The organism is Maribacter aestuarii, assembly GCF_027474845.2.
Taxonomy (GTDB): Bacteria; Bacteroidota; Bacteroidia; order Flavobacteriales; family Flavobacteriaceae; genus Maribacter; species Maribacter aestuarii.
The window spans coordinates 2,893,662-2,951,332 of the sequence record NZ_CP107031.2 but is presented as its reverse complement, the minus strand read 5'-3'; the positions used below and the strand labels follow the sequence as shown (position 1 = coordinate 2,951,332).

Below are 57,671 nucleotides of genomic sequence, written 5' to 3'. Positions count from 1 at the left end.
TCTTGTCTGTATGGAATTGGCAATCCCATTGAATTTCAGAAAAATGTGATATCCATTCGAAAGGATCAAGTTATCGCCAGGACGAAATTACTACACCAACTGGTACAAAGCCTGTATTCAAGGACAACAGCAGATTTTAGAAATGGGAATTTTAGGGTAAAGGGAGATGTGGTGGATGTTTTTCCCAGTTATGCCGATCATGCGTTCAGAATCCATTTTTTTGGAGATGAAATAGAAGAGATTGAAGCGTTTGACCCATTTAACAATAACCTATTGGAAGTCTACGAAAGTCTGAATATCTATCCCGCGAATATGTTCGTAACCTCCCAAGATGTGCTGCAAAATGCCATTCATAACATTCAGGACGATTTGGTAAAACAAGTGGAGTATTTCAAGGAGATTGGGAAGCCACTTGAAGCGAAACGTTTGGAAGAACGAACCAATTTTGATTTGGAAATGATTCGGGAACTGGGTTACTGCTCGGGTATTGAAAACTACTCAAGATATTTGGACGGTCGGGAACCGGGTACTCGACCTTTCTGCCTTTTGGACTATTTTCCAGACGATTATTTAATGGTGATTGACGAGAGTCATGTCACCATACCCCAAGTACATGCGATGTATGGGGGTGACCGATCAAGAAAGGTGAATTTAGTAGATTACGGGTTTCGACTACCCGCCGCCATGGACAACAGACCCTTGAAATTTGAGGAGTTTGAAGCATTGCAAAATCAAGTGCTGTACGTAAGTGCTACACCAGCGGATTATGAGTTACAACTTAGTCAAGGCGTTTACGTGGAGCAGGTCATACGACCCACCGGACTGTTAGATCCCATAATTGAAGTGAGGCCCAGTTTGAACCAAATTGATGATCTCGTAGAGGAAATTCAGCAACGGGTAGAGAAAGATGAACGAACCCTCGTGACCACTTTGACTAAAAGAATGGCAGAAGAAATGGCAAAGTATCTGGATCGGATTAACATTCGATGTAGATATATCCATAGCGATGTTGATACTTTGGAAAGGGTCGAAATAATGCAAGATCTACGAAAAGGTATATTTGACGTACTCATTGGGGTAAATCTTTTAAGGGAGGGGTTGGACTTACCAGAGGTATCGTTGGTGGCAATTTTAGATGCCGACAAAGAAGGATTTTTACGAAGTAATAGATCGTTGACACAGACCGTTGGGAGAGCAGCAAGGCATCTAAATGGGAAAGCGATAATGTACGCTGATAAGATAACCGACAGCATGCAAAAAACGATTGATGAAACAATTTATCGGAGAGAAAAACAGATTGAATACAATACCAAAAATAACATCACACCAACATCCTTAAATAAAAATTTAGATAGTGTTCTAGCAAAAAATTCCGTCTCTACCTACCACTTCAAAAAGGAAGAATTAAGGGCGGCCGAACCGGATTTAGATTACTTGACAAAAGAGCAAATTGATAAAATGATTCGGGAAAAAAGAAAGGCCATGGAGAAGGCGGCAAAAGAGTTGGATTTTATGCAAGCCGCGAAATTAAGGGACGAGATAAAAGCGCTTCAAGAGCAAGATTAAATTGGCGAAAATCAAAAAAATACTCATAAATCCAATTGTTTTAATAATATAAATTATTACTTTATTTAAATTATTTTAAGTAACTGGTTTTTAATTTTTTATACATTTTTTTAGACAACTCTAAATTCATCCTTTTATACTTATTTCTAGTGAAAAAATACAAATTAATCCTTTTAATTTTCTGTCTTGTTTTCTCGCGATTTGGCTACTGCCAAATGATCTCGGAAGCTAAAATAAAACAGGCGGCTGACGAAAAATTATTCGATGCGATTTTAAATTTACAACAATTTTTAAGACTGAAAAATGATGGAAATTACACCGACCAAATTGAAAAAAATAGAAAATGGTGCGACAGTGTTTTTACGTCCTTAAATTTTAAGACGAGTCAAATTTCAACTGATGGTCCTCCCCTGCTCTATGCAGAAAAAGTATTTCATAAAAATGCAAAAAGTGTTTTGTTCTATTTGCAGATTGACGGTCAACCTGTGGACTCGACAGCATGGTTCCAACCCCATCCATTTGAGCCTGTTCTGAAAGAAAAAAAAGATGGTAAGTGGACCATTATAAATTTTGATAATCTCAGAAAGGATATCGATATGGATTGGAGGATTTTTGCAAGATCTGCATCCGATTCCAAAGGTCCTGCCCTCTCATTTATTTCTGCACTACAAATTCTTCAGTCCAAAAAAATAAAACCTGAATTCAATATCAAGGTAATTATGGATTTTCAGGAAGAACTTGGTTCTCCGCATTTACCAAAAGCGGTGCGAGAGAACAAGTCCTTATTGGAAGCAGAGATGCTTTTTATTATGGACGGCACTCGACACCTGTCCAATTTGCCAACACTGACTTATGGAGCTCGGGGAATTGCTACGGCAACCATCCAAGTTTTTGGACCAAGCTATGGTTTACATAGCGGTCAATATGGGAACTTTGCCCCAAACCCCGTTTTTGAAGCCGCTAAAATGATAGGCGGTCTTAAAGATGAAGAGGGTAAAGTTACCATTCCAGGTTTTTACGATGGTGTTCAGCTATCAGAAAAAGAAAAACTTCTTCTCGCCAAAATACCCGAGAATATGGATAGTATTAAAAGCAACTTGGGAATTGCAAAACCAGAGGCCGTTGCCGAGACTTACCAAGAAGCATTACAGTACCCCTCGTTAAATGTAAGAGGGCTAAAAGCGGCTTGGACGGGTAAAGAAGTCCGCACCATTATTCCGTCAGAAGTTATTGTAGAGATAGATATGCGATTGGTCCCAGAAACAACGGCAGAGCGACAAATGAATTTACTGAAAAGCTATGTACAGGATTATGGATATCATTTAGTTGACTCCATCCCGACCAAAGAAGAAAGAGGAAGGTATTCCAAACTGGCCTCCTTTACTTATCGTGTTGGCTCCGTGCCCTTCCGCACGGAAATGGATAGCCCGATAGGAGAATTTTTAAACAGAGCTATGCAAAAAGTATTTGGAAATGAAATAGTAAATATGAGAACAACCGGAGGGTCGCAACCCATGGCACCTTTCATAAAAACATTGGACATTCCGGCCGTTTCCATACGCATACCCAACCCGGACAATAACATACACGGACCCAATGAAAACTTAAGAATAGGTAATTACAGGGAAGGAATTATATCCTGTTTAGCCGTACTTACCGAGCCTTTAAATTAAGAAGTGCCTCGATTTTTCGAGGCACTTCTACAAACCAACCAACTCAAACTAACCCATGAACATGGGCATTATGAAGATTTCAAAATTGAAACCAAGTAATTTCGCTCAGCGCTTAAGAGAGCTCAATCGTTCTTTTAGGCTTTGGCAACGCCTCTTCTTTTTTAGGTAAGGTAAATTTTAAAATACCATTTTCGTAATTAGCGCTTATCTTATTGCTATCTACACTTTTTGGAAGTGTGAACGATCTCGTAAAAGACGAAAAACCAAACTCTCTCCTTGTGTAGTTATCTTTTTCTACATCATTCTCGGTCTTAACCTCTGCGGAAACAGTAAGTACATTATCATCAATTTCAATAGAGAAGTCATCCTTGGACCTACCCGGAACCGAGAGCTCCAGTTCAAAGTCTTTTTCGTTTTCCTTAATGTTCACTGCCGGAACATTAGTTCTCATATTTTCCAAACCACCGAACCAATCTGGTTTAAAAATTTCATTCATTAGAGATGGAAATAACACATCGTTTCTTTTTATAACATTCATAATCCTATATTTTTAATTAATATTTTTTTTATTTGTAATTAACTAAACAAAGGATATACCAATTCATCTTAAACGACATTATGTCATATTTAAAGTTATTTATCATGTCTTATTGTCATTTAAAATAGCTGAGTTTGAAATTTTAGCCATCCAGATACTTTTAATTCATGGCATTCACTAGGTTTATATCAGAAAACCATATATGGATAGAATTAAGAATATTTTCTACAAGATTCGAAGCAAAATTGCCTTTTATCCTTCGCTTATCTCATTTGGAGGTCTTACGTTGGCCTTTTTCATGATATACCTTGAAAAAATAGATATTTCAGGATATTTGATGGAAGTAGCCCCTGGCCTGGTTATCAATAACACGGACACCGCCAAAACACTACTGAGCACTTTGATCGGTGGACTTATTTCGTTGACAGTTTTCAGTTTTTCCATGGTAATGATTTTGTTGAATCAAGCATCGAGCAACTTTTCCCCTCGGGTACTTCCAGGAATCATTTCGGATCAGAAGCATCAGGTGGTGTTGGGACTTTACATTTCAACCATACTTTACAATATATTCATCCTCGTTTCTATTGAACCTACCGATAATTCCTATCAGACACCAGGGTTTTCGGTACTGATTGGGATAGCGCTAACCGTTTTGTGCTTGGCATCGTTCATTTATTTCATACATCATATTTCACAAGCCATACAAGTTGGAACCATTTTAACGGATATTCATGAGAAGACCAAAAGTGAAATTGAGTATGTATTAAAAGAAGAGAAGGAAAAATCCTCGAATTTTGAGGACACGGAGAACTGGGAAAAAAATGTCATTAACAAAACAGGTTATTTTTACGGAGTTTTAAAAGAAAATCTTCTTAAGATATGTGTAGAACATGATATTAAAATAGCCATAAACCTTTTTAAAGGCCAATTTATTTTAGACGGTACTATTGGATTATTGTCCGAGAAGCAGCTTTCAGAAAAGCAGGAGAAAGAAATAATGAATGCTTTGTTATTCAGTCAAGAAGAACTAATGGGCGAAAATTACATTTATGGCTTTCGACAAATATCCGAAATAGGTATTAAAGCCATGTCGCCAGGCATAAATGACCCGGGAACGGCGTTGAACACGATAGATTATTTGACTTCATTATTCATTCTCTTAATGAAAAAAACTGAGTGTGAGTATCTAAATGATGCAGAGGGTACCAACTGGGCACGCATTAAAAACGTCAAATTTTCAGAGGTACTATACAATGTTATGGCCAGCTATAGGCTGTATTGTAAACATGACATTACGGTAATGCGTAAATTAATGTACATGCTGAGAACATTGGAGGCCAATGTAGTCAACTCCAATCATATGGCCGACATTAGAATAGAAATGGAACAATTGCAGATAGATGCAAAATCCAATGTTGAAAATAATAGGGATTTGGATAAATTGAATTCCGAATTTATCTCTTGGTCCTAATTGTAATGTACCTTAAAGATATTTATCAACACCTCGGGAGGTACAATTTTATTGGGATATTTATGCATAATGGAAAGTACTTGAGCAATAGCCGATGGCGGTAATCCCATCGACAGTCCCATGTCATGTAAACGTTTTATTTCAATCAAGTCCTGTTGGTTGTCCACGTTCATTAAAAGCACTAATCTATGGAATTGAACTATCCGCTCCGCCTGCGTTTTCGGAATTACGTGTTCCGCTTTATTCTTAAACAGGGAATCGAAGACCGATTTGCTAACGCCCAACTGCTGGGCTACATTAAAAAGGAAATCATATTCCGATTGCTTAATGGTATTATCCACCCTTGCAAAGGCAATCATTTCTGAGAGTATACTTAGTTTTTCCTTTTCGGTACTCATTGGGCCGTTATTATTGTACTTATGCTACTTAAATAACTAAAAAAAAGAGGTTATAGTATAAGCTATTAAAAGACATTGGCGTTCATAGATTTTATAATACCTTGCGAGAAACATTTTTTGAGAATGACCAACAATGACATTTTAAAAAAACTAAGGGTCGCACTTCGGCTTAGGGATGATCAAATAGTCGATATTTTGCAACTTGTAGATTTCAAAATATCTAAAAGCGAACTAGGAGCCTTTTTTAGGAAAGAAAATCACCCTAATTACATGGAATGCGGCGATCAAGTTTTGCGTAATTTTCTCAATGGCTTAGTTCTACATTTAAGGGGCACTAGGGAGGAACCCAAGAATCCCGGAGAGGTACTTTTAGGAATGACACCATCAAAACCTGAGAGAGTTCCTGATGATAGGATAAAAAAGCAACAGCTTAGGAAAATGGAAAAAGCGGTAACGCCCGTGAAATATAAAAACAAAAAAAAATCCTGATACACTATGGCATCAGGATTTCTTGGCTAAATTCAAATTATTAGGCCGAGATACGAACTGGCACTGTGTATAATTTTCCTTCTTCTATAGTAGAGACATCTACTTTCTTATAATTTAATCTACTCTTTACAAAACCTTCTAATCTTGAACTTTCAGTTTCAACTGATAATACAACAATTTCCCCATCACTGTTAAGGGTAAACCTAACTTGTGCTGTTAAGTCGTTTTGCTCATCGGAAAAATAATTGTCCGATAACATTTTTGAAATTTGTTTGGATAAATTTTTGGTGGGTTCCACTCCATCGGTATCATTTGCTAAAACATTACCTGTGGCCAATAGCATTGCAGCTACGAATACTAAACTTAATTTTCTCATGACTTGTTGTTTTTATCTCTTTTTGTTTAGAGATTGATTAATAATTGATTGATGATGAATTACTAAAAAGACGTCTCAAAAATGAGAATGTTACAACAAATATCAATTTTAACAATATTTTAATCAATAAATCCTATTTGGATAATAAGGCGAAGTGATGCCGAAATTGGAATGAATCAAAGGATTAAAACCAGCTTTGACCTTTATTTCCAGTACTTGAGCATTGTCTTAAAAGAGGAATAAAAGCTTATTTAGGACTTCTTCGTTCATTCCCGATTAAAAAGGAGGGAAATCATATAAAACTTAAACAAAAGTCAAAACCTTTACCCAGATGCTAATTAAATCCGACCTTAGTTTAGTTAAAAAGAAAAAGGACAACGTTCATGAACGTTGTCCTTTTTTAAAAACATTTTACTAGGCTGTTAGGCTAAGACTTCTTTCACCTTATCCGCAGCTTCTTGAAATTGTACCGCAGAATGTACGGCCAAACCTGAATTGTCAATGATTTCTTTGGCCATTTCCGCATTGGTTCCCTGTAAACGTACAATTATGGGGACCTTAATAGTATCGCCCATATTCTTATAAGCTTCTACTATACCGTTTGCAACTCGATCGCAACGTACGATTCCTCCAAAAATATTTACCAATATCGCCTTTACACCATCGTCTTTTAGGATAATCCTGAAGGCCTCTTCAACCCTCTTTGCATCGGCAGTACCACCAACATCCAAAAAGTTTGCAGGTTCGCCACCAGCCATCTTAATTAAATCCATGGTTGCCATGGCCAAACCGGCACCATTTACCATACAACCAACGTTCCCGTCTAAATCTACATAATTAAGACCTACGGCCCTTGCTTCAACTTCAATTGGGTTTTCTTCCCTTAAGTCACGCATTTCCGCATATTGCTTCCTGCGGTATAGCGCATTGTCGTCAATAGAAACTTTGGCATCCACGGCCATAATTTTATCATCAGAAGTTTTTAAGACGGGATTAATTTCGAACATGCTAGAATCACTCTCCTCATAGGCTTTGTAAAGTGACGCAACAAATTTTGTCATCTCTTTAAAGGCAGTACCGGACAAGCCTAAATTGAATGCTATTTTACGCGCCTGGAAGGGTAAAAGTCCAGTTGATGGGTCAATCTCCTCATGAAAAATTAAATGTGGAGTTTTATCCGCAACCTCTTCAATATCCATTCCTCCTTCGGTAGAATACATGATCATGTTCCTCCCTGTTCCCCTGTTCAATAACACGGACATGTAGAACTCACTGGTTTCACTGTCACCCGGATAGTAAACGTCCTCAGCTACCAACACCTTGTGCACCTTCTTCCCTTGCGCAGAGGTTTGTGGTGTTACCAAATTCATACCTATAATACTTCCTGCTATTTCTTCAACTTCCTTCAAGTTTTTGGCTAATTTGACGCCACCGCCCTTACCTCGGCCACCTGCATGAACCTGCGCCTTAATAACGTGCCAGCCAGTTCCTGTCTCGGCAGTAAGTTGTTTTGCGGCCTCAACAGCCTCTTTTGGGTTATGGGCCACAATACCTCTCTGGATACGTACACCAAAACTTGCCAATATTTCTTTTCCCTGATATTCGTGAAGGTTCATATATTTAGGTAGTTTATTAGTTGTGCAAAAATAGGCAACATGGGGTAATAATTGAAAATAATGCTCAATTAATTGGGTATCCCCTGCCCCATCATTCTATATCGTTACATTTTAAGTTTTGAGGATAAGCCGCCGTCACTGTATCTCTATACCCTTAAAATCCAAAGGGTCAAAGTTTTTAAAGTGTCCGTTCAGTTCAATAGTCTTTTTGGTCCTTTCCACTTCGGACAGTATTGAAATTGTAGTGGTCAGATGGTTATTGATAAAAGTAAGTCTTTCCATTTCCTTTGGAATCTGTAACAGTTGATATTCCTGCTCAAAAGAAAGTCCAATTTTATGTGCTAAGGTAAAACTGTTATAGGCACCTAATTTAATCGGTGTGAACGGAACGTCCATCATACCGTATAGTTCCTGAATTTTTAGAATAACTTTTCTTTTGTAAGCATCTTCTGCGGCATAGTCGTATTCCAAAAGTTCAACTAACCCGCCAGCATATAGTTTATCCTCCATTTGATTTTCAAAGGTGATAATCTTAAAAACTTGTCGTGCCACGCCAACAATGTCCATCTCTCCACCCTCATAGGTATTGACGACCTCAACAAGTTGTATTTCGGTACCATATTCCATGATATTGTTTATAAAAACAGGAATGCCAAAAGTCATCGCGTTCGCCCGGCAATCGGCAATTAATTGCTTGTATCTAGGCTCAAAAATATGTAGGGGAACGGTCTCTCCTGGAAAGAAAATGGACTGTAACGGAAAAAATGGTAGCTTCATATTTCCAATTTACGATGCAATAAAATACAAGACAAGAAAAGCTTTGTAATTTTTGTTTTAAATGTAACATTATGTTGTATTTTTTGTTTTTAACTATATTTTCTTGTGCGTACCAAATGAGTATCCTAGATTTGTTTAAAACATGATAGCATGAAAGAGTCGGATTTATTGAACATTGCCCAACAGTATGGCAATCCATTATACGTATATGATTCCGAAAAAATTATTTCACAGTATAACCGGTTGACTAATGCGTTTAGCGCAGTAAAAAATCTAAAGCTGAATTACGCTGCAAAGGCTTTGAGTAATATAACCATATTAAGGTTAATGAATAGCTTAGGCAGTGGGCTGGATACGGTTTCCATTCAAGAAGTAAAATTGGGCCTTTTGGCAGGTTTTAAACCGGAATCCATCATATTTACACCAAACGGTGTTTCCTTAGAAGAAATAGAAGAGGCTTCTGCCTTGGGAGTACGTATAAATATTGACAACCTTTCCATACTGGAGCAGTTTGGCAGCAAACACCCGGATGTCCCTGTTTGTATACGAATTAATCCGCATGTTATGGCCGGTGGGAATTCTAATATTTCCGTTGGACATATTGATTCTAAATTCGGTATCAGTATTCACCAAATCCCGCATTTATTGAGGATAGTGGATTTAACAAAAATGAACATCAACGGTATTCATATGCATACGGGAAGCGACATTTTAGATATAGATGTGTTCCTTTACGCTTCCGAAATTTTATTTGAAACGGCCAAAAACTTTAAGAATCTAGACTTCATAGATTTTGGTAGTGGCTTTAAAGTACCCTATAAAGATGGGGATATAGAAACAAATGTTGAGGAACTGGGGAATAAGCTTAGCACCCGCTTTAATGACTTTTGTAAAGATTATGGAAAGGCATTGACCCTAGCCTTTGAACCGGGCAAGTTTTTGGTAAGCGAGGCCGGTTATTTCTTGGCTAAGGTAAATGTGGTGAAACAAACTACCTCGACCGTATTTGCAAGTGTAGATTCAGGTTTTAACCACTTAATACGACCGATGCTCTATGGGGCGAACCACAGCATCAAGAATATTTCAAATCCAGAGGGAAGGGAACGCTATTATTCCGTAGTAGGCTACATCTGTGAGACCGATACTTTTGCGAGCAACAAACGTATCAACGAAATTTCAGAAGGAGATATTCTTTGTTTTAGAAATGCCGGAGCTTATTGCTTTACCATGGCGAGCAACTACAATTCAAGATTTAGGCCAGCAGAAGTGCTTTGGCATAAAGGCGAAGCTATCCTTATTAGGGAGCAGGAAACTTTTGACGACTTGATCAGAAATCAAGTAGATGTTAAAAACTTGTTTACATCAAAGGAAAAGGTCAAAGTAAAATAAACACAGTAAAAAATCGTTAGTTTTGGTATAGTTGTTGGACTAATTCCCCAAAAAAAATACCATGAAAGCTCTTTTTTCAGAATCAAAAAAATATATATCGCTATTTGCTGTAATATTGGTGTGTACATTTACACAAGCGCAAGAAGTCAAATGGCTAACTTGGAACGAGGCAACAGCACTTGCAGCTACAGAGAAGAATCCGAAGAAAGTATTTATTGACGTGTACACGGACTGGTGTGGGTGGTGCAAGAAAATGGATAAGGATACTTTTCAAAATCCAGAAGTTGCAGCATACATGTCCACAAATTACTACATGGTGAAAATGGACGGAGAAGGCAAAGATCCTATTGAATACAAAGGCAAAACCTATAAGTTCGTACCATCTGGCAGAAAGGGGTACCATGAATTTGCCGCTGCTTTGATGCAAGGCAGAATGAGTTACCCGACTACAATATTTTTAGATGAAAAGTTAAACATGCTTTCTCCAGTCCCTGGATACCAAAAACCAGGACCTTTTCTTGACATAGCACGTTATTTTGGTGATGATATATACAAGGAAAAAGACTGGAAAACCTATTCAGCAAAGGGAAATTCGGGGAAGTAATTATTTTTTTATGTATTTCTGCACACATCCCTCAATACATGGATAGTAAAGCAACAAGTTGCTACTATCAAATTGAAGCATGACCTTATAATCTTCAAAATCACAGTTTTCAGGAGTTAGGTAATTATCTGACGAATACTCATCGAGCTCTTCTATTACAAAATAGTTTCCGTTAGATTCAGAATCACTTTCAATATTCATATTACAAAGTGAACTATTGGAACTAAAAGTCCCATCCGCTAAGAATTGAATGGTTTTACTACTATTTACTTTTTTGAAATCGCCGCTCCCATCTCCCGGGTCAGCGTATTGTTCTACCAATAACCACACTCCCTGCAAATCACTTGCTTGAGAAAAGACGATTTCATTTTTGTCAGAACAGGACAAGCACAGGCCAAGACAAAAGAGGAGTATCGAATATTTCATGGTCATTTTCCAATTAGATGTAAGTTGCATCAAAAGGTTGCTTTGATATCCCAGATTATTCCTATCTACTATAATTAGGACTCTCCTTGGTTATGGTAACATCATGCGGGTGACTTTCATTTATACCACTAGCTGTTATCTTTACAAAGCGACCCGTTTCTTGAAGTGTAGCGATATTCTTGGCTCCACAATAACCCATACCGGCTCTTAGACCACCTACAAATTGATGGATACTTTCGAACAAATCTCCTTTATACGGTACACGGCCCACGATACCTTCCGGTACCAATTTTTTAATATCGTCCTCTACATCTTGGAAATACCTGTCTTTTGAACCTTGCTTCATCGCCTCGACGGAGCCCATTCCCCGGTATGATTTGAATTTTCTTCCTTCGTATATAATAGTCTCCCCAGGGGATTCCTTTGTCCCGGCCAAGAGTGAACCTAACATAACGGTATTTGCCCCTGCAGCAATGGCTTTGGGAATATCGCCGGTGTAGCGTATACCTCCGTCGGCGATTACCGGTACACCACTTCCCTTAATGGCCGCAGCCACTTCTAAAACAGCTGAAAATTGAGGAAATCCCACTCCGGCTACGACTCTCGTTGTACAAATAGAACCTGGACCAATTCCCACTTTAACGGCGTCAGCTCCTGCCTCGACCAAATATTTGGCAGCCTCACCGGTTGCTATGTTCCCAACGATGACATCGAGTTTTGGAAACTTTTTCTTTACATCTTTCAAGACCGTAGCCACTCCTTTAGTATGACCATGTGCCGTATCTATGACTATGGCATCAACACCTGCGTTCACCAGAGCTTCGGTCCTTTCAACGGCATCGGAGGTTACCCCTACAGCCGCCGCTACCCGTAATCTTCCGTATTGGTCCTTATTGGCCATTGGCTTCTGGGTAAGTTTTGTAATATCCCTAAAGGTTATAAGACCAACTAGCTTATTATCTTTATCTACTACTGGTAGTTTTTCAATTTTATGTTCTTGAAGAATATCCTCCGCTTCCGAAAGTGATGTTCCTTCTGCAGCAGTTACCAAGTTTTCTGAAGTCATAACTTCTGAAATAGGACGGTCATTATTCTTTTCAAAGCGTAAATCCCTGTTGGTAACTATACCAATTAGTTTACCTGAATCGTCCACAATTGGAATCCCACCTATACTATGCTCTTTCATATTGGCCTTCGCATCACTTACTTTTGAATTCAAGGGCATGGTTACGGGGTCCAGAATCATTCCACTTTCTGCTCGCTTTACTTTTCTGACCTTAATAGCCTGTTGCTCAATGGTCATATTTTTATGCAAAACTCCTATCCCCCCTTCTTGGGCTATAGCTATTGCCATTCTGGATTCGGTCACCGTATCCATTGCAGCGGATACAATGGGGACATTAATTGTAATGTTCCTTGTAAATTTTGTTTGAATGTTGACTTCTCGCGGAAGCACGTCTGAGTAGGCAGGAACAAGGAGCACGTCATCATATGTGAGACCTTCTCCAAGAATTTTATTTAGGTGAGCTTCCATGCAATTAAAGATTTAATTGCGTGCAAAAGTAGTGATTTTTTTGTTCGGATTTCCGTTCAGGAGCATACCCGCTGTTCAATCGGTAAAAGTTAAATTTTTAGCTTAAAGTCCTGAGAACGAAAGAGGAACTGTTTTTTATTTTTATTTATTCTAAATAAGCTTTGTAATTTGAAAATCGGCCATTACATTTGCACTATTATTTTTAATCAGTCTAAATAAAATGCATTCTAGAATTACATCCTTTATATTTCTAATTACCCTAGGAGTAGTTGCACAGCAGCAGCCCGTATCGGCCATTGATTCTATAAGGCTAAACGAAGTCGTCATATCGGCCAAATCTATCTTAGGCAGTAAGTTTGAAGCTAAGAACAGGACAGGATCGGCCTATTTTATCTCTCCTGAAGAGATTAAGAAATTTAACTATACGGATGTCAACAGAACACTGAGAAGCGTCCCAGGCGTTAATGTTTATGAGGAGGATGGATTTGGCCTAAGACCCAATATAAGCTTAAGAGGCACCTCTCCTGAAAGAAGTTCCAAAATTACGTTAATGGAGGACGGCGTTCTTATAGCACCAGCTCCATACAGTGCACCTTCTGCCTATTATTTTCCCACAATAGCCAGAATGCAATCTGTTGAAATTCTGAAGGGTAGTAGCCAGGTACAATATGGTCCTTATACCACGGGAGGTGCCATTAATATGATTTCTACAGAAGTCCCGGATAATTTTGGCATCTTTTTAAACTCCAGTTATGGTAGTTTTCAAAGTGGGCGTATTCATACCCAGTTAGGTGATAGCAATAAGAATTTTGGTTACTCTGTAGAATACCTGAATTATAATTCCAATGGTTTCAAACAACTGGATAATGGTGCAGATACCGGTTTTGATAAAAATGACTTGGTCGCCAAATTTAAGGTCAGGACCAACCCAGAAGCTAAAATTGGTCAAGAATTTGAAGTCAAGTTCCAGTACTCGGACGAGATATCTAATGAAACCTACGTGGGATTAACACCCGATGACTTTGAGTCAACACCCTTCCGCAGATATGCCGGATCACAAGAAGACCGTATGGATACTGAACATGTACAGTTTATGGGTACACATACGTTAAAATTCAGTGATTATTTCAGGATTACGACGGTAGGGTACTACAACGACTTTAGCCGGAACTGGTATAAGTTGGATTATATAACCGTTGATGGTGAACGGGAAGGTATTTCAAACGTTCTTCAAAATTCAAATGCCTTTGAAGCATATTACAATATCGTAAGTGGTTTATCGGATACAGGTGCCAACGACCTTCTGGGTGTGAAAGCAAACAATAGAAACTATCTCTCCACAGGTATCCAAACAAAATTAGACTATCATTGGGTAGGTGTAAATACTTTTCATGATATCGAAGTGGGACTTCGTTATCATTTTGACGAAGAAGACCGTTTTCAATGGGTAGATGATTATGGAATATCCAACGGTACCATGGTATTGACAACTGCAGGCATTCCAGGGACAAATGCCAATCGAATAAGCGATGCCCGTGCATTTTCTAGTTATGCACTGTATAAACTTAAGTATAAAAACCTTACCCTTACACCGGGATTAAGATATGAAAATATTAGTCTTGGCAGATCGGATTATGGTACCGCAGATGTGGAACGAAGAGGAACCGATCTTTCTGAGCGTGAGAACAAGGTAGATGTCTTTATTCCCGGTATTGGCTTCAATTATAATTTTCAGAACATCTCCTTATTTGGAGGAGTTCATAAAGGCTTTTCACCGCCCAGTAACCAAGTGGGCGAAAAACCAGAGGAAAGTGTGAATTATGAACTGGGGACACGTTTTTCCTATGCCGGACTCACTGGTGAGTTCGTAGGCTTTTATAATGATTATAGCAATCTATTGGGAAGTGATGTTGCCGCAACCGGAGGTACGGGAACTTTGGACCAATTCAATGCTGGAGAAGTAAAGGTTCAAGGTTTGGAGTTATTGCTCAATTACAATTTACTTCCCAATGCAAAAAACTATATTTTGCCAATTACCTTAAGCTACACGTTTACAGATACAGAGTTTCAAAATAGTTTCGGCAGTTCTAATGATATTTGGGGAGAAGTTAATGCTGGAGATGAGCTGCCCTATCTATCCAAACACCAATTTAATACCACGCTTTCATTGGAACATAAGAATTACGAAATTAACTTTAGTGGTCGCTTTAACGGAGCCTTTAGAACCTTAGCAGGAACTGGGAGTATTCCTGATAATGAAAGAATAAATTCAAATATCATATTGGATTTAGGCGCAAAGTATAGATACAACGAAAATATAGCCGTTACGGCCAACATTATGAATCTATTGGATGAAACCTACGCAGTAGCGAGGGTACCAGCCGGATTACGACCAGGACTTCCGTTTGGCATATATGCAGGTTTAGAATTAAGGTATTGAAAAATATTCTTAGACTTCAATTAAACACGGCCCGATTTTTATCGGGCTTTTTTAATGATATGAAGTAAACAACTCTGTAGCCTTGTTGTAAGCTGCTTCAAAAACCATCCAGTTCACTCCTGTATCTGCTTTTTCCGCAGTAAAATAGGATAGGATTTTTTCCGTGGGCATATTACCGGTCAACTCATCCTTGGCCATAGGACAACCGCCAAATCCTTGCACCGCACCGTCAAACCTTAAACAACCGGCTTTATAGGCAGCATGTACTTTCTCGTGCCATTTTGAAGGTGTCGTATGTAAATGGGCGCCAAATTCAATTTCCGGGTATTTTGGAATTAAGTTGGAAAAGAGATAATGTATAGTCTCGGGGTCCGAAGAGCCTACAGTATCCGATAAAGATAAAATTCTCGCGCCCATAGCCGCTAGTTTCTCGGTCCACTCTCCAACGATTTCCATATTCCATGGGTCGCCGTAGGGATTACCAAAACCCATGGATATATACGTAACGACTTCTTTATTAGAGGCACCTGCGATATTAAAGATCTCCTGTAACGTTACTACGGATTCTGCAATTGTTTTATGTGTATTACGCATTTGAAAATTCTCGGAGATGGAAAAAGGAAAGCCGAGATAATCAATTTCATCGTGCTTCGCGGCATCTTGAGCTCCACGAACATTCGCAACAATAGCCAGAAGCTTGCTCTTTGTTTTGCTCAAATCCAGTTTTGACAATACTTCTGCCGTATCCACCATTTGAGGAATGGCCTTGGGAGAAACGAAACTTCCAAAATCGATTGTATCAAAACCACATCCTAGTAATGATTGGATATATTTTGCCTTGAGGGCTGTTGGGATAAAAGTTTTAATGCCCTGCATGGCATCTCTAGGACATTCGATTATTTTGATTTTATCGGACATGATGTAAATGTACAAACTCAGTTTCAAGAATCCATTTCAAAATATATTATCCGAATAATAAATAAATCGCGATGGCAATAAACACAATTATTTGAAGCCATTTGAGCAGAAAACCAGTGCTTTTATTCTTATTCAGGTAACTATTGATAGTTCCCGCCAATAGCGCTATGCTTCCAAAAACTAGGGAGGATACCAAGATAAAAAGCATACCCAAAATATAGAACTGGACTACGTTACTTATTTCGTCCGAAAAAAGGAAACCTGGAAAAAATGCTAGAAAGAAGATGGTTACCTTAGGATTTAAAACGTTCATTATAAATCCTTTGCGGAAAAGGTCCAATAAGCCTTTATTTTTATCGACTTGATCATTGAGTGCAATGTTACTATCCGCTTTAAAAACTACCCAAGACAAGTAAAGAAGATATACCGCTCCAAAAACTTTTATACTTACCAATATAAATGGGTTGTTTTTGATTACCGCGGATATACCAAAGGCTAATAACGTTGTGTGTACCAAACAACCGGTCATAAGACCGGCAACAGTGGCCAAACCATATTTCCTGCCATTGCTGATGCTTTGTATCATTACAAAAATATTATCAGGCCCAGGAGATAATGCAAGTGCAAACGTAGCAAGGGAAAAGGCTAAAAGAATTGAATAATCCAATATTATATTTTTGAAACTGTAACTGGAAAAATACAAAAACTGACCATACCCTAATTATTTTTAATACCTTGTCCAAAATGAAATTGATGAAGACAAAATTAACTGTTGTAGGAATCATGGCAATTCTGGTTTCCTATAGTTTTACCAGTACTATTTCTGAAAAGAAAAAAAATTCAATAACTGAAAAAACAACACAAATGCCGGACAGCGTTCTAAGACATGTCGTCTTGTTCAAATTTAAAGACGGTACAGCCAAGGAAGATATTAAAAAAGTGGAGGATGCGTTCAGTGCCTTGCCTGCCAAAATTCCGGAAATAATGGGCTACGAATGGGGAACGAACAATAGCCCCGAGGGATTGGATAAGGGATTCACCCATTCCTTTTTCTTAACTTTTAAAAGTGAAGAAGATAGGGCGATTTATTTGCCGCATCCCGACCATAAGGCATTTGGAGCAGTATTAACTCCTTATTTAGATGACGTTCTGGTGATTGATTATTGGACGCGTTGAGATTAGTCCCAATACATCATTAATAAACTGCAATAATTATTTTATTTTCCAAAATAATCAACTTTTAGGCTTCTAGACCTTCAAGTATTGCCTTATTTATTCTTTTTACCAAACCAGGCCCTTCATAAACAAAACCAGTCCAGAGTTGCACTAAATCTGCGCCAGCGGCCAATTTTTCCTGTGCATCTTCCGGGGAAAGTATACCCCCCACTCCAATGATTGGAAATGCTTTGTCACTCTTTTCTGCCAAAAACCGAATGACCTCCGTGCTTCTATCCTTTAGCGGCCTTCCGCTAAGACCTCCAGTTTCTTCAACCAAAAGGCATGGTGATTTCAAATCTTCACGAGAAATTGTGGTGTTCGTAGCAATGATACCATCAATCTTAGTGATTTCCACTATTTCAATGATATCTAAAAGTTGACTATCCGACAGGTCAGGAGCGATTTTTAGTAATATTGGCTTTCGTTCTAGACCCTTCTTCAAGGCGTATTTGTCGTTCTCTTTTTGTAGCTCCAAAAGCAAAGCTGTAAGAGGTTCTTTGTCCTGTAACTCCCTAAGTCCGGGAGTATTTGGTGAGCTAACGTTGACTACAAAATAATCAACATGGTCAAAAAGGGCATCAAAACATATGAGATAATCTTTGATAGCCTCTTTATTGGGTGTTAATTTATTCTTTCCAATATTTCCACCGATCAACACCCTATGTTCTTTCTTCAGCTCTTCCACAGCATCAAACACGCCATTGTTATTAAAGCCCATGCGATTGATTATGGCCTGGTCCTTCTTAAGCCTGAACAATCTTTTTTTGGGATTCCCTTCTTGCGGTTTTGGGGTAAGCGTACCTATTTCTATAAAACCAAAGCCAAAGTCGGATAACTCGTTATATAAGACTGCATTTTTATCAAAACCTGCCGCCAGACCTACTGGATTTTTAAACTTTAGACCAAAAACCTCTTTTTCCAAACGTGGATCATTCAATACGAAACGCTTTCGAAACAAGCCCGATAATCCCAGTTTTGAAAAAAAACCGATCATCTTGAAACTGATATGATGAACTTGTTCCGGGTCGAACAAGAATAAAAAGGGCCGGATTATAAATCTATACATAAGGGTGGGGTAATTTTCGACAAAAATACAAACTGCAGAGAATAAACCTTTAGTTCTCCTTTGACAAAAAAAATAAAACTCTTTAACGGTTTTTTACAGGGATACTGTCATTATATACCGCTGGAACCACTATGAATGGTGAACGAGAAGCTTCAGCGCAAAGCGAAAGATAAAGCTCGTACTGTTTCTCATTAAAAAGGGCCAACACTCTTTTGTCAATCATTGTCTGAATAATGGCCATACTATCCACTACCCCCTTGTACTTATCTGCAAGCTGTCTTAATTCTGTAGCATTCGATTGGGGGTGCCTCTTCATCACATTTTCCAATTGGTCGTTTAAAAGCTCGTTCCTATATTTTAATTCAGCGCCTAAATTTGCCAATTTCTCTTGTTGCATCCCGTTCATCTGAAAAACCTCTATTAAGGTAGCATCATCCGTTAAACCCACTCCCAAAACGCAATCTGCCTGGGCCATCGCAACGGAACTTATAAAAACGAACATCAAGGAAATACCATTGTTCTTTATCATATTCATCATGAACCTCACGTATTTAAAGCTTTACGAAAATACGATTTATAACCCTATTTTTGATTTAAAACCGAATTCATGCAACATATCATTGACAGATTTATTAGCTACGTAAAAATAGATACACAGAGTGACCCAGATTCGAACACTACCCCAAGTACTACTAAACAGTGGGATTTAGCTCATAAGCTTGTTAATGAATTAAAGCAGATAGGATTACATGATGTAACCATAGATGAAAACGCCTATATCATGGCAACTTTACCGAGTAATGTTGAACAAGAGGTTCCCATTATCGGGTTTATAGCACATTTTGATACGACACCAGATTTTACCGGCACCAACGTAAATCCTCAAATTATTGAAAACTACGATGGCACGGATATTCTACTCAACGAAGACCTTGGAATTGTTTTATCTCCGGATTATTTTAATGACCTGTTACTTTACAAGGGCCAAACCTTAATTACAACGGATGGTACTACGCTACTTGGGGCGGATGATAAGGCCGGTATTACGGAAATTGTTACGGCCATGGAATACCTGATAAACAATCCGGAAATAAAACATGGTACAATTCGAATAGGCTTCACGCCAGATGAGGAAATAGGAAGAGGCGCGCACAAATTTGATGTTGCAACTTTTGGTGCGCAATGGGCCTATACTATGGATGGCAGTCAAATAGGCGAACTGGAATATGAGAATTTTAATGCGGCCGGTGCCAAGGTAAATATTACCGGTAAAAGTGTACACCCTGGATACGCCAAAGGTAAAATGGTAAACGCCATAACCATCGCCAATGAGTTCCTAAGTGCATTACCAAAAAAAGAAACTCCCGAAAATACGGAAGGACGCGAAGGTTTCTTTCATGTGAACCACATTGACGGGGCCATAGAGCTAGCCAACATAGAACTAATCATAAGAGACCACGACCATGATGATTTCTTGCATCGCAAACAGTTCCTGCAAACTACCGTCAAAGAACTCAACAACAAACATGGAGATTACATTTCCTTAGAAATAAAGGACCAATATTTTAATATGCGTGAAAAAATAGAGCCTGTTATGCACATTGTTGAAATAGCCAAGAGGGCCATGGAGGAAGTAGGAGTAGCACCTATTATTAAACCTATACGTGGTGGAACCGATGGTTCTCAATTGAGTTTTAAGGGCCTTCCCTGCCCGAACATCTTTGCCGGTGGGCACAATTTTCATGGTAAATACGAATACGTTCCCGTGGAAAGTATGCAAAAGGCAGTTGAGGTTATCGTAAAAATTTGCGAACTTACCGCAAGTAAAGATTTAGCATCATGGATAAATCCGAAAAAATAGAAGCTTATTACGGAGAAGAACATCATTTTAAAAAGGCTATAGAAATCTTACGGAACCTGGCCCTCAAGACAAATCTAGAAGAAACCTATAAATGGAATTTTCCCACCTATACGTTAGATGGTAAAAACGTTTTGTCCATCTGCAAATTCAAACAGCATTTTGGTATTTGGTTTTTTAACGGTGTATTTCTTAGCGATAGGAAAAAAGTACTGCAAAATGCGCAAGAGGGAAAAACCCAGGCCATGCGGCATTGGAAATTCAACTCCATTCAAGAAATTGATGAAAAGAGTGTCCTAGCTTATATTAATGAAGCCATTGAAAACCAGAAAAAGGGAATTCAGTTGAATTCAAAAAAGAAAGCACCAGTTAGTTTTACAATACCGGTTGAATTAAAAAAAGCCTTGAAAAATGACCTACATGCCCAAAAGTCATTCAAAAAATTAGCACCCTATAATCAAAAGGAGTACATAGAGTACATAGCATCGGCAAAACAGAATAAAACCAAAAAATCCCGTTTGGAAAAAATACTTCCAATGATTAAAAAAGGTGAAGGACTCAACGACAAATATAAATAGCCTTGAGGGCTAAAAGCGCTTAAATTAAAGCATAGGAAGTTTCCAGCCATTTTTATAGTCAGCCTTTAAAAATTGGTTGGCTTCCTCATTCTTAAATGCTCCGGTAGTGTTATCCCAATAAATTCTATTTCCGGTCTTAAAGGCAACATTGCCCATATGGGAAACCAGTGCGGCTTCATAACCAACTTTAATAGGTGCGTTCAACTTGGATGCATCCCGGCTCTTGACTGCATCAATAAAATTAGTTGTATGTAAATCTAACCCACTCAGCTCTCCCCTGTCAAAAGATGATGCTTCCATTTTGGGAACCCCTTTCTGGCCCCAACCTTGAAATTCTTCCTCCGGGATAATTTCCCAACCCTGCCTGTCCAACACTAACGTTCCATTATTTCCAATAAAGGCAATGCCGTGGTTACGACCATAATTACCACCATCGATACCGGTGGCATGTTCCCATAGTATGGAAAATCCGTCATATTCGTAGACGGTTTGTAAGGTATCCGGAGTTTCAGATGCATCATTAGGGTAAGCAAATTTTCCACCCAATGCCATTACGGATTTAGGGGTCCCAGCCTTCATACCATAAAGTGCATAATCAATAAGATGTACGCCCCAATCTGTCATAAGCCCACCGGCATAATCCCAGAACCACCTAAAATTAAAATGGAATCTATTGGGATTAAAAGCTCGTTCCGGAGCGGGCCCTAACCACATTTTATAGTCTACACCTTCCGGCACAGCGGTGTCTGGAACTATGGGTACTGGTTTCATCCAACCTTGGTATGCCCATGCCTTCGCCAATCGTATTTCCCCCAATTTCCCGGAATGCACGTAGTTTATAGCATCTACAAAATGGGGCTGACTTCTTTGCCATTGACCTATTTGCACCATGCGATCACTTGCATCTACATAATTGAGCATAATATCCGCCTCTTGGATAGAGTTTGCAATGGGCTTCTCACAATAAACATCTTTCCCAGCCTTTAAGGCATCGGTTAATTGCAAACAATGCCAGTGATCCGGAGTTCCTATTATGACGACATCCACATCCCTATTCTCTAAAAGCTTACGATAGTCCTTATACCATTTTGGTTTTTTTATTCCCGCCTTTTCCAAATCCCCTGTGCGGGCCTCCAAGACCCTTTCATCTACATCACATAGGGCAATTAAGTTGATTTCACTCATTTTCAGCATCGATGTTAAATCGGAAAACCCCATTCCTTTACATCCTATCAATCCCACATTGATGGTGTCATTGGGTCCCACTTTTTTCCTTAGGACACTTAACAACTCCATGGGAAATAAGAACGAGGCACCCGTAGCTGCAAAACCGACAGCACTCTTTTCAATAAATGATCTTCTGCTCAATAACATCTCATATTATTTTATAGCCTTAAGGTAAAAAAATTAGCATAAAAAAAGCACCAATGTTCCCATTGGTGCTTTTTTTCTTTAAACTATAAGTCTATTTTTTCTCCGGAGCTATAAGTTTTCTGCTCATCTCCAATGATATAGCCGATCTGTCAAACTTCAATTTTCCGGCCATAGTTTCCAAAACACAGGACCCGTCCTTATCGTTGAGATCAACGACTTTGCCATGGAGCCCACTTTTTGTAATAACACGATCGCCGCGCTTTAATTCTGCTGCAAATTTTTTCTCATCCTTGGCACGCTTCATTTGTGGACGGATCATAAAAAAATATGCCACCACAAATATCAGTATCATTGGAAGAAACTGCCCTATATCACCCATCTTTTGGTTCTTGTTTAATTAAAATCTTACTTGACAGGTCCCAATGGAGCTGCACCTTTTGGATTAACAAAGGCTTTTATTCTCAATATTTCAGAACCTTTTTCAGTGTTTGCTGTAACCGTTATGGTCTTTGTAACTTGATTTTGTCCAGATCCGTTGAATTTCACCAAAAGCTCACTTGATTCACCAGGAGCGATTGGGTCTTTTGGAGGATTTGGCACAGTACAACCGCAGCTACTTTTTGCATCTGTAATAATCAATGGGGCGTTACCAGTATTGGTAAACTTAAAAGCAGTCTCTTGAGGCGTTCCTTGCTCAATAGTTCCAAAATCATGCTCTGCCTTTTCAAAGGACATTACTGGAACAGCTTTTGCAGCCTCGTCCCTTACTGCTGCCTCTGCAACATTATCCGAATTTATTTTACTTGATGCATTTTCCTTACAGGAAGTGAACGCAATCATAGAAACCATACTCATGGCTAAAACTATCTTTCTCATTTTTTTAAATAATTTGTTTAATATTAAAACGTAAAATTAGAAAATTATTTCATAACAATCCTCTACCTATTTTATTCAGCTTTCCTTCCGCTCTGTATTCCTTCGTGAGCTTGTCCAAAATACCGTTGATAAAGATGCTGCTTTTTGGAGTTGAATATTCCTTAGCTATCTCCAAATACTCATTTATAGTAACCCTCTCCGGAATGGAGGAAAAATTGAGTAGTTCACATATGGCCATCTTCAATAAAATTGAATCTACATCGGCAATGCGGTCTTTATCCCAATTGGGTGTTTTACCCTCTATTTCCTTTTCCAATTTATCATTGTTCAACAAAGTTTTCGTCAATAAAGTATTGGCAAAAACCATGTCGTCAGTATCCTTCAAAAGCTTAGGCAGAAAATAGGAAGCATCCTGGTCTTCCTTGGACTTCTTCAGCTGTTTTAAGAGGAATGTATTTACGATTGGAATGTCGTCTACCCAAGTTAGCGTATCATCCTCAAAGTAATCATAAATCTTTTCGTTGGGTGCAATGATTTCCTTAAAAAGCTGAACCACCAAATCCTTGTCTAAATTATAGTTGGAGGTAGGTTCTAACATGTATTCCTTATAGATATCACTTTCAACGATGGCCTTATAAAGTAATTTTACATATTCATCGTTCAGGTACCAATTATCCAATTTCCTGTTGGAAAGCTCTTCCTTTAAGAGATGGTTCTCCCGTAGCTGCAATAACAGTCGGTTTTGGATAAATTTATCCTTGTTAGGATAAAGCTCACTACCGTCATCCAGGTATTTTTTAGAGGAGAGCGTCAATTGTTCGGAAGCTCTTTGATGGATTTCCATCAATAAACTTAGGCAAAGTAAATAAAGAGTATAGGTATTCTTGATGCTTACTTTTAAAAATTTCTCCTGTTTCTCTAAGGAGTCATCTTTGGATTGGATCAGCGCATAGATGCATTGCATCACTTTTACCCTGATATGCCTTCTTGTTAGCATTTTAAAGAACTTTTATCTTTTGATTGATTTCAGGGCACAAAAGTAAGCATCTATTTAAAGCGCTACAATGCCATTCGTATTTATCTTAGGTATTTTATAACATTTGTTTCCTCCCCAAAAACCTATATTTGGCATTGGAATCCATAAACCTCCTATTTAAATTCCCAATGAAGGAACTTAAGCATCTGAACAAATACTTCAAAAAATATTGGGGTAAACTCTTAATAGGTATTATCATAACAATAATCGCCAGACTTTTTCAACTGGTGATGCCCACATATGTGAATAAGACCATATCTGCCGTAGAGCAATTCTTAAATGGAGAATTAGCAAAGGTTGATGCAAAATCCCTACTGTTAGATTACATATTAATTATTGTTGGAGCCGCATTACTCTCTGGATTTTTTACATTTTTAATGCGTCAGACCATTATAAATATATCCCGTTATATAGAGTATGATCTTAAAAATGAAGTTTTTGACCATTACCAGATTTTAAGTCTCAATTTCTATAAAAAAAATAGAACGGGTGATTTGATGAACCGAATCAGTGAGGACGTAAATCAGGTGCGCTTATATGCTGGTCCAGCTATCATGTATGGGATACAGACCCTTACGCTCTTTGCCTGTCTTGTGCCGCTGATGTTCATTAAAGCGCCCACGCTTGCCACTTATACACTATTACCTTTGCCCATTCTTTCTGTTCTGATTTATAAAATAAGTAAGATTATCCATAGGAGAAGTACCATCGTGCAGGAGTTTTTATCCAACTTATCCACGTTTACCCAAGAAACTTTTTCCGGTGTCTCGGTCATAAAAGCATACGCCATAGAACCACGGACGAATCAAGAGTTGGAATTCTTGGCCAATGAAGGGAAGAATAAAAGCATGAACCTAGCAAAAGTAAACGCGTGGTTTTTTCCATTAATGATTCTTTTAATCGGAATCAGTAACATTTTGGTCATTTATATTGGGGGCGTACAGTACTTAAACGGTGAGATAGGTGTGGGCCTCATTGCCGAGTTCATTCTATATGTTAACATGCTTACCTGGCCCGTAGCAATCGTGGGCTGGCTTACTTCTATTGTACAAACAGCTGAAGCCAGTCAAAAACGAATCAACCAATTTCTAAACGAGCAACCAGAACTGGATAATAGCCAAGCCATTACGAGTGACGTTGAAGGGAAAATTGAGTTCAAGGATGTAAGTTTCACTTATGACGATACAGAGATTACAGCCTTAAAGAACATCTCTTTTACAATAAATAAAGGAGAAACTACAGCCATTATAGGAAAAACAGGGTCGGGTAAATCTACCATATTGGATTTGGTAGCGCGCTTGTACGATGTAACTTCAGGTGAAATATTAATAGATGATAAGCCAATCAAACAAATAGATGTAAAAGGTCTGAGGGAATCTATAGGTGCCGTGCCCCAGGATGCCTTCTTATTTTCTGACACCATTAAGAACAATATTAAATTTGGAAAGCATGATGCCTCCGATGAGGAAATCATTAATATAGCGAAGGAGGCAGTAGTTCACGAGAATATCATGGGCTTTTCCAAGAAATATGAGACCGTTTTAGGCGAAAGGGGAATAACCCTTAGCGGAGGTCAAAAGCAACGGGTATCCATTGCCCGTGCCTTAATCAAAAATCCAAAAATCTATCTTTTTGACGATTGTTTGTCAGCCGTGGATACCGAAACAGAAGAAGAAATACTATCCAACCTCAAAAAGGCTTCCCAAGAGCGGACAACACTCATTGTAAGCCATAGGGTGTCTTCAGCAAAAAATGCGGATAAAATACTTGTTTTAGAGGACGGAGAGCTCCTGCAAGAGGGTACTCATGAGGAATTGAACAATATAGATGGTTATTATAAAGAGCTCTATCAGAATCAACTCTCGGAGAAAGAAAACTAGAAATATGTTGTCGGATAGCGATTTTTTTTTCATTTTTGATAGAATAATCAGACACTATAACCACAGGAAATGAGCGATAGAGATTTAATGGACCAGGAAGAAATTCATTCGAAGGTCTTAAGAGCAGGAAGAAGAACTTACTTTTTCGATGTAAGAAGCACCAAGGCAGGAGACTATTATTTGACTATCACCGAGAGTAAGAAATTTACACATGACGATGGTTCCTTCCATTATAAAAAACACAAAATATATCTGTACAAAGAAGATTTTGAAGCCTTTAAGGAAAATGTTGAAGAAATGATGGATTTTATCATCAATGAAAAAGGAACTGAAGTCATTTCCGAAAGACACCAAAAAGATTTTAAGAAAGAGGAAGAAAAAGAAGCCGAAACAAAAGAACCAACAACGGAAAGTTTTACAGATGTTGATTTTGATGACATATAATTTTTGATTTCTCTTAAATAAATGATAACGACCCTAATAATTAAGGGTCGTTTTTTATTTTTATAAAGTAGCTAAAACCAATCCAAAATGAAAAAAACAATACTTGCACTTTTACTAGTCCTAAATTTTTATTCCTACGCCCAAGATCAACTAGACCTAAATTACTACCTACAACAAGGAATAACGTATGACCCATCCATCCCCACCCCAAAAGAAATTATAGGCCATGAAGTAGGTGAATGGCATGTAACTCATGATAAGCTCATGTTTTATATGCAGACTTTGGCAGAAGCAAGTGATCGTATTACCATAGAAAATCGCGGTGAAACCTTTGAGGGGAGACCAATTCTATTGCTTACCATAACGACTCCAAAAAATCACCAGAATCTTGAACAAATTAGGCAAGAACATATTGCGCTAACAGAGAATAGTGGAAATGTGGATATTTCTGACATGCCCATTATCGTGTACCAAGGTTTTTCAATTCACGGAAACGAACCTAGCGGTGCCAACGCCGGCCTGGCCTACGCGTATCATCTAGCAGCCGCTCAAGGGCCTGAAATTGAGTCTATGTTGGACGATATGGTCATTTTGATGGATCCCTCCTATAACCCAGATGGCCTACAAAGGTTCGCATATTGGGCCAACACCAATAAAAGTATAAATTTAATTTCGGATAACAACGAACGTGAATATCATGAGGTCTGGCCTGGGGGTAGAACCAACCATTATTGGTTTGATATGAACAGGGATTGGCTTCCCGTACAGTTGCCGGAAAGTAGGGCACGGATAGAAAGCTTTCACAAATGGCTGCCGAATATCTTAACGGACCATCATGAAATGGGCACGAATTCCACCTTCTTTTTTCAACCTGGGGAGCCTACTCGGGTTCACCCGTTAACGCCTAAAATCAATCAAGAACTAACGGAAGAAATTGGAACTTATCATGCCAAAGCCTTGGATAAAATAGGTTCGCTGTATTATTCTGAGGAGGGGTATGACGATTATTACTACGGCAAAGGTTCTACCTTCCCTGATGTGAATGGGAGTATTGGAATCCTTTTTGAACAGGCAAGTTCCAGAGGACACATTCAGGAAAGTGAAAACGGAATACTGACATTTCCTTTTACAGTACGCAATCAGTTTATAACTGCGCTCTCTACTATTGAAGCGGCAAAAAACATGCGTGAAAAAATTCTAAATTATCAAAAGGAATATTACAAGGATATTGCCGCCGAGGCGACCAAAAGCAAGACCAAGGGATTTGTATTTGGGGACCGTAAGGATGGTGCCAAAGCTTGGCATTTGGCCGAGATATTGAAACGGCATAAAATAAAGGTTCACGAGCTTGCTAACGATGCAACCATAAATGGAAAATCCTATGTAAAAGGAAAAAGCTACGTTGTACCTATGGCGCAAAAAAATCCACGATTGCTAAAGGCAATGTTCGAAAGGCGTACCACGTTCACCGACAGTTTGTTCTACGATATATCGGCATGGACTTTTCCCTTGGCCTTCAATGTTGATTACTCAGAGATGAACTCTTTGTCAAACGCAGGTTCCGAAATAACTGATTTGAAACCGCTATCCGGAAGTATAGGTCCCAAAAGCAATTATGCGTATCTATTTGAATGGAACGAGTATTACACTCCAAAAGCGCTGAATGCTATTTTAGAAAAAGGGCTACGTGCCAAAGTGGCTAAATCCAAATTCACTGTAGAGGGCAATAGTTATGATTATGGGACTATCATGGTTCCTGTCCAAAATCAGGATATGGATGCTACGGCATTGTTTGAGTTTTTAACGCAGGTAGCCGAAGATAGCAAATTGGACATAACTTCCGTAGGAACTGGGCTAACCAAGGGTATCGATTTGGGAAGTAATGACTTTGACCCTGTTAAAAAACAAAAAATAGCCATTATAGTTGGTGATGGAATCCGCTCTTATGACGCTGGTGAAATCTGGCATTTGTTCGACACGCGATATGATATCAATCTAACAAAACTGGATTTGAGTTATTTAAGCAGGGTTGACCTAAGCAAGTACACAGATATCATTCTTCCTAGTGCTAAAGATAATGCTTTGGATAAAAAGAGTACGGAAAATTTGAAGGAATGGGTCAAATCTGGTGGAACCTTGATTGGTTACCGGAATGTGGCGGAATGGTTCAACAAAAACGAATTCATGAAATTGAAATTCAAAAAGACACCCTAGTGGCCAAAAATATATCTTTTGAAGAAAAAAGAGATTTTAGCGGCGCACAGGTAACTGGGGGTGCCATCTTTGAGGCTAAACAAGACCTCTCCCACCCTATTAATTATGGATATAAGAATGACAACCTGGCGTTGTTCAGAAACACGAATGTTTACATAGAACCTGATAAGGACAGTTATGACAATCCTATAACTTACACGAACAATCCGTTGTTAAGTGGCTATATCTCTGAAGAAAACTTGGAGCTACTTAAGAATTCCGTTCCTTTTCAAGTACAACGTTTAGGAAAAGGCAGGGTAATAGCGTTTACCGACAATACTAATTTTAGAGCTTTTTGGTATGGAACGAACAAGTTGTTGATGAACGCTATTTTCTTTGGCGAGATGATGTAAGTATAAGATTCGAAATTATTTTAAACTTTGTTCTATAGCCCTATCCGGCCTTTCCTAAATTGGAAGACGTACAGGGCTTTTGAATTGAAAAAGAGTTCTACAAGTTTCCATACTTAACGAAAAGCCAGTTGAATAAAAAAATCCCCAAAACGCTAAAAAGAGCGGCATTCCAATTTACGAGTAGAAGTAATATGGTAAAAATCAACAGGTAGTAAATGCCAAAACCTATAAACGCCGTTGAAAACAGCATAGTTGCCATAAATTCCGGTTCCCAAACCTTTGGTTTTACTATGATTCGCCAAAACAGGACTAACGGCAAATTCAATAGAGTAAAAAGCGGAGACAAAACTGATGTTTTCTCCCTCCTGTTTTTTAAAACCTCGTCATCCGCCAAAGGCTCTTTCAATACCTTCTGGATCTCATTATTAGTTTCCGTCGGATTCAAAAAATTGATATTTTTCTCGTACAACTTGGCCTCCACTTTTTCGTAATTTACGTTTGGTGGTATGTGTGTAGTCAACATTTGGAGGTTTTTGGTAATAGTTTCCTTCAACCGAATTCCGGTAACATGTAGGTCCTTCTCTTGATAAACATCCTTTAATGAGATTGGTTTCCCGTAGTAAAGTGAAACCTCGTCTGGGAAACTAATTGCATCCTTATAATTTAATCCAACGGGTACTAGTTGAATATCCAAATCGGGATACTTTTCCATGGTTCGGAACAATATCCGTGTAAAACCTTTGCTTAAAGGCCGCACCGACCTGTTTAAATGATGGTTAGCTTCTGGAAACATAACTATTGCCGATCCACCTTTGAAGACATCAGCGCATTTGTCAAAAATGGCCTCGTTCTTGGATAACGCATCCCGACCGTCCCGAATACGATATATCGGTATCATTCTGAAAAAATTAAAGATATTATCCAAAAATGGATTGCCAAAAATATCAGATCGGGTTAGAAAATAGGGTTTTCTACTACAATCTGTTACAATCAACAAAACGTCCATTAAAGCACTTTGATGGTTAGGTAAAAAAAGTACTGGTTTATCCTTGGGAACATTTTCCAGACCTATAATCTCTATTTTTTTATAGTAGCAGTGAAGCACCGCCTTTACTACCGCCTTGATGGCGCTATAAACTATATTTTTCAAACTAAAGCTTTCTTTTCAGCTGATTTATAATTCCAAATACTTGCCAAAACTAACCCCGAAACGATATGCCAAATACCCCAAAAAGCCGCTAATAGGGCCATGCCACCTAACCCATCGAAAAAAGTAAAAATCAATAAGAGACCCAACCCTGAATTTTGTATACCGGTTTCTATGGTAATGGTCTTTATATTTTTTAAGGCCAGACCAAAAACCCTAGCGATTGAAAACCCTGTGAGAAATGCCAGAAGGTTATGGGCGAGTACAATCCAAAATACATATAAAATATATTCGAGGAATATTTCGCGATTGTTCCACAGTGCTAAAAAAACTAAAAAGATGAAAAATAGTAAAGAAATCACTTTTAACACCTTAGCTAATTTTTGTGCCACAATTGGTTTCCAATAATTTACCATCATACCCAGCACCAAAGGCACGCCCAATAGTAAGGAGACCAGTTTTATCATTTCAAAAGGCGAAATGGCAACAGCTTCCAAGAGTGCTGAGCTGGGATTATAAAATGAACCCCAAAACTGTAAATTTAATGGTGTCATCACTACTGCGAGTAACGTCGTAATAGTCGTTAGACAAATGGATAAGGCGGCATTTCCTCCCCCTAAATACGTGATATAATTTGAAATATTACCACCAGGACAGGCGGCAACCATAAACATACCCAATGCTATACTTGGATAAGGCTGAATAAGTAATACTAAAAGTAAGGTCACGGCAGGTAACAAGAGAAATTGACTAAAAACACCTACTAAAACGGGCTTTGGTGCCAACCAGAGTTGCTTAAAATCTTTAATGGAAATTTCCAGTGCCACCCCGAACATGACAAACGCCAAGACTATGTTCAATGTCCACAAGGCGTCGCGGTCAAAGTTAATCCGTACTGTATCTAAGAGCGTATCGGTCAATTTTAAGGCGTATTTCTGTTAAAAATATGTTTTATGGTTACAACCCGCAATAGAAATACGCTTAACTTTATAATTCAAAAAAAGATAAATGGCAAGAACAGAAAGCAAAATGCTGGCCCTTGGTACTTTAGCACCGGAGTTCAGCCTTATGGATACGGTAACAGAAAAAACGATGAATTTGCAAGCCATGAAGGGTGAAAAAGGTACCGTAATCATGTTTATTTGCAACCATTGCCCTTTTGTAGTCCACGTAAACCCGGAAATTTCAAAAATGGCAAAAGAATATCAACACAAAGGAATTGGTTTTATAGCTATTTCTAGCAATGATATTAAGAATTATCCCCAGGATGGTCCTAGTTATATGAAGATAAAGGCCAAAGCCGAAGATTACACTTTTCCTTATCTCTATGACGAATCGCAAGAAGTAGCGAAGGCATACCAGGCGGCCTGCACACCGGATTTTTATTTATTCGATGAAGACCTAAAATTGGTGTATAGGGGACAATTGGACGATTCTCGCCCGGGCAATAATCTACCACTAAATGGCAGGGATTTAAGAAATGCTATGGACGCATTGTTAGAAGGAAATGAAATTAGTACGGTGCAAAAGCCAAGTATTGGCTGTAACATTAAATGGGCCGACATTGGGTAATAATAATTTTGATTATGAAAGTTAGCACTAAAGAGGCATTGGAAAAGTTAAAAAAAGAATCTTCCCCTTTTCTTTCTCTTTTTGAACATGGCACGTTATCCCTAGAAATTTACAAACCGGATAAAATAGATTTACAGCAACCGCATAGCCGAGATGAGGTTTATATAATTGTTTCTGGAACCGGCGAATTTTTAAATGACGGGGTGCGAACTAGCTTTATACCGGGTGACTTTTTATTTGTTCCCGCCGGCATAACACACCGGTTTGAAAATTTTACCAATGATTTTTCTACATGGGTGTTATTTTATGGCCCGGAGGGTGGAGAAATTTCCTAGTAATCTATGACAGATATTATACGCTTTGAACCCTTAACGACTGAAAAGTACTCCACTTATATTACTATAGGCACTAAAGCTTATGACCAACATTACTTACACCTATGGCCAGATGGAGATTCCTCTTCATACATCCAAAATAGTTTCACAGATGAAGTTCTGGTAAAAGAGGCTTCAGATGCCAACACACATCTCTTTATCATCCACCTAAAAAAATCACCCGTTGGTATTTTGAAATTTACCCAAGATAAAAGTTTGGGGCACCATTCCAGGAAAGAATCGTTATATGTCGATAAGATTTATATCCTCAAAGAGGCTACTGGAATGGGCATCGGCAAGAAGGTATTGCAGTTCATAATATTAAGGGCTAAGGAAATAAATAAAAAATTAATTTGGTTGGATACCATGCAAAAGGGACCGGCATTGAATTTTTATCTTAAAAATGGATTTGAGATGCAAGGGGAGACCAAAGTTCCCTTTGAAAATGCCCTCGAAGAAGAGCGACCGATGTACATCTTGAAAAAATGGATTTGACCTCTAGCGCAGTCTGAAGATATCTTAAGATTTTAATCTACCACCCCATCCGTTTGGCCAAATTTTTAATATGTGCATAGTGATGATTACTGTGCCAAGCATATTTTCCAATATTTTCAGCAACGGTTACTTTTACTTTTCCTTCTGGATGAATGTAGAAAGACTTCATGTTTTCAGGAGAAAGTCCTTTTAGCAGATAGACCAACTTGGCATGTAGTGCTTTTATGTGATCCAAGGATAGTTGAATCGGGGCCGTGCGGGCATCAAAAAGATTACTCCAATCCTTTTCCTCATAGGCCTTAATTAGCGGCTGCTCCTCCGTGAGCGCCCATTTAAACCGCGTATAGCTGTGATGGTGGCTGTCCGCAATATGATGCACAACTTGCCTAACTGTCCATCCCCCAGGTCTGTAAGGTGTTTCCAGGTGCTCCACTGAAAAATGTTGTACAAGGTTTTCCAATCGCTTTGGTAATGTCTCCAAGGTTTCTATCCAATCCGAAATATGCGTTTGCGAGATATTTTCGGGACACTCGAAATGCCCAATGGGATATCTTAAATCATCCAAATTTTCCATATCCTAAAAATACTAAACTTTAATACAGTTTTAACCTTAAAAATATGGCTATAAAAATTGTAACCTACTAATTTTATAGGATAAACAAATTATCAATCTATCTGCCTTTCCGCAGATATAAAAAAATAAAAGAATGGCAACAATACGACTGGGCGACAAAGCCCCTGATTTTACTGCGGATAGCTCTATGGGAACTATCAATTTGTATGACTATTTAGGAGACAAATGGGGAATCCTCTTTTCACATCCCGCGGATTTCACTCCTGTCTGCACCACCGAACTTGGGACGGCGGCCAAATTTAAAGAAGAGTTTGATAAACGTAATGTAAAGATGTTGGCACTTAGTGTAGATGGTGCTGCTTCCCATGCCAAGTGGATCAAAGACATTAATGAAGTTCAGAATACTACCGTAAACTTTCCTATAATCGCGGACGAGGATAAAAAGGTATCCCGTCTTTATGATATGATACACCCCAATGCGGATGACAATCTTACGGTACGTTCCGTTTTTATAATTGCACCGGACAAGACCGTAAAACTTATGTTAACCTATCCTGCTTCCACTGGAAGGAATTTTTATGAACTGTTGCGGGTCGTAGATTCCTTACAACTTACTGCCTATCATAAAGTAGCAACTCCTGCAAATTGGGAAAATGGTCAGGATGTTGTTGTAAGTCCTTCAATTTCCACAGATGATGCAAAAGAAATGTTCAAAAAAGGAGTAACGGAAATTAAACCCTATTTAAGAATGACTCCAGATCCTGTATCCTAAATTTGAAAGAATTAAAACCAGTGAAGCTATAGTATATAATGTTTAACGTTAAGATAACTTACTAAAAATCTAACATTTAAAAAATTAAATACTATCTTCGCGCTTTAATTAATATATAATTTTTTCTATTATGAGTAAAGGAACAGTAAAATTCTTCAATGATTCCAAAGGATATGGTTTCATCACTGAAGATGGTTCAAACGAAGATCATTTTGTACACATTTCTGGCTTAATCGATGAAGTTCGAGAAGGTGATGTTGTGGAATTTGAACTACAACAAGGTAAAAAAGGATTAAACGCCGTTAATGTGAAAGTTGTTGACTAGGTAACGATTTAACTTTTTTATAGTACAAAACCCGAACAATAGTTCGGGTTTTTTTATACTAGCATCTTGCTTCGTAAATCGATTTTTTTAATCAATCATTTTGTTTAAGATTTTACGCAACCATTTTACTTATTTGTATCTTATAGTTAAACAAATTTCTGTTTCCCCATAACCTGACTAAAATTAGCCTAATGACCACTTTCTTAACCATACTTTTTCTCTTGATTTTTGTAAATATTGCCATGCTATTGGGAAGCATCAGCAGCGTAAAAAAATAAATTGAATTGCTTCTGGAATTTTAGTAGGGTTTAGCGCCGCTTGGTTGTTGTAGTATTATAATATAATAGCCATTTGCAATGAGACTTTTTCTCACTATTATCTGCGTATTAATCTTGGTAAATGTCCTAATGTTTTTATTTAGTTTGGCAAAAACCAAATAGCATAAAAAAACACCTTAATTAATAAAATCAAGGTGTTTAATAAAATATGAGTAGGAAATCTATCCGACTCCCATTAATTCAACATCAAAAATAAGGGTGGCATCGGGAGGTATTACGCCTCCAGCCCCGGCGCTTCCGTACGCCAAGTCGCTAGGTATAACAAAACGCGCTTTGTCGCCTACCTTTAACATTCCAATGCCTTCATCCCATCCAGGAATGACCTGCCCTACTCCCAGCTGAAAATCGATGGGCGCCTTTCTTTTATAGGAAGAGTCAAAAACCTGTCCGTCCAATAATGAACCTTCGTAATGCACTGAAACTTTCTTTCCCTTTTCGGCTTTTGCACCATCTCCTTGCTGTATCATTTTATATCTAAGACCGGAATCCGTAACCTTAAACCCTGCGGCTACTTTATCCAATGCTGCCGCTTGCGCTGCCTTCGCAGCCGCCAAACGCTGCTCACCAGATGCAGCGAAGTCCTTAAAAGCTTTGAGCGCATCCCAACTCTTGGCCTCCTCACCTTCCCTAACTATTTCCAAAGAATCAATTTTATCGCCTTGTGCAATGGCATCCACCACCTCTTGTCCTGAGGCCACATGACCAAAAACCGTATGTTTATTATCCAACCACGGCGTGGGTGTATGGGTAATGAAAAATTGGCTCCCATTAGTACCGGGACCAGAATTGGCCATGGAAAGTACACCAGGTTCATCATGCTTTAGGTCCGGATGGAACTCATCGTCAAACTTATAGCCCGCGTCGCCTGTACCTGTTCCTAATGGACAACCTCCTTGAATCATAAAATCAGGTATCACCCTATGAAATTCTAATCCGTCATAAAAAGGTTCTCCTTTGGACTTAGATGAATTCTCTTTGTCACCCTCCGCCAAAGCAACAAAGTTACCTACTGTTCCCGGGGTTTTATCATGGGTTAGTTTTACCAATATCTCCCCTTTTGTTGTATTGAATTTTGCGTAAATTCCTTCTTGCATGCTGCTAATTTTTAATGAAGCGCAAAGGTATGGAAATTAGTTAGAAATACTAAGTAGAAGTCCTCCCAACACTAGGTGGAGTAACCTTAGCTGCACAAAAACAAACTATTGAGTCCCTAAGGTTCCGTACTTATCAAAAAGATAAACCAAACCTGTCATGGCCGCAGCCCCAAGTTCCAATTCCCGTCTATTTACATGCTCAAAAGTATCGTTAGCAGCGTGGTGATAATCAAAATACCGCTGCGAATCCGGGCGTAAACCTGCCATCACAATACTTTCATTTTTTAAAGGACCGATATCGGCACCACTTCCTCCGCTAATGAACATATGCACTAAATAAGGCTCAAAGAGCTCTTGCCATGCCTTAACCCGTTCAAATTCAGCATCCGAGCTATCAAATGAAAAACCTCGTGGGGTAAATCCCCCAGAGTCGCTTTCAAGTGCAAATATGTGGTTTTCATTGTTCCTTTCAGCCTCTTCGGCATATTTATGTCCACCCCTAAGACCATTTTCCTCATTCATAAAAAGGACTACCCTAATGGTTCGTTTAGGCTTGTATCCAGTTTTCTTTAAAATCCTCAAAACCTCCATACTCTGAACGCAACCGGCCCCATCATCATGGGAACCATCACCCAAATCCCAAGAATCTAGATGTCCGCCTACTACAATATATTCTTCCGGATGTGTAGTTCCTTTTATTTCGCCGATTACGTTATAGGATTCCACATCGTCAAATTGCTTACAGTTTTGTTTGAAATAGAATTTGATTTCCGGGTTCAATTTTAGCGAAGTGCTTAACAAATCTGCCGCATTAGTACTTATGGCGGCGGCGGGTATCCATTCTTCCTTTGGTAAGTCCCCGTAACGCATGCCACCAGTATGTGGAAAATCGTCTAAACGCAAATTCATGGAACGCACAATTACGCCAAGAGCACCATATTTGGCTGCCTCGGTCGCGCCCTGTCCCCTTTGGTCTACCGCTCCCGAATAGGCGGAAAAAGTATTGATTAAAGTGGGATCCATTGGTCGGTTAAAAAAAACAATCTTTCCTTTGATGCCGGCTTCGCCTAAAACTGCTAAATCCTCAATTCCTTGCACCTCTATTACTCCAGCCTTAATCCCCTTTTGAGGTGTTGCTACCGATCCTCCCAGCGCGGTAAGGGGTACATTTGTGGTAACCCCCGGAGTGGTCTCAAAATAGGCAAACTCAGGTGTACCTCTAACCCATTTTGGCACCATTACGGGCTGCAACCATACACGGTCCAGACCCAGGGAATCCAATTGTAATTTGGTATAGTCCACCGCCTGTTGAGCCTGAATGGAACCGGATAAGCGCCCCCCAATTTGGTTTGAGAGATAATTTAACCAATCATAGGCCTTACCTTCCGATAGGGCCGCTTCATATATTTTTTGAAACTGCTGCTCATCGGCACTTTGGCCATAAACCAATGTAGTTAATAAGAGGGAGTAAATGAGGAGGTTAATTCTCTTTTTCAATTTGTAATTCATTTTCATAGGCTTCTAAATTAGCCATAATTTTATCGTCAAGACTGGGCTCCTTTATATCTTTATATTTTTTTAACGATTGAAGTAGAATTGTGGCCAAAATTAATCTTGCCGCCTTTTTTATTATCTGCGGGTATAACGAACCAAGGGGCGTAATCCTTGCTGGTATTTTGAATAGCTTCTTGATAGCAGGATTGGTATTTATCCCATAGCCTTCGTTCTTTAAGGTCACTAGGAGAAAATTTCCAATGCTTTCTCTTTAAAGCTAATCTTCTAAGAAGCCGTTGCCGTTGTTCCTCTTTGGATAGATTCAAAAAAACTTAAAAATGATGGTCCCGTTTTGAAATAGATGTCTTTCAAAATTGTTTATCTGTTCAAATCTTCTATCCCAAAATTTTTGGTCAATATCCTGGACCAAGTGTATCCCGGGAATTCTTTCTCCCAATATGTACTCTGGATGAACCCTGGTAACCAAAACGTTTTCATAATGCGTTCGGTTAAAAACACCAAATTTGCCTTTGCCGGGTAATACCAAATAGTGTCGCCAAAGATAATTATGATCTAATTCAAGCTCGGTAGGCACTTTAAAACTATGAACCTCTACCCCACTCACGTTGAAATCTTTAAAAACTTCACGTATGAGACTATCTTTTCCTGAGGTGTCCATACCTTGCAGACATATCAGCACACTGTATTTATTGTGAGCATAAAGCATATCCTGAAAATCTCCCAATTCTTTTCTCGTTCTTCGTAATTCTTGCTTTAGGTCTTTATCCGATTTTCCAAAATCCTCATATGTCGAAACCTTTGTGATATCAAATGATTCCGAGGCTTTGTAGGTGGCTGATTGTATGTTCTCCATTTTAAAATATTTTATAAGTGATAGCGAAAAAGCCTATAAATTATGAAAAAAGGCAGTTCAACAGAAATATGCTACAATTTAGCGTATTAACGGAAAAGCGAGGTCTTCCAACGAATATTTAATCGGTGACATAGGTAAAACCCTACATTTATTCTTGTAAAGTCCCAAATTTTACAAAAAATCTCTTAATCTAATGAATAAGATCTACCCTTACATAGGTGTTATGGCACTTCTTTTATTTTCTTCATTCACTGACAATCTGGAATGTGAATATGCTGGTTCTAATATTGGATACGCAAAGTCCCTTACCGAAAAAGCTATTGAGGTTCATGACATTAACCAAGCCCGATACTACACTTATAAGGCTTTGAGTGCCATTGAAAAATCTAAGAACCAATTAACGGTCTGTGGATGTGTATACGCTAAAGATGGTATAGAAGAAAGTCTCATTAACCTAAAACTTGCCGCTAAAGCGACCACATTGAGCGACACGCATATTCTTCTGTCACGCTCACTTGAAAATACAGCCGGTAGTCTGGAAGCTTTAAATAAACATGACTTGCATGGGAGCAAATACGCTAGTGACGTTCTGGTGCTTAACACAAAAGATGCAGAGGAGAAGACGATTGCCTTGAGGGAATCAAATGCCATGACCCTGAACGAGCTAATCGATAAATCCTTGGAAAAGTACAGAGCTTCTTTGAACAAAGTTGTGGAGACGGTGGATTGTAAAGAAGCAAAAGCCTTTGCGCAGCGTATTTTTGATAATTGTGAACAACAATTGTTAAAGCAAAATCTCACTGAAGGTAAAAAGTATTACAACCTAAGGACCAAAGAAATAACGGCCGATGCACTTAAGCGTATCGGAGAATGTGAATCAAATAAAATATAGCTATTTACTGGCAAAAAGTTTTACATCATCTTCTGATACTTCTTTTCCGCCAAGGATAATAAGTCTTTCCACCACATTTCGCAATTCCCGAATATTTCCGGTCCAATCATAGGCCTTAAGCAATTCTATAGCCTTTTGAGAAAATTGTTTGGGAGCAATACCTTGTTCCTCCGTCACTTTCTTTGAAAAGTGATTAATCAATAAGGGAATATCATCACGTCTATCGTTCAAGGCTGGCACCTGAATCAATATCACAGCCAACCTATGGTATAAGTCCTCACGGAATTTACCCTCCTCTATTTCCTTTTTCAAGTCTTTATTTGTTGCGGCGATTACTCGTACATCTACCTTGATGTCCTTGTCCGTACCAACACGGGAAATTTTGCTTTCCTGTAGGGCCCTTAACACTTTTGCCTGAGCGGATAAACTCATGTCCCCTATTTCATCTAAAAAGATAGTTCCTTTATTGGCAGCCTCAAACTTACCAGCACGGTCTTTCACGGCTGATGTAAATGCCCCTTTTACATGTCCAAACAATTCGCTTTCAATTAGTTCGGACGGAATAGCGGCACAGTTCACCTCTATGAATGGCCCACTACTTCTTTGACTTTTCTCGTGAATCCAATGCGCCACAAGTTCCTTTCCTGTACCGTTGGAACCTGTTATGAGAACCCTGGCATCGGTAGGCGCCACCTTTTCGATCATATCTTGAATAGCCATAATTTCGCTACTCTCCCCAACCATTTCATAAGTTTTACTAACCTTCTTTTTTAATATTTTGTTCTCTACGACAAGCTCTTTCCGATCAAGAGCGTTACGCACAGTGGTTAGCAGACGGTTCAAATCTGGTGGCTTGGAAATATAATCAAAAGCCCCTAAGCGCATCGTATTTACTGCTGTGTCTAAATCTCCATGACCAGAAATCATAATGAATGGAATTTCCGGTTTTATCTTTCTAGCGGCTTCTAGGACTTCAACACCATCCATTTTTGGCATTTTTATATCACATAGCACCAAATCATAATCGTTATTCTTTATAGTCTCCAAACCTTTTAGACCATCCTCTGCCTCTTCCAAGGCATAGGCCTCGTTTTCCTCAGAAAGAATTTTAACCAATACCCTTCTAATTGCCGCTTCATCCTCAATTACCAAAATCTTTGACATATGCCTATTTTTAAAGTCCAATTCTAAACCCCGTCCTAAAATAAAGACTAGGATCTTCATTCAATGTAAAAATATCATTTCTATCCTCATCCCTTAACACTCCGACCTGAAAAATCGTATGACCAATAAAACCATAAATTGACATTACCTTGGTTATATTGTAGGAATAACCAAAAGTAACCAATGCAGCCGAAGATGATATTGACGAAGCAAAACCCGCATCCGGTAAAACGGTGCTGTTTTGAAGGTTAACAAAATACCCGTCCAATATAAATTCCGTTTGTATAATATTTTTTTCCTTGAAATGGTATTTCATTCCCGTTTTTGGCACACCTACAACGTAGGTCCAATTTGGATGAAATCGTTTTTCATAATAAACGATGGGTAATGGTACGCGCAATGCTACAGTAGAATTATAGGCAATACCTAAAACCAATCGCATAGGTTTATCAACATCCTGCTTGTCTTTAAACGCTCCAATAGTTGCATTAATAGAAAAATCCCCATTCTCTAAAGGGTTAGTGAGGGTGGATGCTAAGCGTGGAGTTAGCACTCCGACAAAACGCCAATCCCTATTGTACCTGTAAACATAGGCTAAATTTAAGTCAACAATGTGGAGATAATTAATTCCTTCTGCGCTAAGTGATATGTCGTCTCTTTGCAAATCATATGCCAAACGATTGTACTCACCGCCTACTACAAAATTACTTGAATCCTTGACCTTTAATGGAACGTTGGCAACCAGTTTTATTCGAGATAGTTTCGCGCCAGAATCGTTTCTGGGCATAAGCATGTATTCTACCCGAAAGACATCAGGCGTTTGTGCCATAATTGGGAGAATAAAAAAAGAATTAAAAACTAAACAAGTAAGTACTAATCGTCCCCTAGTCCCCATTCCTTCTCCGAATTTTTGACATTGCTATGCTGAAATGGTCCTTGTTGAAAAATATGTACATCTCTTTGTGGGAAAGGAATAGTGACCTTATTGTTTCTAAATTCCGCATCAATCTTATACCTAATTTCACTTTTGACCCTTTGTACAGTGAAACTATCATTTACGAAGAAATTAATAGAAAATAAAAGTGCTGAATCTCCAAAATCCTCGAACATCACAAAAGGTTTGGGGCTTTTAAGAACCGCACGTTGATCGCTTACCACATCTTCCAATATTTTGGTCACCAGTTCCACGTTGCTACCATACGAAACACCTACCATTACAGTCTCCCTAGTGGTTTTATGGTTTTGCGTATAGTTATAAACAATATCGCTTATAAACTTATGGTTTGGTATAATAATTATCTTATCGTCCCTAGTGATTGCCCTAGTGGTTCTTAATTTAATTTCAAAGACCTTACCCACTCTACTATCAACCTCCACCACATCACCCACCCTAAGGGATTTATCAAGTATGATAAAAATTCCACCTATAATATCTTGGAAAAGCTCTTGTAACGCAAGACCTAATCCTACAAAGAGAGCCGCAGAAGCAGTAATAAGTATTGTAATATTAATTCCTGCCGCACTCATGGTGAACAGGATGACCACTATATAGACTACATACTTGATGAATTTGAAGATACTTACAAACTTCAATTTATCATCGGTTTCCATTTTTCTGGTGAAGAACTTTCGGATCCACTTTAAGAAGAAACTTGTTATTATGAATGCTGCGGTCAAGAGCAAAAGTAGACCAATAGTAATGTGAATGGACTTTTCGCCTTCCCCGTAATGGAAGCCTAAATCCAGAAATTCCTTGATATTGCCCCAAATATCATCTTCTATAATTTCCTTTATTTTTTCTGTTTGCTCTTGGACCATAAACAATACCTAATACTTAATCCACTTTAATAATTCCTTATAGCTTGGCTTTTTACCGTACATTAATATCCCTACCCTATAAATTTTTGAGGCCAACCAAACAATACCAATAAAGGTAGCTATTAAAAATAGAATTGACGCCGCCAATTGCCACACGGGGACCCCTCCATCACCAATGCCCCCTGGTAGCCGCATCATCATCACGATGGGGGATGTAAGTGGAAAAAGAGAAAAGCCAACGGCAATAGGACCATTGGGATTACTGAACACTGAAAAGAAACCCACATAGATTGCAAGCATTAGGGGTAGTATTATTGGAAAAATAAATTGTTGCGTATCGGTCTCATTATCTACCGCAGCGCCAATGGCCGCATATATGGAACTGTAGATAAAATAGCCTAGGATAAAATAAATCACAAAGAATACAAGCAGCATTACAATGGGGATTTCAAATAATTCCTGCGCATACAATTGGGTCGTCATATCCATGGATGGAATTGCTCCTGGAACACCGGAACCCATAGTTGCCGCGCTTCCGTTTGAAAGTACTGACGGATCTATATCAAAAATGGCCAAGGCAACGAACAATAAAATTGTACCACAGATAATCCAGATCAAAAACTGAGTAATGCCTGCTAAAGCAGTACCCACAATCTTTCCAAGCATTAATTGAAAAGGTTTTACCGAAGAAATAATCACTTCAATAATTCGGCTTGTTTTTTCCTCGATAACGCTGCGCATCACAAAACCACCGTAGATGATAATGAACATCATAATTAAATACCCGAACCCACCACCAATAATAGCCTTTATCTCATTTATTCCTTTTAGGTTTTCGTCCCCGTCAAACGTAGAAATATTTAATTGATATTCGCTATCCATTTCGGCATAGTCGGCAGCCGAAATACCCAGTTCCCGAAGACGCTCTTCCCGTAAACGTTCCTTAAATATGCGTTCTAGCCTTTCTAAAATAGACATGCTTGGCGCATCCTTACTGTATAAGAACGCTCTTTGCGTCACTTTTTCCAAACTGTCTTCATCGGGAATATAGACAAGTCCATAGTAGCCCATTTGTAAGGTAGAATCCTTAGCTTCTTCCAACGTCAAATCTTTGTATTTTACGAAGGATGTGGTTTCTGAAGATAGAAATTCATTGGAAAAGAAATTGCTCTCGTTCAAAACAGCGATTATCCTTTTTTCGTTATCGTTGAGATTGGTTAAGTAAGCAATAAGTACAATCATCCCAACCATCAATAGCGGGCTCAAAAACGTCATTACAACGAAGGATTTATTACGCACTTTTGCTAAATATTCCCTTCTGATAATTAGAAGTAGCTTATTCATGTAGAACGCCTTTGCTTTGTACAGTTCTGATAAAAATTTCGTTAGCTGAAGGTACGGTCTCCGTAAAACTGCTAACCATTGACCTAGAGCTCAAATAGCCAAGCAACGAGCTGGAATCACTAGACCCTAGTTGTATGGAAAAATTCAATCGTTTTTCTACTTGATCGTAATCAGAGGATAAAATCTGAAATTTTTCCTTTAGTTCAATTATTAAATCAATGCTTTTTGGTTCCAAGATTACATCATAGATGTTATTCTTATATGCCTTTTTTATTTTCGACAGCTTGCCATCCAAGATTTTTTCCGATTGATGAATCAAGGCAATATATTCACAAAGTTCCTCTACCGACTCCATGCGATGTGTTGAAAAGATAATAGAAGTCCCGCTATCTTTCAGTTTTAGGATTTCATCCTTGATTATATTAGCGTTAATGGGGTCGAATCCACTAAAAGGTTCATCAAAAATGAGCAATTTGGGCTCGTGCAGGACAGTAACGATAAACTGGATTTTTTGAGCCATTCCTTTGGAAAGTTCCTGTATTTTTTTGTTCCACCAATCTCCAATATCCAGTCGCTCAAACCAGTACTTCAATTTAGCTTTGGCGTCTTGTTTAGAAAGCCCCTTTAGTTGCGCCAAATAAAGTGCTTGCTCACCCACCTTCATACTTTTGTACAAACCCCGTTCTTCAGGAAGGTAACCTATTTGAGCAATGTGGTGTGGTTTTAACGGTTCACCATCAAAAAAGACTTTACCCTGGTCTGGGTAAGTAATTTGATTTATAATACGGATTAAGGTAGTTTTACCGGCACCGTTAGGTCCCAAAAGGCCGTAAATACTGTTTTTGGGAATTTCTAGAGAAACATTCTTTAATGCAGTATGGTTTCCAAATTGTTTGGTGACCTGTTGAGTTACCAAAATATTATTCATGCACACAATTTATCCAAAGATATTGAATTGTTTTAAAAGGTTTTTTCAAATCAATTTTTATTAATCAACCATAGCGACTATGGAATTTAGGACGTAGACAAACTTGTTAAAATATTTATGCATGATCATAAGGAATAGTCCTAAAAACAAAACCCACCCTTAAAAGAATTAAGGATGGGAAAAAAATTGCTATGAAAAAGAAAATTAATATTGGTCTCCCAATATTAAATCAAATATACGTTTTTTATTTAAAAACCAAAGGTTTTCAAATTAAGAGAACATATCTTTTACTTTTTCAAAAAATGACTTGTCCGATTTTTCCGGTTTAGGTTCAAAGTTATCGTTGCCCTGCATGCGCTCAAAAAAGTCCCTTTGCTCCTTGTTCAATTCTTTTGGTGTCCATACATTAACGTGAACTAAAAGATCACCAGCACCGTAACCGTTTAAGCTAGATATACCTTTTCCTCTTAACCGTAAGATTTTACCCGATTGGATACCTGGTTCCAATTTAATCCTGACTTTACCGCCTACAGCGTCTATCTCCTTAGAGGTACCCAGAACCGCCTCGGAAATACTAACATACAGGTCGTAATGCAGGTTATCCCCTTCTCTTTTAAGGGTTTTATGTTCTTCCGTTTCAATGGCCACTAACAAATCACCGGGAACACCATTGCCCGGGGCGTCGTTTCCTTTTCCAGGAACCTTAAGTTGCATTCCTTCTTCCACTCCGGCAGGAATATTTATAGAAACGGTTTCCTCCGTAATACGTAATCCTTGTGCATCAGCATCGCTGGGTTTTCCGTCCAATATCTGGCCACTTCCGCCACACGTGCTACAGGTAGCCGCCGTCTGCATTCTTCCAAGAATCGTATTTTGTACTTTAGTGACCTGGCCACGACCGTTACAGGTGGTACACGTTTTATAAGTAACACCTTCTGCCTGTAATTTTCGCTTAACTTTTACTTTTTTCTCTACACCGTTAGCAATTTCCTCCAAGGTTAATTTTACGCGTATCCTAAGGTTACTGCCCTTAACGCGTCTTTGACCACCACCGCCAAATCCGCTGAAACCACCAAAACCTCCTCCGCCAAAGGCGCTACCGAAAATATCTCCGAATTGACTAAAGATATCCTCCATGTTCATACCGCCACCGCCAAATCCGCCACCACCTTCAAACGCTGCGTGTCCAAATTGGTCATAACGGGCTTTTTTATCGGAGTTGCTCAATACTTCGTAAGCTTCTGCAGCTTTTCTGAATTGCTCCTCCGCTTTGGTATCCCCTGGGTTTTTATCCGGATGAAATTCCAATGCCTTTTTTCTGTAGGCTTTTTTTATTTCTGCGGCGGATGCATTCTTGCCAACACCCAGTATATCATAATAATCTTCCTTCATACTCCTTTATTAGTTGCCCACGACTACTTTAGGGTGACGAATAATTCTATCGCCTAGTTTATAACCTTTTTCAACCACGTCTATAACCTTACCTTTCATCTTTTTATTTGGTGCAGGAATTTGTGTTATAGCTTCATGGATTTCAGCATCAAAAGTATCGCCAGGCTCAACCTCTAAATCTTGGAGACCCTTGGATTTTAAAGTTTCCTTTAATTTTCCGTTGATGAGTTGAACCCCCTTAAACATTTCCTTGTCATCAGACTTTGAAAGCTCTTTAAGCGCTCGTTCAAAGTCGTCCAAGACCGGCAGAAGGGATACAATAACCTCTTGTCCCGCTGTTTTGAACAAATCCATCCGTTCCTTGGACGTACGTCTCTTATAATTTTCAAATTCCGCAAAAAGCCTTAAAAACTTATCTTTTTCTTTTGCCAATCCCTCCCTTAGTGAATCCTCTTCGCTCATTTCCTGGTCATCCGATACGGTCTCTTGTACGTTTTCTTCATTCTCAGAAGTTTCCTCTTGTGAGATTACTTCTTCATCCATTTCTTCGTCTTTATTTTTATTACTCATATACTATATCTTTTAATGGCTGATTTTGAGGTGGCAAAAGTACTGCCAATTCTTCAAAAATGTCAAAATGTCACAAAAGATTATAAAAAAATCCGCGTATTGCGGATTTTATTCTAATACTCAAATACCAGTATTAATTATGAAATATATTCCTTGTTCAAATCTGAAGCTATTCTCTCATTATCCTCTGCCTTATTATAAATGGCCTCCAAAGCTCCGCATACGTTCTGAAATTTAAAAACGAATCCTTCTTCCTCTATTTTTTTACTACTTACTCTCTGACTAGCGAAAAGTATGTACGACATTTCCCCAAGTATGAGCTTCATCATAAATTCCGGAATGTTCGGTAGAAGTAGTGGACGATTCAGAACTTTAGCGATTTCCTTAACCAATTTATTGTTGGTCACAGGATTGGGTCCCACTCCATTGAAAATCCCATTTAAATTATTTTCAGCAACAAATAAGAAGATTCTAGCCAAGTCTGAAATATGTATCCACGACTGCCATTGTTCTCCACTACCAAAAGCGGCACCCACATAATTTTTGATGGGTTTTGCCATTTCCGGTAGCGCGCCCCCATCGCGGGACATTACCAAACCAATCCTAATTTTTGCGACATTGGGAAGCAATGGCTTAAAAGTATCCGCTTCTTTTTCCCAAAGTTCTACCACTTCTCCCAAAAAACTATCATCAATTCCTAAATCATCCTCCGAATAGTAATTGGTAGTTGAATCTGGATAAATACCAATTGCGGAAGCCGATATCATAGCTTCGATAGAATGATTAGGTAATTTATTGACAGCCTGATATAACGTTTGGAGTGAATTTATTCTGCTCTCAATGATTACCTTCTTATAACTACTCGTCCAACGCTTGGAAATACTGGCACCAGCCAAATTGATTATTACGGAAACACCATTAAAACAGTCGGTATCTATTTCCTTTTTATCCGGATTCCAATAAAAACCTTTGTAGTGTGGTTCTGAAACTATTTTTTCTTTACTGGTTGTGAGATAATTTACATCATAACCTTTTCGATGACAATGCGAGACCAACTCGCTACCAATTAATCCCGTTGCACCTGTTATCAAAACTTTCATAGGTCAAAGATATCAGTTTTATATATCGTTGGGTTGTGCTTTAATTTGGATTTAACAGAGTTGTCAAAAATTTAACAGGCCTTATTTTAAAGTAAACAGCGTAAGTTTTTAAAAAGGTGAACAAACTACACTTTATGTCCTCTTAACATCTCGCGTTTTCCCGGAGGGCCCGGTAGTCTTTCTACTTCAAAACCGACTTCTTGCATTGCCCTCCTGACACTACCTTTAGCGGCGTAAGTTACCAGATAACCCTTTGTTCGTAATGCTTCGTACATTTTCTTAAACATAGCTACCGTCCAAAGTTCTGGTTGCACCCTTGCACCAAAAGCATCAAAGTAAATGAGATCGAACATACGTGAAGAAGCGATTTTCTTAAAATCTTTTTTCTCTTTCTTAAGTCTGAAATTGTCACTGATAATTACTTCTTTCTCCCAAGTTGCATCGTGCATTAAATCAAACATATGACCCAAAGATTCAGCCTTAAGACTGGTAATGTAGTCTAGCTGTTGACGCTCAGTCCTGGAGATGGGATAAGCCTCTACACCTGTGTAGCCAATGTTCAGTTTTAGCCGTCCGGATTCCTTTAAGGTAATAAGCGCATTTAGACCTGTCCCGAAACCTATTTCCAGAATATCCAATTCAGTATCCTGGAATAATTCAAGTCCATTTTTAATAAATACGTGATAGGCTTCTTGTACGGCCCCGTGTTTGGAATGATATTGCTCCTCCCAATCTTTGATTTGGATAGTTTTGGAACCGTCTGCCGTAGTGATTATTTCGCGTTTCAACCTACTGTTTTACCAATACACCGTTAGCTTCAAAACCATAGGTCATCTTCGGTTTAGAGATGGCGTCGATTTGCTCCTTAGACATTCCCCCGTCCTCGGCGAAGTGTTTTTGGTCAGCAACGCTCATTTCTTCTACATAGGCAAAGCCTCCCACAATTACTTCCTTATCGTTAATATCAGTGGGCATAAAAAAGCCATAATCCTTAAAACGAACCATTGCTTCTTCCCCATTGGTCAACTCTAGTATCATCCAACAGCCTTTAACTTTACAGACTTCCTTAACTCTTGCCGTAAACTTGGTCTGTAAGGTATCTGTAGCTGCCATGCCTTGATACCGTTCCAAAACTTCATCAGTTGTCAGGATATTGTTAGAATCGATTTTATCACCGAACGATATTAACGGCTCATTTGCCGTTTTTAACTTGTTTTCAGATTGGTTGGTTTGTGCATTACAAGAAAAAACCACAGCTAAAATCACAAGAAAAATGTTAAAACCCTTCATATACTTTAAAAATTAAGTCTTAGAAGCAAAATTGGTCATTTTTGATTTAAAAAAGAAGTGGCAATTGGGATATTTCCTTAATTTTATTTGATTAAACAGACATTTTAATGAGCATTGGAACTAAGAATATCATTGTTGAGAAAGCGAAGACCTCTAAAATAGGGCAGATAGATTTTGACAATTTAGCTTTTGGATCGGTCTTCACCGATCATATGTTGATTTGTGATTATAAGAATGGTTCATGGGGAATCCCAAAAATTCTTCCCTACCAACCTATTACACTAGAACCTTCTGCCAAGATTTTTCATTACGGACAATCCATTTTTGAGGGAATGAAGGCTTATAAGGATAATAATAATGATATTTTTCTATTTAGGCCTCTAGAAAATCATAAACGATTTAATATTTCTGCCAAACGTTTGTGTATTCCCGAGATACCAGAAGAATACTTTATGGACGGGCTAAGAACCCTATTGCAACTCGACGAAGCATTTATTCCAAAAAAAGAAGGAAGTTCATTGTATGTACGACCATTCATGTTCGCTTCGGGCAAAGGATTTCATGCCTCACCAGCGGATGAATATAAATTCATCATCGCCTGCGCTCCATCCGGCTCCTACTTTTCTGGAAAAGTGAAGGTGCTTATAGAAGAAACCTACTCCAGGTCGGCCAATGGCGGAGTCGGCTATGCTAAGGCCGGTGGTAATTATGCAGGTCAATTTTATCCTACCCAATTGGCAGTTGCCAAAGGTTATAACCAGGTTATATGGACCGATGATACCAATCACGAATATATTGAGGAGGCGGGAGCAATGAACATTTTCGTGCGTATTAAGGATACTCTAATTACTGGACCTACAAGTGATAGAATATTGGACGGCATAACCCGAAAGAGTATTTTGGATATCGCCAAAGATCAAGGTATTTCTACCGAGGTCAGGAAAATTACGGTTTCCGAAGTTGTAGATGCTGCAAAAAATGGAGAACTTATGGAAATGTTCGGCGCAGGAACTGCCGCAGTGATTTCTCCAATTTCTGCATTTGGTTTTAGAGGAACTGATTATGAGCTTCCAGAACTTAAACATAGTTACGGCGCCAAGCTTAAAAAAATAATTACGGATATACAATACAATAAATCTGAAGATAAATTTGGTTGGCGTTACAAAGTGACAACATAAAAAAAGGGGCGTTTAGCCCTTTTTTTTATTTGCTCAAAATAGTATCTATGTCCGGTTTAAAATAATTAGGCCCTTTTAGGACTTTGCCATCTTTGCGGTAAATGGGTTTTCCATTAGCATCAAGTTTACTCATGTTGCTTCGCTGTATTTCGTTAAAAACCTCTTCTATTTTATATTGCATGCCATGTTCTAAAATAGTCCCACAAAGAATATAAAGCATATCACCAAGTGCATCTGCAACTTCTACCAAATCATTATTCCTGGCCGCCTCTAGATACTCTTTATTTTCTTCATCCATAAGATTAAAACGAAGAAGGTTTTTGGCCTCTCCTAAATCGGCGGTCATTTCCTCAGAAACGCCCAATCCAAAAGATTCGTGGAATAGTCTAACCGCATTGATCTTGTTTTTCATTTAAATATTGATGTTTTCAATTAGCTTTGCGTAAAAATATAAAATATGTTCAGCTCTGGACAAATCATTTTTGCCGTACTTTTCGCAATTACATTTATGGTTATTATAGTCATAAGCTATAGAAAAGACCTGAAACTGCATCAAAAAAATTATAAAGGCGTTAAATGGGTAGGAATTTTCTTTATATTATTCTTGTTAATACTCTTCTTCATTAAGTATTTTCTTAAAGATTAGCCAATTTTTTGCATACTCCGCAAAAATTGATTCTTTCACAACAAAAAGCCAGTTTTAAACGTATAATATAACAAATGACGTAATTTTGCGTTATTCATCTATAAGGGGCAATAAATTATGATGACATTCTTTACAATTTTTCTTGTTTTAATCGGTATAAATGCGGTCATGATGATTGTTAGCTTGAAAAGTGTTAGTAAAAAAGCTAAAAAATCAACGCCAAAGGTTTCCGATGTACCGTCCGTAATATATTCATTGGATTTACTTACATCTAGCTACAAGAAGGCAGTATAGTTTCTTACCTTTACTAGGTTGAAATGAAACAATTCTTACTTGTATTTTTAGGGGGTGGTTTTGGAAGTATGCTCCGTTTTTGGATATCAAAAAATCTAAACTCCTATTTTCCCAATTTTTTTTTAGGTACTTTTTTAGTGAACACTATGGGTTGCCTGCTCATGGGTATCCTATTGGGACTATCCTTTAAGAATAACTTACTCACCCAAAATCAAACACTTCTTCTTACTGCAGGTTTTTGTGGGGGATTCACAACTTTTTCGACTTTTGCCTTCGAAGGGCATTCGCTACTTAGAGACACCTCTATACTCCATTTTTCTTTTTATACTTTATTAAGTGTTGTCGTTGGCATAATGGCAATTGCTATTGGCCTATGGATTAGCAAACTGATATAGGTATATTAATTTAGATAACACTCCACGATACTATACGATTGCTATCCATTTCATGGATTTATTGCACTTTCCGCAACTTTTTTAATACTTCCGTGCAATTTTTATCAATATTTCTTCCTTTTTGTCAAATTGAATCTACAATTTCCTAAAATATTGAATAGTATAATCCTATACCTATAATTTTTTAGGGTCTATTTTATGATAACTATAAAAATACCCAGACTACCCCCAATATTTTTAGGGTGTTAATTTTATTAACATATATTTGGCTCTTTAAAACCAATAACAAAATGAAAAAAATTGAGGCAATTATTAGAAAGTCCAAATTTGACGATGTAAAAGAAGCATTGCATCAAATTGAGGTGAACTTCTTCAGCTACTGGGACGTAACCGGAGTTGGAAATGAAAAGCAAGGTCATGTTTATCGTGGTATTTCCTATAGTACTACGGACATTCAAAGAAGATATCTTTCCATTGTAGTTTCTGATGAATTTTTAGAGAAAACGGTTAACGCCATTTTGGAATCAGCTTATTCCGGAAACGTGGGGGACGGAAAAATCTTTGTTTCCGATGTAATAGAAGCATACCGCATAAGAACAAAAGAGAGTGGCCAGGCCGGCATCAATTAATATAATCAACTAACTAAAAATTTTAAAAAATGGACGCAGGATTATTTACAGCAAATAATGTATGGATGATGTTGGCTACCGCATTGGTATTCTTCATGCATACCGGTTTTGCCTTTCTAGAAATTGGACTGACCAGACAAAAAAATACAATCAACATATTATTTAAGAACATATTTATTATCACCGGAGGTCTCTTGCTTTACTATGCTTTTGGCTTTAACCTTATGTATCCCGGCTTTGAAGATGGGGATGCTGGAATCTTAAAATTTGCAGGGTTCGGAATCGGAGCACCGGAAAATGGAATGACTCCTGACTACGCAGATGGAGGATACACCTGGTGGACAGACTTCCTTTTTCAAGGTATGTTTGCCGCAACGGCGGCTACCATAGTTTCTGGAGCGGTTGCAGAACGTATCAAGATTGGTTCCTTTATGATTTTTACCGTAATCTATGTAGGATTGGTATATCCAATTGTGGGTGCATGGAAATGGGGTGGCGGCTTTTTAGATTCTTGGGGATTCTATGATTTTGCCGGTTCCACATTGGTACACTCCGTTGGGGGCTGGGCCGCATTGGTTGCTATTTTCTTATTAGGTGCTAGAATAGGTAAGTTCGGAAAAGATGGAAAAGCCAAGGCTATTCCCGGTCATAGTATACCAATGGCTACTGCAGGGGTGTTAATTCTGTGGTTGGGTTGGTTTGGCTTTAACGGTGGTTCCGTTCTTTCTGCAGACCCGGAACTCACCTCTTTGGTACTCGTTACTACTAGTTTGGCCGCCGCCGCTGGAGGCTTTGGTGCTTTTATACTTTCTACAATTTTATACAAGAATTTAGACCTTACCATGTTCCTAAATGGTATTTTGGGAGGTTTAGTAGGTATTACGGCAGGAGCCGATTTAATGTCACCTAATGAGGCAGTAGTTATTGGCTTTTTGGCGGGACTAATTATCGTTCTAGGTGTTGCACTCATCGATAGATTAAAATTAGACGATCCCGTTGGAGCAGTTACGGTACACTTGATCTGTGGCATCTGGGGAACATTGGCCGTTGGTATTTTTGGAGCCAAGGCCGGTGGGGAACAGTTTATGACACAACTCTTTGGTGTTCTAATTATTGGTGCCTTTTGTATAGTTACCTCTGGTATTATCCTGGGCGTACTTAAGGCGACCATAGGGCTACGTGTTTCTAAAGAGGAAGAATTAGAAGGGCTGGACATCCATGAGCATGGAATGGATGCCTATGCCGACTTTAGAATGAATCAACATTAATCAAAAACAGGAAAAGAAAAACGGAGCGTTTTGCAGAACGCTCCGTCAAAAATAATCTTTTCAAAAAATTCAAATCATCTCAATCAATCCCAAAATGGGATTTAAACTCAAACTTATGAAAGCGATTACAATTACAAAATTCGTAAAAAAAAGTATCTTATTAGCATGTGCTGTTTTTTCATCAAGTGCTATGTTCGCACAAGATACAGAAGAAGAAACATCCAAATTTTCTTTTAGTGGTTCAATAGACGCCTATTACAGGGCTAATATTAATGCCGGTAATGGTGTAGATGCACAAGCTCCAGGAAGTTCCTTTGCAAATTTACCTGGTTTTTCTTTGGGTATGGCAAATGTCATAGCGGGTTACGAAGGTGAAAAAGTAGGTTTTGTCGCAGACTTAGTATTTGGACCACGCGGGACGGATGCAATCTTCGCATCTCCAATGTATTCAGCTACAGGAGACATTGTTAATCAACTTTATGCTTATTGGAATGTAAGTGACAATGTTAAATTGACGTTTGGTAATTTCAATACCTTTTTAGGGTACGAAGTAATTTCTCCAACTGCCAATTTCAATTATAGTACTTCCTATCTTTTCTCTTACGGACCATTTTCACATACGGGACTAAAGGCCGATTTTACATTATCGGATGATTTAAGTTTGATGTTAGCGGTTATGAACCCTACCGATTTAACCGAATTTAACCCAACGGGACAATATGCTTATGGTGTTCAGCTTGGATACAGCGGACAATATGCCAATTTATTAATTGATAATGGCTCTTTTGAAATTGATTATACCGGTGGGTTTGAACTTTCGGATTCTTTTTTCTGGGTCTTAACGCCGCACTTTTTAGTGGAGACGACGAAGATGGTATAGGAAGTTTTGCCGGTGTGGCAGTCTATCCGCAATTGGCTACCTCAGAAAACTTCACCATTGGTTTAAGAGGTGAGTATTTTTCTGAAACTGATTTTTTTGGAGCAATTGGATCTGTTGATCCAGAAGGCGATGCCAGTGTTTTCGCGGTTACACTTACCGGAAGCGCAACTATAGGTGACTTAATGATAAAACCAGAATTTAGGCTAGACAGTGCCTCAGAGGATGACAACTTTGTAAACGGAGACGGAGAACCAATTAGCAGTTTATCAAGTTTCTTGATAGCAGCAATTTACTCGTTCTAAAAAGGCAAGAATGATTAGTTGATTTTTATAGTTTAAGAATGAAATGCCCGACTTCAACATCGGGTTTTTCAGTATTAATCCTTTTTGAAAGCTTTGACCCCGGCCAAAACCTTTGTGTCCAAATTATTAACACTTGGCACCAACGGGCAAGAATATTTCTTGTTATAGGCACAATATGGGTTGTAAGCCTTATTGAAATTCAGCACGATGCTATCCCCAACTGGTATTTTTAAGTCTAAGTATCTTCCACCTCCGTATGTTTCAGTTCCGTTGGTATTATCGGTAAAAGGTAAAAAAAGATAATCTACAAACGCTTCCTCTAGGGTAAGTTCTGGATTTTGATAAATTTCAAGTTTATATTCTTTTCCGTTCAACGTAAAATGCGCAATTCCGTATACAACCTCTTTAGATTTCCGTTCCGTAGTAGTAGGCATTAAAAAAGGAATGGCATCGGGCGTTCTGCTAAATTTTGCCTTTATAATGTAATTGGTATCCGGCTTAAAAAAATCCAAACCATCAAAATCCTTTCGGTACCTGTCCGGCAGCGGTGATACTTCTGGATCTTTAAACTCAGTGTTCAATTCTTCCTGAAATTGAAAAACCGAAGCAAGCTTTTCGGACGCGGTAATCGGAGTTTCGCGTTCAATAGAATCATGATACTTTTTTTCATTACCACAAGCAAAAATCAATAAAGAGAGGCTCCATAAAATGTATCGTAATCGTTGCATACAACCCGTATTTGATACAAAAATACAACATAACAATTTTCTCATAAATCGAATTCAATGTACTTTGCAACCATCAAATTTTGAGATTATGAAAAAGTACTTGGTATTGTATGCCATTATGATGGTTTTAGTAAGTTGTAATCAGACGGTGAATCAACAGGAAGGTACTGTACCAAATATGGAACCTGACCGTTATAATGTTGCATTTCTTATAATGAATGGCGTCTACAATACGGAACTCACGGCACCCTTCGATATTTATCAACATACGCAATATAGGCAGGGCATAAAAGCGATGAATACTTTTTCTTTGGCAAATACACTAGATCCTATAAGGACTTTTGAAGGTTTGCGCATCCTTCCTGATTACGATTATACGGCCCAGGAAATTCCACCCATTGATATTTTGGTAGTGCCTAGTGCGGAACATCATTTAGATAGCGATTTGAATGACACCATTATGCTAAATTTTGTGAAACGCGTTGCCAAAGATGCACAATTTGTTACCAGTCATTGTGACGGGGCGTTTGTATTGGCCAAAGCGGGTTTACTGGACAGTGTGGTGTCCACTACTTTTCCGAGTGATATTGGGACTTACAAGAAAATGTTTCCGCATTTAAAAGTTAAAGACAGTGTTTTGTTTGTACATGACGGCAAATATATTACATCAGCTGGAGGGGCAAAAAGCTTTGAGGCTGCACTCTACCTTTGTGAAAACTTGTATGGAAAGGAAATTACCAAATCGTTGGCAAAGGGACTAGTTATTGACTGGGACTTGGCACAAGTGCCATATTTTAGTCCTCAATGAGGTCGTAACGGGATTCTTTTAGATACTTTCGCACCAACTCATTGAATTCTGGTGTTATCCTAAACAAAGCCGTATTTTCCAAAGCGTAAAGTTCAGATTTATTCTTATACCCATTCTTCAGTAATTCTTCAAGATAAAACATAGCCGTTCCATAATCCTCTATACTAGCACTATAAGAGATTACTTTCAAATAACTTTCATAATCGGTAGGCTCCGTTATCGTTTTTAGCATATATAAAAAATTTAGAGCTTCGAAATCAACTTTATCCCCAGATTTGATTAAGTCTATATTATCAGCTATTAAAGCATTAAGGTAACCTCTTAAACGCTTTCCCATACGCCTCTTAAACAAATTAGTACTTTGTTCTATTTTGTCCAGTTCTGACATTTGATAATTCCACCAACCCAGGTTATTATAATTATAAGTAATTATATCTTCTTCCAAATAGTAATTATAATCCTCTTTGGTAAATGTTTCTTTTAGAAAATAGTTATTCTGTTCTCTATTTTTAGTTCTGAACGAATTACTTCTTTTTAGTGCTCTAAGTGTACTCTTTAAAGAGTCCACCTCCAACAGAGGATTAAATACGCGATTGACAGTTGATAAGCGATAGTTGGCCAATATGGGCCTATCATTCGTAAACATTTCATTAGCCTCCGCCAAAAAATTATTATAAGACTTGGTAATTAAGCTATCATTCTTTGCTTCCATCCCCTTGGCCATGCCATGGAGGGCAAAAATTCTCATAGCATCTGCTATATGATCTTTATTTGGCCATTTATGGCCTCCATCAAAAATTAAAAGTTGATTGGGAAACCTTAGCTTATCCAGAATTTTTTGGTCTACGAGCATGGCTCTGTAGTTATAATCTTCCCTTCCGACTATTCCTATGAAATAATAAGGGTTCTTATTGTTAAGGATTTCGATGTTGCCAATTGCTGCTCCGCACGAAATAACTCCCTCAATATCCTTAATGAACGTTGGTAGAATAGATGCAAAACGCGCCCCGCTGGAAAATCCACCCGTATAAACACGTTTTTTTAAGACAGGAATCATATCCACCACCGTATTGAACATTCTACTTGTAATCAAAACATTTTGAGATATGGTCAAAGTGTCATTAACAGCATTGGAGCCTACCAGTACATAACCTTCTTGCTCCGCGGCATCCTTAAACATAGAAAGCGATTGTTTTGCCTTACCCTCCATATCAAAAACAAAAAGAACTGGCCATGCCTTTGTAATTTGAAAGCTACTAGGTAAGTAAATAGCCATGGTTTCGGAGAGGGAGTCATTAACAACAATGTCATCGGTTATTGTGCCCTTTGTCAGTCTCAATTCTTGAGCCACTAATAGTATAGGAAGCAAAAAAACTATTAAAGATGTATTTCTTTTCATGCTAATGACTGTATCAAAAATCTAGCCAAATTTTTTATTTAAATTTAAGTATTAACTGCTCTGAAATTTAAAAATAAGGACAGTTTTTTTAATCATTACCTAGTTACTAATTTTTAAGCCTGTGAAGAGGGGCATCTGAAATAACTTGAGATAGCACGATACTTGTCCTCGTTTCTCCATATTGAATTAATTTATCAATAAATTTTTCCAGATGAAACTGATCTTTCAAAACCACCTCCATAATAATGTTTTCGTTACCAGTAATCCTGTAGCAATTAACCACTTCTTCTAATGTGTTTACCATAGCTAAAAATGGCATCAATTTACCCATAAAAGCCTTTAGCGTAATTATTGCCTTTAACTGATGCCCTGTTAGCGAATGGGAGACCTTTGCCGTATACTTTTCCAAAATTCCGTAATCCTCCATTTTTTTTAC

General features: G+C 38.4%; 57 protein-coding genes and 3 pseudogenes (2 of these 60 cut by a window edge). 25 read left to right on the top strand and 35 right to left on the bottom strand.

The annotated features are described in order from the left end of the window. Nucleotides 1-1,566: the 3' portion of an excinuclease ABC subunit UvrB gene (gene uvrB, locus N8A89_RS13460; protein WP_289644463.1), read on the top strand. It extends 423 nt beyond the left edge of the window; only the last 1,566 of its 1,989 coding nucleotides appear in the window; its start codon lies off the left edge, out of view; its stop codon occupies nt 1,564-1,566. 149 nt (nt 1,567-1,715) lie between these two features. Beyond that, entirely contained in the window at nt 1,716-3,239 is a 1,524-nt protein-coding gene (locus tag N8A89_RS13455) for a M20/M25/M40 family metallo-hydrolase (RefSeq protein ID WP_289644462.1), read from the top strand. A 112-nt stretch (nt 3,240-3,351) separates the two neighbouring features. On the opposite strand, the gene N8A89_RS13450 is transcribed toward N8A89_RS13455, so the two are convergent. Then, on the bottom strand, nt 3,352-3,777 hold the full coding sequence (locus N8A89_RS13450; RefSeq protein ID WP_281542706.1) for an Hsp20/alpha crystallin family protein: 426 nt from the start codon (nt 3,775-3,777) through the stop codon (nt 3,352-3,354). A gap of 202 nt (nt 3,778-3,979) precedes the next feature. Between N8A89_RS13450 and N8A89_RS13445 the strand changes: the two genes are divergently transcribed. Then, a complete protein-coding gene (locus tag N8A89_RS13445) occupies nt 3,980-5,248 on the top strand; it encodes a DUF2254 domain-containing protein (RefSeq protein WP_281542705.1) in 1,269 nt (422 codons plus the stop codon). Here N8A89_RS13445 and N8A89_RS13440 read toward each other — a convergent pair. Further along, complete coding sequence (locus tag N8A89_RS13440; protein WP_281542704.1) at nt 5,245-5,646, bottom strand: SAM-dependent methyltransferase; 402 nt, start codon at nt 5,644-5,646, stop codon at nt 5,245-5,247. The genes N8A89_RS13445 and N8A89_RS13440 overlap by 4 nt on opposite strands. A gap of 123 nt (nt 5,647-5,769) precedes the next feature. On the opposite strand from N8A89_RS13440, the gene N8A89_RS13435 reads away from it, so the two are divergent. Next, entirely contained in the window at nt 5,770-6,135 is a 366-nt protein-coding gene (locus N8A89_RS13435) for a DUF1456 family protein (RefSeq protein WP_289644461.1), read from the top strand. Nucleotides 6,136-6,175: 40 nt separating this feature from the next. On the opposite strand, the gene N8A89_RS13430 is transcribed toward N8A89_RS13435, so the two are convergent. The 3 genes from N8A89_RS13430 to N8A89_RS13420 form a co-directional block, all read right to left on the bottom strand. Next, on the bottom strand, nt 6,176-6,511 hold the full coding sequence (locus tag N8A89_RS13430) for a hypothetical protein (RefSeq protein ID WP_281542702.1): 336 nt from the start codon (nt 6,509-6,511) through the stop codon (nt 6,176-6,178). A 422-nt stretch (nt 6,512-6,933) separates the two neighbouring features. Continuing rightward, on the bottom strand, nt 6,934-8,127 hold the full coding sequence (sucC, locus tag N8A89_RS13425; protein ID WP_281542701.1) for an ADP-forming succinate--CoA ligase subunit beta: 1,194 nt from the start codon (nt 8,125-8,127) through the stop codon (nt 6,934-6,936). A gap of 135 nt (nt 8,128-8,262) precedes the next feature. Next, on the bottom strand, nt 8,263-8,904 hold the full coding sequence (locus tag N8A89_RS13420) for an LON peptidase substrate-binding domain-containing protein (protein ID WP_281542700.1): 642 nt from the start codon (nt 8,902-8,904) through the stop codon (nt 8,263-8,265). A 150-nt stretch (nt 8,905-9,054) separates the two neighbouring features. Here N8A89_RS13420 and lysA point away from each other — a divergent pair, with 150 nt between their 5' ends. Continuing rightward, nucleotides 9,055-10,293 carry a diaminopimelate decarboxylase gene (gene lysA, locus N8A89_RS13415; protein ID WP_281542699.1) on the top strand — a complete coding sequence of 413 codons (1,239 nt, stop codon included), beginning with the start codon at nt 9,055-9,057 and terminating at the stop codon, nt 10,291-10,293. A gap of 61 nt (nt 10,294-10,354) precedes the next feature. Beyond that, nucleotides 10,355-10,897 (top strand): thioredoxin family protein, encoded by a 543-nt coding sequence (locus N8A89_RS13410; RefSeq protein ID WP_289644460.1) that lies wholly within the window; start codon nt 10,355-10,357, stop codon nt 10,895-10,897. Here N8A89_RS13410 and N8A89_RS13405 read toward each other — a convergent pair whose 3' ends face one another. Both N8A89_RS13405 and guaB read right to left on the bottom strand, forming a co-directional pair. After that, on the bottom strand, nt 10,898-11,353 hold the full coding sequence (locus N8A89_RS13405; protein ID WP_281542697.1) for a hypothetical protein: 456 nt from the start codon (nt 11,351-11,353) through the stop codon (nt 10,898-10,900). It lies immediately after the preceding gene. Between the two features lie 31 nt (nt 11,354-11,384). Next, nucleotides 11,385-12,857, bottom strand: a complete 1,473-nt coding sequence (guaB, locus tag N8A89_RS13400; protein ID WP_281542696.1) for an IMP dehydrogenase — start codon at nt 12,855-12,857, stop codon at nt 11,385-11,387. A gap of 220 nt (nt 12,858-13,077) precedes the next feature. Between guaB and N8A89_RS13395 the strand changes: the two genes are divergently transcribed. Continuing rightward, nucleotides 13,078-15,297: a TonB-dependent receptor family protein gene (locus N8A89_RS13395; RefSeq protein WP_281542695.1), complete on the top strand. Its 2,220-nt coding sequence runs from the start codon at nt 13,078-13,080 to the stop codon at nt 15,295-15,297. 51 nt (nt 15,298-15,348) lie between these two features. Here N8A89_RS13395 and N8A89_RS13390 read toward each other — a convergent pair whose 3' ends face one another. Both N8A89_RS13390 and N8A89_RS13385 read right to left on the bottom strand, forming a co-directional pair. Beyond that, nucleotides 15,349-16,215 carry a hydroxymethylglutaryl-CoA lyase gene (locus N8A89_RS13390; protein ID WP_281542694.1) on the bottom strand — a complete coding sequence of 289 codons (867 nt, stop codon included), beginning with the start codon at nt 16,213-16,215 and terminating at the stop codon, nt 15,349-15,351. A 46-nt stretch (nt 16,216-16,261) separates the two neighbouring features. Next, a complete protein-coding gene (locus N8A89_RS13385; RefSeq protein ID WP_281542693.1) occupies nt 16,262-16,882 on the bottom strand; it encodes a LysE family translocator in 621 nt (206 codons plus the stop codon). An 86-nt stretch (nt 16,883-16,968) separates the two neighbouring features. Between N8A89_RS13385 and N8A89_RS13380 the strand changes: the two genes are divergently transcribed. Then, a complete protein-coding gene (locus N8A89_RS13380; RefSeq protein ID WP_289644459.1) occupies nt 16,969-17,391 on the top strand; it encodes a Dabb family protein in 423 nt (140 codons plus the stop codon). A gap of 64 nt (nt 17,392-17,455) precedes the next feature. Here the strand turns inward: N8A89_RS13380 and N8A89_RS13375 are convergent, their stop codons facing one another. Further along, on the bottom strand, nt 17,456-18,499 hold the full coding sequence (locus N8A89_RS13375; RefSeq protein WP_289644458.1) for a quinone-dependent dihydroorotate dehydrogenase: 1,044 nt from the start codon (nt 18,497-18,499) through the stop codon (nt 17,456-17,458). A gap of 82 nt (nt 18,500-18,581) precedes the next feature. Further along, nucleotides 18,582-19,037, bottom strand: a complete 456-nt coding sequence (locus N8A89_RS13370) for a hypothetical protein (protein ID WP_281542691.1) — start codon at nt 19,035-19,037, stop codon at nt 18,582-18,584. A gap of 69 nt (nt 19,038-19,106) precedes the next feature. Here N8A89_RS13370 and pepT point away from each other — a divergent pair, with 69 nt between their 5' ends. Both pepT and N8A89_RS13360 read left to right on the top strand, forming a co-directional pair. Then, complete coding sequence (pepT, locus tag N8A89_RS13365) at nt 19,107-20,360, top strand: peptidase T (RefSeq protein ID WP_289644457.1); 1,254 nt, start codon at nt 19,107-19,109, stop codon at nt 20,358-20,360. After that, entirely contained in the window at nt 20,339-20,935 is a 597-nt protein-coding gene (locus N8A89_RS13360; RefSeq protein ID WP_281542690.1) for a YdeI/OmpD-associated family protein, read from the top strand. The genes pepT and N8A89_RS13360 overlap by 22 nt, the downstream gene beginning before the upstream one ends. Before the next feature lie 24 nt (nt 20,936-20,959). Here N8A89_RS13360 and N8A89_RS13355 read toward each other — a convergent pair whose 3' ends face one another. From N8A89_RS13355 to nusB, 4 genes are all read right to left on the bottom strand, one after another. Beyond that, nucleotides 20,960-22,309, bottom strand: a complete 1,350-nt coding sequence (locus N8A89_RS13355; RefSeq protein ID WP_281542689.1) for a Gfo/Idh/MocA family protein — start codon at nt 22,307-22,309, stop codon at nt 20,960-20,962. A gap of 91 nt (nt 22,310-22,400) precedes the next feature. Further along, nucleotides 22,401-22,688, bottom strand: a complete 288-nt coding sequence (gene yajC, locus N8A89_RS13350; protein WP_289644456.1) for a preprotein translocase subunit YajC — start codon at nt 22,686-22,688, stop codon at nt 22,401-22,403. Between the two features lie 26 nt (nt 22,689-22,714). Continuing rightward, nucleotides 22,715-23,185: a DUF1573 domain-containing protein gene (locus N8A89_RS13345; RefSeq protein ID WP_281542688.1), complete on the bottom strand. Its 471-nt coding sequence runs from the start codon at nt 23,183-23,185 to the stop codon at nt 22,715-22,717. A gap of 49 nt (nt 23,186-23,234) precedes the next feature. Continuing rightward, nucleotides 23,235-24,182: a transcription antitermination factor NusB gene (nusB, locus tag N8A89_RS13340; protein ID WP_281542687.1), complete on the bottom strand. Its 948-nt coding sequence runs from the start codon at nt 24,180-24,182 to the stop codon at nt 23,235-23,237. Nucleotides 24,183-24,349: 167 nt separating this feature from the next. Between nusB and N8A89_RS13335 the strand changes: the two genes are divergently transcribed. The 3 genes and pseudogenes from N8A89_RS13335 (at nt 24,350) to N8A89_RS13325 (ending at nt 29,151) form a co-directional block, all read left to right on the top strand. After that, a complete protein-coding gene (locus N8A89_RS13335; RefSeq protein ID WP_289644455.1) occupies nt 24,350-26,101 on the top strand; it encodes an ABC transporter ATP-binding protein in 1,752 nt (583 codons plus the stop codon). A gap of 69 nt (nt 26,102-26,170) precedes the next feature. Next, a complete protein-coding gene (locus N8A89_RS13330; RefSeq protein WP_281542686.1) occupies nt 26,171-26,545 on the top strand; it encodes a PUR family DNA/RNA-binding protein in 375 nt (124 codons plus the stop codon). A gap of 87 nt (nt 26,546-26,632) precedes the next feature. Continuing rightward, a pseudogene (locus N8A89_RS13325) lies at nt 26,633-29,151 on the top strand (M14 family zinc carboxypeptidase). A gap of 97 nt (nt 29,152-29,248) precedes the next feature. Here N8A89_RS13325 and N8A89_RS13320 read toward each other — a convergent pair. Together N8A89_RS13320 and N8A89_RS13315 are read right to left on the bottom strand one after the other, a co-directional pair. After that, nucleotides 29,249-30,301, bottom strand: coding sequence for a lysophospholipid acyltransferase family protein (locus N8A89_RS13320; protein ID WP_281542685.1), 1,053 nt, complete (start codon nt 30,299-30,301; stop codon nt 29,249-29,251). After that, nucleotides 30,298-31,218: a bile acid:sodium symporter family protein gene (locus N8A89_RS13315; protein WP_281542684.1), complete on the bottom strand. Its 921-nt coding sequence runs from the start codon at nt 31,216-31,218 to the stop codon at nt 30,298-30,300. The genes N8A89_RS13320 and N8A89_RS13315 overlap by 4 nt, the downstream gene beginning before the upstream one ends. Before the next feature lie 88 nt (nt 31,219-31,306). On the opposite strand from N8A89_RS13315, the gene N8A89_RS13310 reads away from it, so the two are divergent. From N8A89_RS13310 to N8A89_RS13300, 3 genes are read left to right on the top strand one after another with little or no spacing between them, the layout of a single operon-like run. Next, nucleotides 31,307-31,870 (top strand): thioredoxin family protein, encoded by a 564-nt coding sequence (locus N8A89_RS13310; RefSeq protein ID WP_281542683.1) that lies wholly within the window; start codon nt 31,307-31,309, stop codon nt 31,868-31,870. 14 nt (nt 31,871-31,884) lie between these two features. Beyond that, nucleotides 31,885-32,205, top strand: a complete 321-nt coding sequence (locus tag N8A89_RS13305; protein WP_281542682.1) for a cupin domain-containing protein — start codon at nt 31,885-31,887, stop codon at nt 32,203-32,205. A 6-nt stretch (nt 32,206-32,211) separates the two neighbouring features. Beyond that, nucleotides 32,212-32,739 (top strand): GNAT family N-acetyltransferase, encoded by a 528-nt coding sequence (locus N8A89_RS13300; RefSeq protein WP_281542681.1) that lies wholly within the window; start codon nt 32,212-32,214, stop codon nt 32,737-32,739. 37 nt (nt 32,740-32,776) lie between these two features. Here the strand turns inward: N8A89_RS13300 and N8A89_RS13295 are convergent, their stop codons facing one another. After that, on the bottom strand, nt 32,777-33,313 hold the full coding sequence (locus N8A89_RS13295; RefSeq protein ID WP_281542680.1) for a YfiT family bacillithiol transferase: 537 nt from the start codon (nt 33,311-33,313) through the stop codon (nt 32,777-32,779). A gap of 133 nt (nt 33,314-33,446) precedes the next feature. On the opposite strand from N8A89_RS13295, the gene N8A89_RS13290 reads away from it, so the two are divergent. Further along, the gene (locus N8A89_RS13290) at nt 33,447-34,085 is read left to right on the top strand and encodes a peroxiredoxin (protein WP_281542679.1); all 639 of its coding nucleotides are present in this window, start codon (nt 33,447-33,449) and stop codon (nt 34,083-34,085) included. 130 nt (nt 34,086-34,215) lie between these two features. Then, the gene (locus N8A89_RS13285; RefSeq protein WP_013304911.1) at nt 34,216-34,410 is read left to right on the top strand and encodes a cold-shock protein; all 195 of its coding nucleotides are present in this window, start codon (nt 34,216-34,218) and stop codon (nt 34,408-34,410) included. A 499-nt stretch (nt 34,411-34,909) separates the two neighbouring features. On the opposite strand, the gene N8A89_RS13280 is transcribed toward N8A89_RS13285, so the two are convergent. The 3 genes and pseudogenes from N8A89_RS13280 to N8A89_RS13270 all read right to left on the bottom strand — a co-directional run bounded on the left by N8A89_RS13280 (nt 34,910) and on the right by N8A89_RS13270 (nt 38,210). After that, nucleotides 34,910-35,842 carry a peptidylprolyl isomerase gene (locus N8A89_RS13280; protein ID WP_281542678.1) on the bottom strand — a complete coding sequence of 311 codons (933 nt, stop codon included), beginning with the start codon at nt 35,840-35,842 and terminating at the stop codon, nt 34,910-34,912. A gap of 105 nt (nt 35,843-35,947) precedes the next feature. Further along, a complete protein-coding gene (locus tag N8A89_RS13275) occupies nt 35,948-37,351 on the bottom strand; it encodes a M20/M25/M40 family metallo-hydrolase (RefSeq protein WP_289645563.1) in 1,404 nt (467 codons plus the stop codon). Continuing rightward, a pseudogene (locus tag N8A89_RS13270) lies at nt 37,323-38,210 on the bottom strand (PPK2 family polyphosphate kinase). Before N8A89_RS13270 ends, N8A89_RS13275 begins: the two are co-directional and overlap by 29 nt. Nucleotides 38,211-38,403: 193 nt before the next feature. Here N8A89_RS13270 and N8A89_RS13265 point away from each other — a divergent pair. Further along, the gene (locus N8A89_RS13265; RefSeq protein ID WP_281542677.1) at nt 38,404-39,102 is read left to right on the top strand and encodes a hypothetical protein; all 699 of its coding nucleotides are present in this window, start codon (nt 38,404-38,406) and stop codon (nt 39,100-39,102) included. Here N8A89_RS13265 and N8A89_RS13260 read toward each other — a convergent pair whose 3' ends face one another. The 10 genes from N8A89_RS13260 to N8A89_RS13215 all read right to left on the bottom strand — a co-directional run bounded on the left by N8A89_RS13260 (nt 39,103) and on the right by N8A89_RS13215 (nt 48,708). Continuing rightward, nucleotides 39,103-40,266, bottom strand: coding sequence for a sigma-54-dependent transcriptional regulator (locus tag N8A89_RS13260; RefSeq protein WP_281542676.1), 1,164 nt, complete (start codon nt 40,264-40,266; stop codon nt 39,103-39,105). Nucleotides 40,267-40,276: 10 nt separating this feature from the next. Beyond that, a complete protein-coding gene (locus N8A89_RS13255) occupies nt 40,277-41,095 on the bottom strand; it encodes a DUF6268 family outer membrane beta-barrel protein (RefSeq protein ID WP_281542675.1) in 819 nt (272 codons plus the stop codon). A 44-nt stretch (nt 41,096-41,139) separates the two neighbouring features. Further along, nucleotides 41,140-42,084: a mechanosensitive ion channel family protein gene (locus tag N8A89_RS13250; protein WP_281542674.1), complete on the bottom strand. Its 945-nt coding sequence runs from the start codon at nt 42,082-42,084 to the stop codon at nt 41,140-41,142. Between the two features lie 9 nt (nt 42,085-42,093). After that, nucleotides 42,094-43,428: an ABC transporter permease gene (locus tag N8A89_RS13245; protein WP_281542673.1), complete on the bottom strand. Its 1,335-nt coding sequence runs from the start codon at nt 43,426-43,428 to the stop codon at nt 42,094-42,096. After that, the gene (locus N8A89_RS13240; protein WP_281542672.1) at nt 43,421-44,356 is read right to left on the bottom strand and encodes an ABC transporter ATP-binding protein; all 936 of its coding nucleotides are present in this window, start codon (nt 44,354-44,356) and stop codon (nt 43,421-43,423) included. Before N8A89_RS13240 ends, N8A89_RS13245 begins: the two co-directional genes overlap by 8 nt. Nucleotides 44,357-44,626: 270 nt before the next feature. Then, nucleotides 44,627-45,748, bottom strand: coding sequence for a molecular chaperone DnaJ (dnaJ, locus tag N8A89_RS13235; RefSeq protein WP_281542671.1), 1,122 nt, complete (start codon nt 45,746-45,748; stop codon nt 44,627-44,629). Nucleotides 45,749-45,757: 9 nt separating this feature from the next. After that, nucleotides 45,758-46,318, bottom strand: coding sequence for a nucleotide exchange factor GrpE (locus N8A89_RS13230; RefSeq protein WP_281542670.1), 561 nt, complete (start codon nt 46,316-46,318; stop codon nt 45,758-45,760). A 137-nt stretch (nt 46,319-46,455) separates the two neighbouring features. Next, entirely contained in the window at nt 46,456-47,418 is a 963-nt protein-coding gene (locus N8A89_RS13225; RefSeq protein WP_281542669.1) for a TIGR01777 family oxidoreductase, read from the bottom strand. Nucleotides 47,419-47,543: 125 nt separating this feature from the next. Continuing rightward, complete coding sequence (gene mnmC2, locus N8A89_RS13220; RefSeq protein ID WP_281542668.1) at nt 47,544-48,206, bottom strand: tRNA (5-methylaminomethyl-2-thiouridine)(34)-methyltransferase MnmC2; 663 nt, start codon at nt 48,204-48,206, stop codon at nt 47,544-47,546. A 1-nt stretch (nt 48,207) separates the two neighbouring features. Further along, nucleotides 48,208-48,708: a DUF4920 domain-containing protein gene (locus N8A89_RS13215; RefSeq protein ID WP_281542667.1), complete on the bottom strand. Its 501-nt coding sequence runs from the start codon at nt 48,706-48,708 to the stop codon at nt 48,208-48,210. Between the two features lie 107 nt (nt 48,709-48,815). Between N8A89_RS13215 and N8A89_RS13210 the strand changes: the two genes are divergently transcribed. Next, the gene (locus N8A89_RS13210; RefSeq protein WP_289644454.1) at nt 48,816-49,886 is read left to right on the top strand and encodes a branched-chain amino acid aminotransferase; all 1,071 of its coding nucleotides are present in this window, start codon (nt 48,816-48,818) and stop codon (nt 49,884-49,886) included. A gap of 25 nt (nt 49,887-49,911) precedes the next feature. Here the strand turns inward: N8A89_RS13210 and N8A89_RS13205 are convergent, their stop codons facing one another. Then, complete coding sequence (locus N8A89_RS13205; protein WP_281542666.1) at nt 49,912-50,298, bottom strand: pyrophosphohydrolase domain-containing protein; 387 nt, start codon at nt 50,296-50,298, stop codon at nt 49,912-49,914. Nucleotides 50,299-50,849: 551 nt separating this feature from the next. Here N8A89_RS13205 and crcB point away from each other — a divergent pair. The 4 genes and pseudogenes from crcB to N8A89_RS13180 all read left to right on the top strand — a co-directional run bounded on the left by crcB (nt 50,850) and on the right by N8A89_RS13180 (nt 54,300). Next, nucleotides 50,850-51,221 carry a fluoride efflux transporter CrcB gene (gene crcB / locus N8A89_RS13195; RefSeq protein WP_289644453.1) on the top strand — a complete coding sequence of 124 codons (372 nt, stop codon included), beginning with the start codon at nt 50,850-50,852 and terminating at the stop codon, nt 51,219-51,221. A 290-nt stretch (nt 51,222-51,511) separates the two neighbouring features. Then, entirely contained in the window at nt 51,512-51,850 is a 339-nt protein-coding gene (locus tag N8A89_RS13190; RefSeq protein WP_281542664.1) for a P-II family nitrogen regulator, read from the top strand. 29 nt (nt 51,851-51,879) lie between these two features. Further along, entirely contained in the window at nt 51,880-53,118 is a 1,239-nt protein-coding gene (locus N8A89_RS13185) for an ammonium transporter (protein ID WP_281542663.1), read from the top strand. 115 nt (nt 53,119-53,233) lie between these two features. Further along, a pseudogene (locus N8A89_RS13180) lies at nt 53,234-54,300 on the top strand (porin). 74 nt (nt 54,301-54,374) lie between these two features. On the opposite strand, the gene N8A89_RS13175 reads toward N8A89_RS13180, so the two are convergent. Beyond that, nucleotides 54,375-55,028: a DUF1684 domain-containing protein gene (locus N8A89_RS13175; protein WP_289644452.1), complete on the bottom strand. Its 654-nt coding sequence runs from the start codon at nt 55,026-55,028 to the stop codon at nt 54,375-54,377. 88 nt (nt 55,029-55,116) lie between these two features. Here N8A89_RS13175 and N8A89_RS13170 point away from each other — a divergent pair, with 88 nt between their 5' ends. Then, nucleotides 55,117-55,836 carry a DJ-1/PfpI family protein gene (locus N8A89_RS13170; protein WP_430682000.1) on the top strand — a complete coding sequence of 240 codons (720 nt, stop codon included), beginning with the start codon at nt 55,117-55,119 and terminating at the stop codon, nt 55,834-55,836. On the opposite strand, the gene N8A89_RS13165 is transcribed toward N8A89_RS13170, so the two are convergent. Together N8A89_RS13165 and N8A89_RS13160 are read right to left on the bottom strand one after the other, a co-directional pair. Continuing rightward, complete coding sequence (locus N8A89_RS13165; RefSeq protein ID WP_289644451.1) at nt 55,823-57,235, bottom strand: alpha/beta hydrolase family protein; 1,413 nt, start codon at nt 57,233-57,235, stop codon at nt 55,823-55,825. The genes N8A89_RS13170 and N8A89_RS13165 overlap by 14 nt on opposite strands. A gap of 106 nt (nt 57,236-57,341) precedes the next feature. Then, nucleotides 57,342-57,671, bottom strand: the 3' portion of a protein-coding gene (locus N8A89_RS13160; RefSeq protein ID WP_281542660.1) for an Lrp/AsnC family transcriptional regulator. Its footprint extends 123 nt past the window's final position; only the last 330 of its 453 coding nucleotides appear in the window; the start codon falls outside the window, past its right edge; the stop codon is at nt 57,342-57,344.

Excerpts from the sequence above, each read along its gene's own strand:
- N8A89_RS13275 (WP_289645563.1), bottom strand. The coding sequence starts at position 37,351 with ATGAATTACAAATTGAAAAAGAGAATTAACCTCCTCATTTACTCCCTC.
- N8A89_RS13240 (WP_281542672.1), bottom strand. The coding sequence starts at position 44,356 with ATGAATAATATTTTGGTAACTCAACAGGTCACCAAACAATTTGGAAAC.
- N8A89_RS13260 (WP_281542676.1), bottom strand. The coding sequence starts at position 40,266 with ATGTCAAAGATTTTGGTAATTGAGGATGAAGCGGCAATTAGAAGGGTA.
- N8A89_RS13210 (WP_289644454.1), top strand. The coding sequence starts at position 48,816 with ATGAGCATTGGAACTAAGAATATCATTGTTGAGAAAGCGAAGACCTCT.
- N8A89_RS13300 (WP_281542681.1), top strand. The coding sequence starts at position 32,212 with ATGACAGATATTATACGCTTTGAACCCTTAACGACTGAAAAGTACTCC.
- N8A89_RS13250 (WP_281542674.1), bottom strand. The coding sequence starts at position 42,084 with ATGGTCCAAGAGCAAACAGAAAAAATAAAGGAAATTATAGAAGATGAT.
- sucC (WP_281542701.1), bottom strand. The coding sequence starts at position 8,127 with ATGAACCTTCACGAATATCAGGGAAAAGAAATATTGGCAAGTTTTGGT.
- N8A89_RS13445 (WP_281542705.1), top strand. The coding sequence starts at position 3,980 with ATGGATAGAATTAAGAATATTTTCTACAAGATTCGAAGCAAAATTGCC.
- N8A89_RS13230 (WP_281542670.1), bottom strand. The coding sequence starts at position 46,318 with ATGAGTAATAAAAATAAAGACGAAGAAATGGATGAAGAAGTAATCTCA.
- N8A89_RS13375 (WP_289644458.1), bottom strand. The coding sequence starts at position 18,499 with ATGTATAGATTTATAATCCGGCCCTTTTTATTCTTGTTCGACCCGGAA.
- N8A89_RS13360 (WP_281542690.1), top strand. The coding sequence starts at position 20,339 with ATGGATAAATCCGAAAAAATAGAAGCTTATTACGGAGAAGAACATCAT.
- N8A89_RS13450 (WP_281542706.1), bottom strand. The coding sequence starts at position 3,777 with ATGAATGTTATAAAAAGAAACGATGTGTTATTTCCATCTCTAATGAAT.
- N8A89_RS13190 (WP_281542664.1), top strand. The coding sequence starts at position 51,512 with ATGAAAAAAATTGAGGCAATTATTAGAAAGTCCAAATTTGACGATGTA.
- N8A89_RS13405 (WP_281542697.1), bottom strand. The coding sequence starts at position 11,353 with ATGCAACTTACATCTAATTGGAAAATGACCATGAAATATTCGATACTC.
- N8A89_RS13185 (WP_281542663.1), top strand. The coding sequence starts at position 51,880 with ATGGACGCAGGATTATTTACAGCAAATAATGTATGGATGATGTTGGCT.
- N8A89_RS13265 (WP_281542677.1), top strand. The coding sequence starts at position 38,404 with ATGAATAAGATCTACCCTTACATAGGTGTTATGGCACTTCTTTTATTT.
- nusB (WP_281542687.1), bottom strand. The coding sequence starts at position 24,182 with ATGCTAACAAGAAGGCATATCAGGGTAAAAGTGATGCAATGCATCTAT.
- guaB (WP_281542696.1), bottom strand. The coding sequence starts at position 12,857 with ATGGAAGCTCACCTAAATAAAATTCTTGGAGAAGGTCTCACATATGAT.
- N8A89_RS13305 (WP_281542682.1), top strand. The coding sequence starts at position 31,885 with ATGAAAGTTAGCACTAAAGAGGCATTGGAAAAGTTAAAAAAAGAATCT.
- crcB (WP_289644453.1), top strand. The coding sequence starts at position 50,850 with ATGAAACAATTCTTACTTGTATTTTTAGGGGGTGGTTTTGGAAGTATG.
- N8A89_RS13175 (WP_289644452.1), bottom strand. The coding sequence starts at position 55,028 with ATGCAACGATTACGATACATTTTATGGAGCCTCTCTTTATTGATTTTT.
- N8A89_RS13310 (WP_281542683.1), top strand. The coding sequence starts at position 31,307 with ATGGCAAGAACAGAAAGCAAAATGCTGGCCCTTGGTACTTTAGCACCG.
- N8A89_RS13225 (WP_281542669.1), bottom strand. The coding sequence starts at position 47,418 with ATGAAAGTTTTGATAACAGGTGCAACGGGATTAATTGGTAGCGAGTTG.
- N8A89_RS13370 (WP_281542691.1), bottom strand. The coding sequence starts at position 19,037 with ATGATGAATATGATAAAGAACAATGGTATTTCCTTGATGTTCGTTTTT.
- yajC (WP_289644456.1), bottom strand. The coding sequence starts at position 22,688 with ATGGGTGATATAGGGCAGTTTCTTCCAATGATACTGATATTTGTGGTG.
- N8A89_RS13280 (WP_281542678.1), bottom strand. The coding sequence starts at position 35,842 with ATGCAAGAAGGAATTTACGCAAAATTCAATACAACAAAAGGGGAGATA.
- N8A89_RS13430 (WP_281542702.1), bottom strand. The coding sequence starts at position 6,511 with ATGAGAAAATTAAGTTTAGTATTCGTAGCTGCAATGCTATTGGCCACA.
- N8A89_RS13285 (WP_013304911.1), top strand. The coding sequence starts at position 34,216 with ATGAGTAAAGGAACAGTAAAATTCTTCAATGATTCCAAAGGATATGGT.
- N8A89_RS13390 (WP_281542694.1), bottom strand. The coding sequence starts at position 16,215 with ATGTCCGATAAAATCAAAATAATCGAATGTCCTAGAGATGCCATGCAG.
- N8A89_RS13435 (WP_289644461.1), top strand. The coding sequence starts at position 5,770 with ATGACCAACAATGACATTTTAAAAAAACTAAGGGTCGCACTTCGGCTT.
- N8A89_RS13395 (WP_281542695.1), top strand. The coding sequence starts at position 13,078 with ATGCATTCTAGAATTACATCCTTTATATTTCTAATTACCCTAGGAGTA.
- N8A89_RS13335 (WP_289644455.1), top strand. The coding sequence starts at position 24,350 with ATGAAGGAACTTAAGCATCTGAACAAATACTTCAAAAAATATTGGGGT.
- N8A89_RS13295 (WP_281542680.1), bottom strand. The coding sequence starts at position 33,313 with ATGGAAAATTTGGATGATTTAAGATATCCCATTGGGCATTTCGAGTGT.
- N8A89_RS13345 (WP_281542688.1), bottom strand. The coding sequence starts at position 23,185 with ATGAGAAAGATAGTTTTAGCCATGAGTATGGTTTCTATGATTGCGTTC.
- N8A89_RS13245 (WP_281542673.1), bottom strand. The coding sequence starts at position 43,428 with ATGAATAAGCTACTTCTAATTATCAGAAGGGAATATTTAGCAAAAGTG.
- N8A89_RS13380 (WP_289644459.1), top strand. The coding sequence starts at position 16,969 with ATGAAGACAAAATTAACTGTTGTAGGAATCATGGCAATTCTGGTTTCC.
- N8A89_RS13170 (WP_430682000.1), top strand. The coding sequence starts at position 55,117 with ATGAAAAAGTACTTGGTATTGTATGCCATTATGATGGTTTTAGTAAGT.
- N8A89_RS13290 (WP_281542679.1), top strand. The coding sequence starts at position 33,447 with ATGGCAACAATACGACTGGGCGACAAAGCCCCTGATTTTACTGCGGAT.
- N8A89_RS13165 (WP_289644451.1), bottom strand. The coding sequence starts at position 57,235 with ATGAAAAGAAATACATCTTTAATAGTTTTTTTGCTTCCTATACTATTA.
- lysA (WP_281542699.1), top strand. The coding sequence starts at position 9,055 with ATGAAAGAGTCGGATTTATTGAACATTGCCCAACAGTATGGCAATCCA.
- N8A89_RS13420 (WP_281542700.1), bottom strand. The coding sequence starts at position 8,904 with ATGAAGCTACCATTTTTTCCGTTACAGTCCATTTTCTTTCCAGGAGAG.
- N8A89_RS13410 (WP_289644460.1), top strand. The coding sequence starts at position 10,355 with ATGAAAGCTCTTTTTTCAGAATCAAAAAAATATATATCGCTATTTGCT.
- pepT (WP_289644457.1), top strand. The coding sequence starts at position 19,107 with ATGCAACATATCATTGACAGATTTATTAGCTACGTAAAAATAGATACA.
- dnaJ (WP_281542671.1), bottom strand. The coding sequence starts at position 45,748 with ATGAAGGAAGATTATTATGATATACTGGGTGTTGGCAAGAATGCATCC.
- N8A89_RS13355 (WP_281542689.1), bottom strand. The coding sequence starts at position 22,309 with ATGTTATTGAGCAGAAGATCATTTATTGAAAAGAGTGCTGTCGGTTTT.
- N8A89_RS13330 (WP_281542686.1), top strand. The coding sequence starts at position 26,171 with ATGAGCGATAGAGATTTAATGGACCAGGAAGAAATTCATTCGAAGGTC.
- N8A89_RS13205 (WP_281542666.1), bottom strand. The coding sequence starts at position 50,298 with ATGAAAAACAAGATCAATGCGGTTAGACTATTCCACGAATCTTTTGGA.
- N8A89_RS13440 (WP_281542704.1), bottom strand. The coding sequence starts at position 5,646 with ATGAGTACCGAAAAGGAAAAACTAAGTATACTCTCAGAAATGATTGCC.
- N8A89_RS13255 (WP_281542675.1), bottom strand. The coding sequence starts at position 41,095 with ATGGCACAAACGCCTGATGTCTTTCGGGTAGAATACATGCTTATGCCC.
- N8A89_RS13215 (WP_281542667.1), bottom strand. The coding sequence starts at position 48,708 with ATGAAGGGTTTTAACATTTTTCTTGTGATTTTAGCTGTGGTTTTTTCT.